Annotated in this window: 46 protein-coding genes and 1 pseudogene (2 of these 47 only partly in view); 38 read left to right on the forward strand and 9 right to left on the reverse strand. The window is 65.4% G+C overall.

The genetic code is table 11. From position 1 onward, the window contains the following. The 5 genes from H5V43_RS16870 to H5V43_RS16890 all read left to right on the forward strand — a co-directional run. Positions 1–972: the 3' portion of a DUF2891 domain-containing protein gene (locus H5V43_RS16870; protein ID WP_037483246.1), read on the forward strand. It extends 27 nt beyond the left edge of the window; 972 of the gene's 999 nt are visible here — the last part of the coding sequence; its start codon lies beyond the left edge, outside the window; it ends in the stop codon at positions 970–972. A 78-nt stretch (positions 973–1050) separates the two neighbouring features. Beyond that, a complete protein-coding gene (locus tag H5V43_RS16875) occupies positions 1051–1713 on the forward strand; it encodes a peroxiredoxin (protein ID WP_025550088.1) in 663 nt (220 codons plus the stop codon). Continuing rightward, positions 1706–2095: an ArsR/SmtB family transcription factor gene (locus tag H5V43_RS16880; RefSeq protein ID WP_025550089.1), complete on the forward strand. Its 390-nt coding sequence runs from the start codon at positions 1706–1708 to the stop codon at positions 2093–2095. The genes H5V43_RS16875 and H5V43_RS16880 overlap by 8 nt, the downstream gene beginning before the upstream one ends. A 286-nt stretch (positions 2096–2381) precedes the next feature. Beyond that, positions 2382–3359, forward strand: a complete 978-nt coding sequence (gene trxB, locus H5V43_RS16885; RefSeq protein WP_025550090.1) for a thioredoxin-disulfide reductase — start codon at positions 2382–2384, stop codon at positions 3357–3359. 69 nt (positions 3360–3428) lie between these two features. After that, positions 3429–5468 carry a M3 family metallopeptidase gene (locus tag H5V43_RS16890; protein WP_025550091.1) on the forward strand — a complete coding sequence of 680 codons (2040 nt, stop codon included), beginning with the start codon at positions 3429–3431 and terminating at the stop codon, positions 5466–5468. Between the two features lie 40 nt (positions 5469–5508). Here the strand turns inward: H5V43_RS16890 and H5V43_RS16895 are convergent, their stop codons facing one another. Beyond that, the gene (locus H5V43_RS16895) at positions 5509–6003 is read right to left on the reverse strand and encodes an Lrp/AsnC family transcriptional regulator (RefSeq protein WP_025550092.1); all 495 of its coding nucleotides are present in this window, start codon (positions 6001–6003) and stop codon (positions 5509–5511) included. Positions 6004–6380: 377 nt separating this feature from the next. Between H5V43_RS16895 and H5V43_RS16900 the strand changes: the two genes are divergently transcribed. The 7 genes from H5V43_RS16900 to tldD all read left to right on the forward strand — a co-directional run bounded on the left by H5V43_RS16900 (position 6381) and on the right by tldD (position 15629). Further along, positions 6381–8759, forward strand: coding sequence for a TonB-dependent siderophore receptor (locus H5V43_RS16900; RefSeq protein ID WP_146001652.1), 2379 nt, complete (start codon positions 6381–6383; stop codon positions 8757–8759). Between the two features lie 3 nt (positions 8760–8762). After that, positions 8763–10589, forward strand: coding sequence for an ABC transporter ATP-binding protein/permease (locus H5V43_RS16905; RefSeq protein WP_128830884.1), 1827 nt, complete (start codon positions 8763–8765; stop codon positions 10587–10589). Then, positions 10582–11394, forward strand: coding sequence for a hypothetical protein (locus tag H5V43_RS16910; protein WP_025551987.1), 813 nt, complete (start codon positions 10582–10584; stop codon positions 11392–11394). Before H5V43_RS16905 ends, H5V43_RS16910 begins: the two co-directional genes overlap by 8 nt. A gap of 76 nt (positions 11395–11470) precedes the next feature. Then, on the forward strand, positions 11471–11806 hold the full coding sequence (gene trxA, locus H5V43_RS16915; protein WP_025551985.1) for a thioredoxin: 336 nt from the start codon (positions 11471–11473) through the stop codon (positions 11804–11806). Further along, positions 11803–12693 carry a hypothetical protein gene (locus H5V43_RS16920; protein WP_025551983.1) on the forward strand — a complete coding sequence of 297 codons (891 nt, stop codon included), beginning with the start codon at positions 11803–11805 and terminating at the stop codon, positions 12691–12693. Before trxA ends, H5V43_RS16920 begins: the two co-directional genes overlap by 4 nt. A 175-nt stretch (positions 12694–12868) precedes the next feature. Further along, a complete protein-coding gene (locus H5V43_RS16925) occupies positions 12869–14143 on the forward strand; it encodes a TldD/PmbA family protein (protein WP_193666848.1) in 1275 nt (424 codons plus the stop codon). 19 nt (positions 14144–14162) lie between these two features. Beyond that, positions 14163–15629: a metalloprotease TldD gene (tldD, locus tag H5V43_RS16930; protein WP_128830882.1), complete on the forward strand. Its 1467-nt coding sequence runs from the start codon at positions 14163–14165 to the stop codon at positions 15627–15629. 2 nt (positions 15630–15631) lie between these two features. Here tldD and H5V43_RS16935 read toward each other — a convergent pair. Then, positions 15632–15767, reverse strand: a pseudogene (locus H5V43_RS16935) (IS481 family transposase); the annotation flags it as partial. A gap of 158 nt (positions 15768–15925) precedes the next feature. Between H5V43_RS16935 and H5V43_RS16940 the strand changes: the two are divergent. Next, positions 15926–16837 (forward strand): alpha/beta hydrolase, encoded by a 912-nt coding sequence (locus H5V43_RS16940; protein ID WP_193666849.1) that lies wholly within the window; start codon positions 15926–15928, stop codon positions 16835–16837. 59 nt (positions 16838–16896) lie between these two features. Continuing rightward, positions 16897–17847 (forward strand): substrate-binding domain-containing protein, encoded by a 951-nt coding sequence (locus tag H5V43_RS16945; protein ID WP_158230073.1) that lies wholly within the window; start codon positions 16897–16899, stop codon positions 17845–17847. A gap of 15 nt (positions 17848–17862) precedes the next feature. On the opposite strand, the gene H5V43_RS16950 is transcribed toward H5V43_RS16945, so the two are convergent. Further along, the gene (locus H5V43_RS16950; RefSeq protein WP_025551262.1) at positions 17863–18855 is read right to left on the reverse strand and encodes an alpha/beta hydrolase; all 993 of its coding nucleotides are present in this window, start codon (positions 18853–18855) and stop codon (positions 17863–17865) included. A gap of 80 nt (positions 18856–18935) precedes the next feature. Here H5V43_RS16950 and H5V43_RS16955 point away from each other — a divergent pair, with 80 nt between their 5' ends. The 19 genes from H5V43_RS16955 (at position 18936) to putA (ending at position 44179) form a co-directional block, all read left to right on the forward strand. After that, positions 18936–21251, forward strand: a complete 2316-nt coding sequence (locus H5V43_RS16955; protein ID WP_128830857.1) for a TonB-dependent receptor — start codon at positions 18936–18938, stop codon at positions 21249–21251. Continuing rightward, complete coding sequence (gene treF, locus H5V43_RS16960; RefSeq protein WP_025551265.1) at positions 21248–22933, forward strand: alpha,alpha-trehalase TreF; 1686 nt, start codon at positions 21248–21250, stop codon at positions 22931–22933. The genes H5V43_RS16955 and treF overlap by 4 nt, the downstream gene beginning before the upstream one ends. Then, on the forward strand, positions 22930–24243 hold the full coding sequence (locus H5V43_RS16965; protein ID WP_025551267.1) for an acetyl-CoA hydrolase/transferase family protein: 1314 nt from the start codon (positions 22930–22932) through the stop codon (positions 24241–24243). The genes treF and H5V43_RS16965 overlap by 4 nt, the downstream gene beginning before the upstream one ends. A 12-nt stretch (positions 24244–24255) precedes the next feature. Then, positions 24256–25509 carry an MFS transporter gene (locus H5V43_RS16970; RefSeq protein WP_025551269.1) on the forward strand — a complete coding sequence of 418 codons (1254 nt, stop codon included), beginning with the start codon at positions 24256–24258 and terminating at the stop codon, positions 25507–25509. A gap of 6 nt (positions 25510–25515) precedes the next feature. Then, on the forward strand, positions 25516–26556 hold the full coding sequence (locus H5V43_RS16975) for an alpha/beta hydrolase (RefSeq protein WP_025551271.1): 1041 nt from the start codon (positions 25516–25518) through the stop codon (positions 26554–26556). Between the two features lie 2 nt (positions 26557–26558). Beyond that, positions 26559–28148 carry an AMP-binding protein gene (locus H5V43_RS16980; protein WP_025551273.1) on the forward strand — a complete coding sequence of 530 codons (1590 nt, stop codon included), beginning with the start codon at positions 26559–26561 and terminating at the stop codon, positions 28146–28148. Positions 28149–28350: 202 nt separating this feature from the next. After that, positions 28351–29532, forward strand: a complete 1182-nt coding sequence (locus tag H5V43_RS16985) for a lipid-transfer protein (protein WP_025551274.1) — start codon at positions 28351–28353, stop codon at positions 29530–29532. A 36-nt stretch (positions 29533–29568) separates the two neighbouring features. Continuing rightward, entirely contained in the window at positions 29569–30396 is an 828-nt protein-coding gene (locus H5V43_RS16990) for an SDR family NAD(P)-dependent oxidoreductase (protein ID WP_025551276.1), read from the forward strand. 336 nt (positions 30397–30732) lie between these two features. Continuing rightward, positions 30733–31395 (forward strand): OmpW/AlkL family protein, encoded by a 663-nt coding sequence (locus H5V43_RS16995; RefSeq protein ID WP_025551278.1) that lies wholly within the window; start codon positions 30733–30735, stop codon positions 31393–31395. A 247-nt stretch (positions 31396–31642) separates the two neighbouring features. After that, entirely contained in the window at positions 31643–32410 is a 768-nt protein-coding gene (locus H5V43_RS17000) for a Crp/Fnr family transcriptional regulator (protein ID WP_193666851.1), read from the forward strand. Between the two features lie 283 nt (positions 32411–32693). Then, entirely contained in the window at positions 32694–34352 is a 1659-nt protein-coding gene (gene ccoN / locus H5V43_RS17005; RefSeq protein WP_025551929.1) for a cytochrome-c oxidase, cbb3-type subunit I, read from the forward strand. 93 nt (positions 34353–34445) lie between these two features. Beyond that, a complete protein-coding gene (ccoO, locus tag H5V43_RS17010; protein ID WP_025551931.1) occupies positions 34446–35192 on the forward strand; it encodes a cytochrome-c oxidase, cbb3-type subunit II in 747 nt (248 codons plus the stop codon). Further along, a complete protein-coding gene (locus tag H5V43_RS17015) occupies positions 35189–35356 on the forward strand; it encodes a cbb3-type cytochrome c oxidase subunit 3 (RefSeq protein ID WP_025551933.1) in 168 nt (55 codons plus the stop codon). The genes ccoO and H5V43_RS17015 overlap by 4 nt, the downstream gene beginning before the upstream one ends. Next, complete coding sequence (gene ccoP / locus H5V43_RS17020) at positions 35349–36254, forward strand: cytochrome-c oxidase, cbb3-type subunit III (RefSeq protein WP_025551935.1); 906 nt, start codon at positions 35349–35351, stop codon at positions 36252–36254. Before H5V43_RS17015 ends, ccoP begins: the two co-directional genes overlap by 8 nt. Before the next feature lie 3 nt (positions 36255–36257). Further along, positions 36258–37688: a cytochrome c oxidase accessory protein CcoG gene (ccoG, locus tag H5V43_RS17025; protein ID WP_025551937.1), complete on the forward strand. Its 1431-nt coding sequence runs from the start codon at positions 36258–36260 to the stop codon at positions 37686–37688. A 3-nt stretch (positions 37689–37691) separates the two neighbouring features. Beyond that, positions 37692–38168, forward strand: coding sequence for a FixH family protein (locus tag H5V43_RS17030; RefSeq protein WP_025551939.1), 477 nt, complete (start codon positions 37692–37694; stop codon positions 38166–38168). Next, complete coding sequence (locus tag H5V43_RS17035) at positions 38168–40300, forward strand: cation-translocating P-type ATPase (protein ID WP_193666852.1); 2133 nt, start codon at positions 38168–38170, stop codon at positions 40298–40300. Before H5V43_RS17030 ends, H5V43_RS17035 begins: the two co-directional genes overlap by 1 nt. Next, the gene (ccoS, locus tag H5V43_RS17040; protein WP_007688161.1) at positions 40297–40437 is read left to right on the forward strand and encodes a cbb3-type cytochrome oxidase assembly protein CcoS; all 141 of its coding nucleotides are present in this window, start codon (positions 40297–40299) and stop codon (positions 40435–40437) included. The genes H5V43_RS17035 and ccoS overlap by 4 nt, the downstream gene beginning before the upstream one ends. A gap of 139 nt (positions 40438–40576) precedes the next feature. Further along, positions 40577–44179: a trifunctional transcriptional regulator/proline dehydrogenase/L-glutamate gamma-semialdehyde dehydrogenase gene (gene putA, locus H5V43_RS17045; RefSeq protein ID WP_193666853.1), complete on the forward strand. Its 3603-nt coding sequence runs from the start codon at positions 40577–40579 to the stop codon at positions 44177–44179. A 36-nt stretch (positions 44180–44215) separates the two neighbouring features. On the opposite strand, the gene H5V43_RS17050 is transcribed toward putA, so the two are convergent. Further along, a complete protein-coding gene (locus tag H5V43_RS17050; protein WP_025548740.1) occupies positions 44216–44917 on the reverse strand; it encodes an arylesterase in 702 nt (233 codons plus the stop codon). Here H5V43_RS17050 and H5V43_RS17055 point away from each other — a divergent pair. The 5 genes from H5V43_RS17055 (at position 44916) to H5V43_RS17075 (ending at position 49963) form a co-directional block, all read left to right on the forward strand. Next, positions 44916–45635 (forward strand): ABC transporter ATP-binding protein, encoded by a 720-nt coding sequence (locus tag H5V43_RS17055; RefSeq protein ID WP_128830728.1) that lies wholly within the window; start codon positions 44916–44918, stop codon positions 45633–45635. The genes H5V43_RS17050 and H5V43_RS17055 overlap by 2 nt on opposite strands. After that, on the forward strand, positions 45632–48160 hold the full coding sequence (locus H5V43_RS17060; protein ID WP_193666854.1) for an ABC transporter permease: 2529 nt from the start codon (positions 45632–45634) through the stop codon (positions 48158–48160). The genes H5V43_RS17055 and H5V43_RS17060 overlap by 4 nt, the downstream gene beginning before the upstream one ends. Positions 48161–48289: 129 nt before the next feature. Further along, positions 48290–48526 (forward strand): hypothetical protein, encoded by a 237-nt coding sequence (locus tag H5V43_RS17065; RefSeq protein ID WP_025548738.1) that lies wholly within the window; start codon positions 48290–48292, stop codon positions 48524–48526. Positions 48527–48557: 31 nt separating this feature from the next. Further along, positions 48558–48773: a 3-keto-5-aminohexanoate cleavage protein gene (locus tag H5V43_RS17070; RefSeq protein ID WP_025548736.1), complete on the forward strand. Its 216-nt coding sequence runs from the start codon at positions 48558–48560 to the stop codon at positions 48771–48773. Positions 48774–48925: 152 nt separating this feature from the next. Then, positions 48926–49963: a zinc-dependent alcohol dehydrogenase family protein gene (locus tag H5V43_RS17075; protein WP_025548735.1), complete on the forward strand. Its 1038-nt coding sequence runs from the start codon at positions 48926–48928 to the stop codon at positions 49961–49963. 290 nt (positions 49964–50253) lie between these two features. On the opposite strand, the gene H5V43_RS17080 is transcribed toward H5V43_RS17075, so the two are convergent. The 5 genes from H5V43_RS17080 to H5V43_RS17100 form a co-directional block, all read right to left on the reverse strand. Beyond that, complete coding sequence (locus H5V43_RS17080; protein ID WP_025548733.1) at positions 50254–51972, reverse strand: ATP-binding protein; 1719 nt, start codon at positions 51970–51972, stop codon at positions 50254–50256. Beyond that, positions 51969–52550: a TOL_0243 family YfiR-like periplasmic protein gene (locus H5V43_RS17085; RefSeq protein WP_025548731.1), complete on the reverse strand. Its 582-nt coding sequence runs from the start codon at positions 52548–52550 to the stop codon at positions 51969–51971. The genes H5V43_RS17080 and H5V43_RS17085 overlap by 4 nt, the downstream gene beginning before the upstream one ends. After that, on the reverse strand, positions 52538–54448 hold the full coding sequence (locus H5V43_RS17090; protein ID WP_025548730.1) for a TOL_0244 family TonB-dependent receptor: 1911 nt from the start codon (positions 54446–54448) through the stop codon (positions 52538–52540). The genes H5V43_RS17085 and H5V43_RS17090 overlap by 13 nt, the downstream gene beginning before the upstream one ends. Positions 54449–54619: 171 nt before the next feature. Next, complete coding sequence (locus H5V43_RS17095; RefSeq protein WP_025548728.1) at positions 54620–56632, reverse strand: hybrid sensor histidine kinase/response regulator; 2013 nt, start codon at positions 56630–56632, stop codon at positions 54620–54622. Then, positions 56629–57671, reverse strand: the 3' portion of a protein-coding gene (locus H5V43_RS17100) for an ATPase domain-containing protein (RefSeq protein WP_025548727.1). It continues 448 nt past the right edge of the window; the window shows 1043 of its 1491 coding nt (coding positions 449–1491); its start codon lies beyond the right edge, outside the window; it ends in the stop codon at positions 56629–56631. The genes H5V43_RS17095 and H5V43_RS17100 overlap by 4 nt, the downstream gene beginning before the upstream one ends.

Consider the following 57671-nt stretch of genomic DNA (forward strand, 5'->3'; position numbering starts at 1 on the left):
CGCTTCCTTCGGCTGACGCTGGGGCACCTCACGCGCGAATGGCCGTACAAGCTCGATCAGATACTTGCCTCGCCGGACGATCTGGCGACGCCACGTTCGCTCCATCCGGCGTTCTACGGCAGTTTCGATTGGCACAGCTGCGTCCATGGCTGGTGGCAGGTCATGCGGCTCTGCCGGCTGTTCCCGCATCTTCCCGAGGTCCAGGCGGTCGACGCGCTTGCCGACGGCACGCTGACTCAAGAGGCGATCATGGGCGAGTGCATGTCGCTCGATCGTCCCATGGCCGCCGCCTTCGAGCGGCCCTATGGCTGGGGATGGCTTCTGGCGCTTCACGACGAACTCGCCTTCCGGCCTGCACGGCCGTGGGCGGAGGCTTTGGCGCCCTTGGCCGAACGGATCGCTGACCGTCTTGCCGCCTACCTGCCCCGGCTTTGCTACCCGGTGCGCAGCGGCAAGCACGATAATACGGCCTTTGCCCTGGTGCACGCGCTTCGTTGGGCACGACGCCGCAGAGCGGATCTGGCATTGCTGATCGAGGAGCGGGCGACCGGCTGGTTCGGCGGCGACCGGGCGGCACGGCCATGGGAGCCGAGCGGCGAGGACTTCCTGTCGCCCACATTATGCGAAGCCATGTTGATGCGCGAGGTGGGCGGCGAGAGATTTGCCGGCTGGCTGGCCGCGTTCATGCCGGACCCGTTCGGGGACGATATGCGCGCCCTCACGTCCCCCGCGACGGTGACCGACCGAACCGACGGGCGGCTGGCACATATGGACGGGCTCAATCTTTCGCGCGCATGGTGCTGGTTCTCGCTGGCGCCCTTTCTGCCCCTGCCCGAACGGATAAGGGACATCGCCTCGATCCATCTGGGTTCGGCGCTGCCCCACCTTGCCGACGACTATATGGGCGAGCACTGGCTTGCGACCTTCGCTGTCCTCGCCCTGACGGCGGACGATGGCCATGTGGCGGCCTGATCGCGGAAATAGCCGCAACTTGCGCTCTGTCGCGCGAACCGCTCTTTGCTCGCGCCGCAAGCTTTTGTAGGAGGGGTGATGACCTCCAGCCCGTGCCTTCCCGACCCCGGCTCCGTGCAGCGACGGCCGGCTTTGCGCATCGGCGATGCGGCGCCGAATTTTCGCGCCCGTACCACCATGGGCGAAGTCCAGCTTCGCGACTTCCGTGGCCGCTGGCTGATCTTGTTCGCCCACCCGGCCGACTTCACGCCTGTTTGCACGAGCGAGTTCATTGCGCTGGCTCGCGCGGCCGACGAATTCGCCAGGCGCGATTGCGATCTACTGGGGCTCTCGGTCGACAGCCTGTATTCGCATCTGGCCTGGATCGATGTCATTCGCCAGCGCCTGGGCGTGACCATATCGTTTCCCATCATCGAAGATCCGTCGATGGCGATCGGGGAAGCCTATGGCATGGTGGATCGCAGCGACCCCGACAGCTCGTCGGTGCGCGCGGTCTACTTCATCGATCCGGACGGCATCGTTCGGGCGATGATATGGTACCCCTTGTCGGTCGGCCGCTCCGTGGACGAGCTGCTGCGCATGCTGGACGCGCTCCAGAAGACGGCCACGGGAGAGGTGCTGGCGCCCGAGGGATGGCGGCCCGGACGATCGGTCCTCCTGCCCGCGCCCCAGCATGGGAGCGCGCTGGGCGAGGCGGGGGACGAGCTCTGGTTTTATCGCGAGCGTCCCGATCATGGCTGATCCGATCGACCGGGCGACAGCGACCGAGATCGTGGAGCGATTGCGGGTCTTTGCCCAGCCGCAAAGACTGGCGATCCTGACGGCCCTTCTTCAAGGCGAACAGTCGGTGGCCGCCATCGATGCCGCCACGGGGATCGGCCAGCCGGCCCTGAGCCAACAATTGGGCGAGCTTCGGCGTGCAGAACTCGTCGCCCAGCGGCGGGATGCCAAGTCCGTCGTTTACCGGTTGATCGACGAGCGGACCGCCGCTGTGGTGCGGATCGTTGTCGCCGCCTTCGGCAGCAACGATCCGCTCGAAGCCGGGATAAGGCGCGAGGATGCTCCCGCACGGCGCGCTCACGTCGGATCGGCGGCCATGTTCGCGGTGGTGGACAGAAGCTGAGGCTGGAGACCCGGTCAGCGTCATGACCCATCATGTGCGATGCGCCTGGCGGCTGCATCGAAGTCGCGCGCCAATCGAAAACCATCGCCGCCCGCGCAGCCGGAACGTGAAGAAAGGGGAGGCGGCCTGACGTTGCGGGGTCGGAACAGTGGGCGACTTCCCGGCGGAGCGGCCGATTGCGCGATGGCGGGTCCGATCACAGCGGCATCTTGTCTGTTTCTTTATTTATGAAACTGTGTAATAGGCTGCGGCGACTGGTTCGACGAATATAGGCAAGGGGTAAGGAATGCCGCGTGATCGCCATAGCAAGGTGCTCATCATTGGCTCGGGGCCGGCGGGCTACACCGCGGCGGTCTATGCGGCGCGTGCCGCGCTGAAGCCCCTGTTGATCGAAGGGATGCAGCCCGGTGGTCAGCTTACCATCACCACCGATGTCGAGAACTGGCCGGGGGACAGGAGCGTGCTGGGTCCCGACCTGATGGCGCGGATGGCTGCCCAGGTGGCGCATGTCGGCACGGAGGTCGTTTCCGACACGATCGTTGAGGTCGATCTTGCCGCAACGCCGTTCGTCGCGGTTGGGGACAGCGGCGCGCGCTATACGGGCGATACCGTCGTCATCGCGACGGGGGCGTCGGCACGCTGGCTGGGGCTCGACAGCGAGACGCGGTATCGCGGCGCGGGCGTATCCGCTTGCGCGACTTGCGATGGCTTCTTCTATCGCGACCGCGTGGTTGCCGTGGTGGGCGGCGGAAACACCGCGGTCGAGGAAGCGCTGTACCTCACCAATTTCGCTGAAAAGGTCTATTTGATCCATCGCAGGGGTGAACTGCGCGCCGACCGCACCAACCAGGCGCGCCTCCATGCCAATCCCAAGATCGAGATGGTCTGGCATGCCGAAGTGGCCGAGGTCCGGGGCGATGGCCGCGTCGTAACGGGTGTCGAGCTTCGCGATGTCCGTAATGGGCAAGCGCGTGCGCTGGCCGTCGATGGGTTGTTCGTGGCGATCGGGCACGATCCCGCCACGTCGCTGTTCGCCGGTCAGATCGCGATGGATGCGGAGGGCTATATTCTGGTGACCCCCGGTTCGACCGCCACCAGCGTGCCCGGCATATTCGCGGCCGGTGACGTGCAGGACAAGCTGTTTCGTCAGGCCGTGACGTCCGCCGGCATGGGTTGCATGGCGGCGTTGGAGGCCGAGCGTTATCTTGCAGGCCATATGCCTCACGCCATCGCCGCGGAGCCCGGGGCGCCCGTCACTGTCTGAGCGCGTCGGCGCGTGCGGCACAGGCCGGGCGCCACGCTGCCATGTCCTTTCTGTTTCGAAGAGGTACCCATGCCGATCAACGCGCTGCTGCAAGCGAATGAACTGCCTCCGTTCGGGGCGATCACGCCGGAGGCGGTCGGATCCGCGCTGGATGTCGCCATTGCGGCGCAGGATGCGGTCATCGAAGCGCTGGTCCGGCACCGGCCCACCGCGTTCGCGGAGACATGGCTTCCGCTCGAGCGGGCCGGGGTTGCGATCGAGGCGCTCTGGTCGGCGGTTTATCATCTGCATGCCGTGGCGGACACGCCGGAACTCCGCGCTGCTTATGCCGCAGGCGAGGCCAGGCTGGTGGAAGCCGATATGCGCAAGCGACAGAATCGCGATCTGTTCGATGTTCTGACGGCGCTCTCCACATCGCCCGGCTTCGCAGAACGGCCGGCTGCCGATCGGGTCGCGGTCGAGCATGCCCTGCGCGACTTCAGGCTGTCCGGCGTGGCGCTGGAACCAGAGGCACGGGCAAGCTACGCCGAGATGTCGGTCGAACTGTCCCGGCTTTCGACCGAATTTGCGAGCGCCGTGCTCGACGCGACCGATGCCTGGTCCGAGCTGGTGACCGATGAAGCGCTGCTCGCTGGGATTTCCGACACGGACAAGGATATGTTCCGTGCGGCCGCTCTCGCAATGGGACGAGAGGGGTGGCTGGTCACATTGCAGCAACCGAGCGTCAACGCCGTGCTGACTTTCGCCGAAAATCGCGAACTTCGCGCCCGTGTGTACGAAGCCTATGGCACGCGCGGCTCCGATCAGGGACCGCAGGCCGGGAAGTTCGACAATTCCGCGAGGATCGCGCGAATTCTGGAATTGAGGCGCCAGGCAGCGCATCTGTTGGGCTTCGCCGATCCGGTCGACTGGTCGCTTGCCACCAAGATGGCGAACGACGCCGGCGAGATTCTTGCCTTCCTGCGAGACCTCGCAAAGCGCGCCAAGCCGGTGGCAGAGCGCGACCTTGCGGAATTGCGCGACCATGCCGCCGCCGAACTGGGAATCGAAACCCTCCAGCCATGGGACATCGGCTTCACCGCAAACCGTTTGCGGCAGGCGCGTTACTCGGTCGATGAACAGGCGGTGCGCGCATATTTTCCGGTTCAGCGTGTCCTCCAGGGTTGGGGAACGCTTCTCAAGCGCCTTTTCGGCATCAGCCTGATCGAACGTCGGGATGTCGCGCTGTGGCACGAGGACGCCCGCTACTTCGATGTAGCCGACGAGAGCGGCGCGGCGATTGCCGGTTTGTACCTCGATCTGCACGCGCGGACGGGCAAGCGCGGCGGCGCGTGGATGGCTCCAGCGCGTCCTCGGCTGAGCGATGGCGATATGATCGGCGTGCCGGTCGCCTATATGGTCTGCAACTTCACGCCGAAAAGCGAAGCGGCGCCTTCGCTGCTATCTCATACCGATGTGCTGACGCTCCTTCACGAGACCGGACATTGCCTCCACCACCTCTTCACGCGGGTCGATCGGCCGAGCATCGCGGGAACGACGGGCTTCGAGTGGGACGCGATCGAGTTGCCGAGCCAGCTCATGGAGGATTTCGCCTGGGATCGCGATGTGTTGACCGGCATGTCGGGTCATCATGTGACCGGCGAACCTTTGCCGCAGTCGCTGTTCGACAGGCTGTCCGCAGCCCGGCACTTCCAGTCGGGGATGTTCATCGTCAGGCAGGTGGAGTTGTCGATGTTCGACATCCTGCTGCATCTGGGTACGATGGGCTCCGATCCGATGGAGGTGATCGAGGCGGTCCGCGAAGAGGTCGCCGTCGTCCGCCCGCCCGCGTGGCACCGCTTCCCGCATGCTTTCACGCATATCTTCGCGGGAAGCTATGCTGCGGGCTACTATAGCTATCTCTGGGCAGAGATACTCGCAGCTGATGGGTTTCAAAGGTTCGCGGAAGCCGGCCTTGTCGATCGCTCGACCGGCGAGTTGTTTCGCGACGAGGTCCTCTCCAGGGGAGCCAGCCGCCCGGCGGCCAACAGCTTCCGCGCCTTTCGCGGCCGGGACCCCGACAACAGCGCGATCCTGAAGCGGCACGGGTTGATCGTGGAGCACCGTTGAGGCGCACGATGCCCTGTAAACCAGCGCATGCCGAAATGGATTACTCAGCCGAGTCCGGGGACGTGTTCAATGGCAAAGGCAGGGGAATGGCGCTTGAATTGCGATATTCCCCCACTGCGAAGGACGTCGAAACTTCGGTGAGGCGAACTTTGCTGGTCAGCACCTTGTAGAATGAGTCGAAACCCGCAATGTCGGGCAGAAGGACCTTGATGATGTAATCAACGCTGCCGGCAAGCCTGTAAAACTCGATGACCTGCGGTATGCTTAAAACCGCCTGTTGAAAAGTGGTGTTCCATTCCTCGGAATGCTCCGCTGCCTTGACGTTGACAAAGGCTATCAGATGAAACCCCAATGAAGACGGATTTAATACGGTCACTCGCCTCTTGATGACGCCGCGGTCTTCAAAAGATTTGATCCTCTTCCAGCAGGCATTCTGGGACAGCCCCACGAGTTCGGCAACCTCCTTGATCGTTACATTGGCATTATCCTGCACAATCCCCAATATCTTGATGTCGTGAAGGTCGAAATCGTGCACGTCGCTCTCCTTAATGCCCGGCGTCGATTTTGCCGTGAGGGCATAGCGATTTCGGGTCAATAGATCAGCCAAGATCGGCGCTGAATGTGGCATGGCACCATAGCTGAAGGCTGCCGGGACGACGAGACAGCGAAACGAAAAACCACCGCAAACTCCGCATGATAAAGAAAATTAGATTATTCGCCATATAAAGCGAACATAATCCCTTGAATATATCAATATGGCGAATTAATGTCGCTCCTGCCAACCCGAGATGGGATAACGATTCGCCGTCACCTCGCCCCTTCTTCTTCCGTTTCAGCGCAAACTCGACAAATGCGCTGCAAGGAGCGCGGCAGCTGCGGAGATGGTCATGCCAGCCTGGATTGCGATGTTCGGTGAAACAGATCCCGGGCATCGAGGCACGAAAGGGAGGACTCGAAATGAGGTGGGGAACTACAACCGCTGTGGTGGCGCTGGCCGTGTGCGGCGCGCAACAGGCTTATGGGCAGACCGTCACGCGCTACGACTTCGATGTTGCGGCAGGCCCGCGGCGGCAGGTCATCCAGACAATCGCCGGTATCGCTGGTGCTGACGTATCGTTCGCTGACGCGGCCGACAAGGGTCTCGATCAGGTCGTGGGGCCTGTACGCGGTAATTTGACACTTGCGCAAGCCCTTCGGGAGGCGCTGGCAGGCAGCAAGTGGTTCGTCGAGACGGCGGGTAACGGACAGGTTCGTATCGCCCGCTCCGGCGGAAACGCGGACATCATCGTCACTGGCAGGCGCGATCCTCTTCGCAAGGAGGACTCCAATCTTCTCACCCGCTCCGACACGCCCTTGAAGGATACGCCGGGAACGATCGTGTCGGTGACGCAATCGGTGCTCGCAACCCAGAACACGACTTCATTGAACGAAGCTATTCGGAACCTGCCGGGCGTGACTTATACCCCAGGTCCGCCGAGCCAGATCAGTTCACGTGGGGACAGCACGCGGGGCGCTTCGTTCACCAACGGCCTCCGGAACTCGATTGCGGGGGGAGACGCGCCTACGATCGACGTGGAGTCGATCGAGGTTTTGAAAGGACCGTCATCCGTTCTGACCGGAACCTCGGTGGCTGGCGGCCTGGTCAATCTCAACCCGAAAAGGGCGACGGGGACAAGCCTTCCCCAATTCGACTTCGGCGTGGGCAGCAACGACTATATTCGTGGTTCAGTGGATGTCGGAGGAACGATATCCGAATCCGACCGGCTGTATTGGCGTTTTGTCGGCTTGTCGGAGCATGCGGACCGGCAAAGCAATGGAGGGCAAAATCCACATTCCTATGCGGCTTCCGCGATCTTCGGTTACCGGGACAATGGATGGAAGATCGACGCAAGTTCCCAAGTCTACGACACTCGCATTGTCTACGGCAAACTATATTATGCAGACCCGACGACAAACACCGTTCAGCCGGTGACCATTTTTTCCAACGATAACAACTATTATAAAACCCGGTCGCTGTCGCAGAATCTGGGCGTCGAACGCGATCTTGTCACGTCCGAGGCGTTCACGCTCCGCTTGCGATCGCGAATGCGGTATCAATATGCCGAGCAGACCCTTCAAAACCAGCTTTATCAGGGCAAGTATAATTTCGGCGGCGCCATCGGCATCATCGACTTGGTGACAGGCAACAACAGTTTCTCGAAAAACTATCAGTTCAGCTCATCGAGCGACCTTTACGCCAAGCTTGAGACCGGATCGGTCACGCAGCAATTTATCGTCGCTTTCGATTATTCATGGCAGAAGATCAACCAGATCGCATCCGGTTATAGCGCATTGGTCCCCTTCCAGCCGCTTCCTTCGCTTGGGTCTATTCCCGACAGCAGCAATCCCAACAGGAATGAGCTGCGGGCAACCCGCAAGGATTACGGCCTCGTGATTCAGGACCAGATAAGCTGGGGCCCCTTTCATGCCCTCCTCAGTGCGCGCCAGACCTGGTACGATTTGACAAGTCGGCAGGTCTTTTACCCCTATCTTATCAACAACGACGCGGATCAGCGCATCAGCAAGCTGCTGCCGACCGGCGGATTGGTCTTTAGCGCCACGAAATGGGCGTCAATCTATTACACCTATCAGAAGGCCGTAACCCCCCCTAATTTGGGGGTCCGGACCTATCGGGGGGCGCCATTTCCGGCCGCCATCAGCACAGGGCACGAAGCCGGCGTCAAGCTGGAGCTTTTCGGTGGCCGCCTTTCGGTAACCGGCGACTATTTCCGAAAGGACAACAACAATTATCCCCTGATCGATCCGGCGCATCCGGGTTTTTACATTCCCGGTCCCGGGCAGAAGTCGGAGGGTTTCGAGATCAATCAAAGTGGGAAGATCACGCCAACGCTGTTCCTGCAGAGCGGATTTGCCTACACCACCTCCAGAAGCGCAACACCCCTTGTTTCAGCGCCGCGTTATCAGGCAAATGCCTGGCTGCTGAAGTCCTTCACGCTTGGCGACAGGCAGCAACTCGACATCGGCTTTGGCGGCAACTATCAGAGCAATGTCAATCTGGTTAAGACCGATTCCTTGACCGGCATAACCACTTATCCGAAGTTTCCGAATAAATATGTTCGTTTCGATGCCGCCGTCGGTTATACCTACGGTCCATATAAGCTGAACCTGACGGTCAACAATCTGTTCGATCGGTTCAATATTTATACGCCGCTGGTGGCCAACAGCCTTTACCAGGGGGTCGGCCGGGAATTTCGGCTCGTCTTCACCGCGGCTTTGCCGAAATCGAGGTAGAATGTGACCGCGAGCGTATCCGACATTGGTGCTGATGCCGTAGTCGCGACCGAATGTCCCCCGGATTTTGCACATCGCAATGTCTGGGGAGACGTCGCCTACATGGTCCGCCTCCTTGCGTTTCACGTCAGGCGGGACTGGATTTTTGCCGTGCCTTTGTGGGTTCTTTTGCTAGGCGCGGGCGCGGTCGGCTCTTACCTGCAATTGCGGTACATCAGGGAGCTTGCAAACGTCACCAACGGTCTGGTCGTCAGCAATCGTCCTGCCGTGGTCGCCGCGCTGACAGGCGCGGTGGTCTTCATCGTCCTGACCGCAATCCATCATGGCTTGCAATCGGCACTCGCCTATACCCTGCGTATCCGCATCAGGACGGCGCTCACGGGCGAGCTATTGAGGCGGTGGCTGGGCGGCCGCGGCTTTTATCGTCCGTTGCAGGACCACGCGCTCGACCATCCCGAACAGCGGGTCCAGGAAGATGTCTATAATTTTGGCCTGTATCTTATTCAGCTGGCTCCCGCGCTGGTTACGTCGGCCACGACGTTCTATCTTTACTCCAACCAGTTATGGCTGCTGTCTTCACCGCTGCCAGTCTCCATGCCGTCCGGCGGGCAGATCATCATACCACGGGCGCTCTATGTTCTGGCGATCGCGACGGCGATCGTCGCGACGCTCAGCGCTCACCTGATCGGCCGGATCTATACGCGGCTGGACGTGGTGCGGCAGCGGATCGAGGCAGGTTTCCGCCACGATCTCGGGCAGGCCCGCGAATTTGCCGAACAGATCGTTCTGGGCGGCGGGCAGGCGCTCGAGGAAGCCCGTGCCCGGCACGACTATGCACTGATCCGGCGGAACTGGCGACCGTACACGGGGAGTGCCGCGAGCCTTGAGGCGGTGCGGGTGCTGATCACCCTGTTGGCGTCGGTCATTCCGACTGTCCTTCTCTTCCCACTCGTTCTGGCCGGCAAGATGCAGGTCGGCGACCTTACCATCGCGGGGGTGGCATTCGGCGCGGTGTTTCACGCATTTGGCAGCATCTCGACAAATTATGACGGATTTGCGCTCCTGCGATCGGCGTCCCAGCGTATCCAGCTGATGGACGAGTCGCTGTCATATGAGCAGTCCTCGGGCTTCGTGCACGCCGCTGCCGACAGGCCTGAGTTTGCGGTGCGCGACCTGGAAGTACGAACTGCGGCCGGCCATAAGCTGTTCTCGATCGACAAGCTCACGATCGGCGCCGGAGAGCGCTGGCTGGTGCGGGGCATGTCCGGATCGGGCAAGAGCACCTTCTTCCGGGTCATGTCTGGCATCTGGCCGTTTGGATCGGGCACGGTAGAGCATCCGTCGCAAGGATCGAGGGTCATGTTCCTGCCGCAGAAGCCTTATCTGCCGAATGGCACGTTGGCGGAGCTGCTGAGCTATCCCAGTCCTTCCGATGCGTTCGCCCCGGCGGACTATCGTGCAGTGCTGACGGACATTCGGCTTGAGCGCCTGATCGGCGACATCGGCGCCGCGCGGAGCTGGGCGAAACGGCTTTCTCCCGGGGAACAGCAGCGCGTGGTGCTCGCCCGGGCGCTGCTGCAAAAGCCCGATTTCCTGTTCCTGGACGAGGCGACGAGCTCGCTCGATCCCAAGACGGAAGCGGCGATGTTCGACGTGCTTGCCCGGCGACTGCCCGACACGTCGCTCGTCACGATCGCCCATACCGACCGGCTGACTCGATATCATAGCCATCAGCTGCAGATCGAGAATGGTGGGGTCACGATCGCCGAGCTCAAGGGGGCTGCCGAGGGGGCGCTAATCAACCAGTCTGAAAGATCCCATAATGACTGAGCACAATCAGAGGTTACAGGACGTGGCCGCCGCCGCCGACCCGGTCGCCCCGCTTTTCACTGACGGTTCGCGCTCTGCGGCGCTGATCGAATGGGCAGGATCGCGAGGCATTGATGCGGCCACCATCCTGCTTGCAGGCGAATTGTCCCGCATGGACGAGCATGGACAGGCGGCTTTCGTCACGGCCATTGTGGAAGAAGCGCGAATCCAGCCGGGGGACGGGCTGCGTTGGTTGCTGTGGTTGTGGAACGATGCGCCGACGCCGATACGGTCCCGCCTGTCCGAAGAGCGCGACATTCGGGCGGTCGAGGAAGTCATGGAGATCCACCGGCGCGCGCTTGCCGGAGAGGCGGTCAGCAACCCGGTCTGGCGCGCGGCCCGCCGGCAGTTCGCAGCGGCGATGACGCCGGAAGCTCCCGCGGCAGCGGTCGAAGCGATCATGTCGTCGATGTGGGACCTCCATGCGACGCCGGGAGCCGTGGCCGACGTCGCCAGCACCTGGATAGTCCAATCCAGCGCTGCGGATGCCTTTGAACCGGCAGGCTGGACGGCAGCCGAGCATCATCGGGTGCAATCGACCTGGGACGCCTATGGCATCGAGCAGGCGCATCATAACCGCAGGCTGCCCGGCGAAGACGATGCCGCCTTCGGTGAACGCCTGCAGCGATACACGCTGGAGAACCCCGTCCCGCTCAGCTCGGACGATTTCGACAATTGGCGGACCTGGCAGGCGGAGCGGCAGAAGATCATGACCGCGCGCGTTGAAGAATTGCGGGCCGGATTGCGCGGCATCGTCAGCCGCTGACCCCTTCACCCAACACATCACGCCCCTTCTTCCCGTTTGAGAACGGCGAAGATCGGCCACCATTGAGGAACATATCATGGCAAATATCCCATCGGCCACCGACGCAACCTTCGAGGAAAAGGTCCTGAAGTCGGACATTCCCGTGCTTGTCGACTTTACGGCGGCCTGGTGCGGGCCGTGCAAGGCGATGGCGCCGGCGATCGAGGACCTTGCGCGCGAATATGAGGGCGAGGCGGCAGTCTATCTGGTCGACATCGACGAGAATCCCGACACCCGTCATGCCCAGGGCATCATGGGCGTCCCCACGTTCATGATCTTCAACCGCGGTGAACTGGTGGAACGGTTCACCGGCAGCATGAGCCGGTCGAAATTGGCAGCGGCGCTGGAAGCCGCCATCGAGGCCGCCCAGTGAGCATCGCGAGCAGGCGCGCTCTGCTGACGCTGATCGCGGAGGCCGAGCGGAACGGCGATGCGGCGGCATTGCCCTTCTATGCAACGCCGGCGGCGGAGGTCTCGGCTTTTGCAGCCCGATATGATCTCGACCTCAGTTTCCTGAACCTGATCATGACCTTCGCGACCGGCGACGCGGGCTTCTGGCGCCAGGTCGTTGAAGCACTGCCGCCAGGCGCGGACGGCCGGATTGCCGCTGCGCGCTGGATCGAATGGCTATGGACGGATGCGGAGACCGGACTTCGAAATCGGGTTGGCCACGCTGCGCTGCGGGCGAGCGGGGACAGGGTCTGCGACCTCCAGCGCCGTGCCGCTGCGGGCGAGGACGTGGCTCGCAGCGACTGGCGGCAGGTGCGGGCCAGGCTGGTGAGCCGCGATGGCGACGATGCCGTGCAGGCGGCAGCGATCGAGGGGATTGCCGCGGCAGCCTGGGACCTTGGCAGCGCGCCTGGCGCAGCGGCCGACATGATCTACGCCTGGAAGGCCATGCTGTTCGCCGAGGTCGGCCGAGACCTGGAGTGGACCGCGGAAAAGCAATCCGCGGCCAACGAGCGCTTCGATCGCATGGCCGCCTCCGCCCGTGCAAACGCGGACGCCGCCGTGCAGCAGGCAAGAGCGGAAGGCACTGACGTAGCGCCTGAGGGAGGACCCATCGAGACGACGCCCTTCTATCGCGACGTCTATAACAAGGGTGTGGCCGACTTCATCGCCGCCAATCCTTCCGACCTCGATCTTTATGGCCAGCGGACGCGGGCCACGGTCGACAATATGTACCAGCTCGGTCGTGACGGTTTGTTGCGCCAGGTCGCCTCGCTCTCCACCGCGCCGGCTTCGATGGTGAGCGCCTGAAACGGCGGTGACGGGCCGTATGGGCGACGGGGCAGGATCAAACAGGATGTCATCGGCCGTACAGCGACTGGACTGGGTGAGGAGGAACGGGATCGTGCGTGGCTCAGGCGACGGTTATCTCCTGAAAAGCAGGGAAGATTTGGCGCAGATCGCGCGAGACGCAGCAAACCGCGCCATGCAGCGTGGTGCGCAGCAGGTCGTTGCTTCCGCCAATGAAGTCGCGGGCATCGTGATGCGCGCGCGCGGCAGCGTGTTCGGCAGCGCGATACGCGAAGGCAAGCAGGTCGTCAGCATTCGGATATTCGATCACGGCCGTACCGGAACGGCGACCACCTCCGCGCTGACCCGCGCGGGCCTTGATCTCGCGGCGGAACGCGCCATCGCGATCGCCCGCACGGTCGAGCCCGATCCCGACGCCGCTCCCGCCGCGGACGAGTGGCTTGCACGGTCCGCGTCCGAGGTGCCGATGTTCGAGCCTTCGAACCTCACCGCGCAGGATCTGGGCGGCATGGCGCTGGAGATCGAAGAGGCGGCCCTGGCGGCAGGCGGCGGGTCGGTCCGCGTCAATGACGCCGGCGCCGCCAGCATCGACGCCAGCGCCGCCATGGCGATCGGTCGCGATTTCGATCGTTCGCTCGTCGCGTCCAGACATGATATCTGGTGCAGCGCCATCGCCGAGCAGGACGGGATGATGGTGCAGGATAGCTGGTCGAGTTCCGACCGGCGGGTATCGCAGCTCCTGCCGCCCTTCATGGTCGGCAGGACGGCGGCGGACCGTGCGTTGCGCAAACGGGGCGGTCGCACAGTCGACACGCAAACATGCCCCGTCCTGTTCGACGCGCCGGTCGCCGCGAGCCTGGTGTACGATATTGTCGGCGCACTAACCGGCGCGGCCCAATATAGGGGCGCGACGTTCCTGACCGGGGGCAAGGGCGCGCAGGCGCTTTCCGGCCATGTCGATCTGCTTGAGGACCCGTTCGAGCCTTATGGCCTTGGCAGCGGGGTATGCGACAGCGAGGGCGTGGCGAGCATCCACCGTCCCGTGATTTCGGGTGGGCGCGTGGAGGGTTATTTTCTATCATGCTTCTACGCGCGCAAGCTCGGCCTTCAACCGACGGGCAATGCCGATGGCGTCCGCAACCTGCATTTCACCAGCCGCCATCCCCCCCGATCGACAGCGGCGCTGCTGCGTCTTCTGGATCGGGGACTTTGGGTCACTGAGTTGATCGGCGGGGCCGTCGACCCGGTCACAGGTACCTATTCGAAGGCAGCCGCGGGGTTCTGGATCGAGAATGGCGCCATCGCCTTTCCGGTGCAGGACATCACGATTGCCGGTGAACTGCCGGTGATGCTGCGGCAGATCGTCGCGATCGGCGGCGATGTTCATCGCAGCGGCGCGGTGCGGACCGGGTCCGTTCTGATCGAGTCCATGCGCATCGCGGGCCGGTGATCGCGGAGCAGGAGAAACCATGTCGGCCTATCAGGAAATGTCGCAACAGGATGCGGTGTCGATCGCCGAGCAAAGGTTGCTGGAACCCGCCGGACTGGCGCGCGGGACAGTGGCGGCCGCTGTCGACAGGCTGCTCGGCAACGGTGCCGACCATGCCGATCTCTACTTCGAGGCAGGCCAGGCCGAAAGCTGGAGCCTAGACGACGGCAAGGTGTCCGCGGGACAGTTCTCCATCTCTCAGGGCTTCGGCGCACGCGCGGTCACCGGAGAGCAGACAGCGTTCGCATATTCCGGCGATATGACGCCCAAGGCGATCGAGGCGGCCACCGGTACCGTGCGAAGCATGCTGCTGCATGGCGATGACGCGCGACGGAGCGGGGGTGTGGCCATCGACACCGGCAACAAGCGCCCGCTGCTGTATGGCCCCGACAATCCGCTGGAGTCGTTGCCTGACGCCGGGAAGATTTTGCTCCTCCAGGAACTCGATCGTCGCTGCCGGGAGGCCGATCCGCGTATCGTTCAGGTATCAGGCCGGCTGGAAGCCTCGCACAACATTATCCTGGTCATGGACAGCGACGCATCGGTCGCGGCCGATGTGCGGCCATTGGTGCAGCTGGCCGTCACCGTCATCGCCCAGTCCGGGACGCGGCGGGCAATGGGCACCGGCGTGGAGGGAGGACGCTTCACCCTGGCCGAGTTCCACGGCGAGCGGCTGGAACGGCTGGTGCGCACCGCCGTGAGAATAGCGCTTGTGAACCTCGACGCCCGGCCGGCGCCGTCGGGTGTGATGTCGGTGGTGCTGGGCAATGGTTTCCCCGGCGTCCTGCTGCACGAAGCGGTCGGCCACGGCCTGGAAGCGGATGCGCACCTCAAGCGGTCGTCGGTCTTTACGGAACGAATGAACGGGCGGATCGCGGCGGAGGGCGTGACGGTGATCGATGACGGCACCCTGGCCGAACATCGCGGCTCGCTGAACGTGGATGACGAAGGCGTGCCCACCTCACGCAACGTCCTGATCGAAAACGGGCATCTCACCGGTTTGATGCAGGATCGGAAAAGCGCTCGTCTGATGGGGCGGGCGCCCACGGGCAACGGCCGGCGCCAAAGCCATGCCCATCTGCCGATGCCGCGGATGACCAACACCTACCTTGCCCCCGGCGACAAGGAGCCGGAGGAGATTATCCGGTCGGTCAGACACGGTGTCTATGCCGTCGCCTTTGGCGGTGGCACGGTGGACATTACGAGTGGCCAGTTCAATTTTTCGGCCACCGAAGCCTATCTGATCGAAGATGGAAAGGTGACCGCCCCGATCCAGGGCGCCGTGTTGATCGGCCTCGGCCACGAGGCGCTCAAGCATGTGTCCATGATCGGCAATGATCTGCGTTTCGCCGATGGGGTTTGCGGCAAGGAAGGGCAGACTGTTCCCGTCTGTGTCGGCCAGCCGACGATTCGGATCGATGAGATGGTCGTTGGCGGAACTGCCTGATTGTTTAGTCCCTGCATCTGATGGTGTGGGTCGAGCATAAACCGCTGCGGCTCTTTTGCAGATATGTTCGTATGGCGTGAGGCCGCGCAGGGTTTTGAGGCGGCGGCCAAAGTCGTACGCGTCAATGAAGTCGTGGAGGGGCGGTCGGTGCCTCCAATGCCCGCTCCCATAGCCCGACATGGCACCGACGGCTGAAGCGGCGATGGACCGTATTCCATTCGCCCGTTTGCACTTGCATTAAAAAATGCGCATGAGCCCGAAAAATGCTATCGATGTCATTTTGGGAAAGGCGCCGGATGCTCAATGAAGAAATTGCCAAGTTCCTGGGCCCGGGATCGGATGCTCATCCCATTTTCGACGCGTCGGGGATTTCCGCGATGCGCGAAGGAATGCGAATGGCCGGGGCCGCTTTGCCGGCGCCGACGCTGGAGATCCAGGATCACGAAGCCAATGGCGTTCCGGTGCGGTTATACAAGCCGCATGGCATGCAGCATGTTCCAACGCCACTCCTGGTCTTCCTTCATGGGGGCGGCTGGATGCTTGGCGATATTGAAAGCCACGATGCGCCGTGCAGAGTCCTTGCGGACAGGGCGCAATGCGCGGTGCTGGCCGTAGGCTATCGTCTCGCGCCCGAACATCCTTTTCCCGCGGCGCTCGACGATTGCGCCAATGCCTTTGAATGGGCGTTGGCCAATGCCGGGTCTTTGGGGTGCGACGCGGATCGGATCGCCCTTGGCGGAGAGAGTGCCGGCGCCAATCTTTGCGCCGCCCTGACCATCCGCTTTCGCGATCGGGCCCAGGACCAGCCCGCCTTCCAGTTCCTCGTTCATCCGGCAACGGACCTGCTGTTGGGCCAATCCAGTATCGATGATGTCTCGCTTCCCGGCATGACGCGGTCATATCTTGAAGCGTGCGTGCGTATATATGCTGGGGACCAGGATGCGTCGCATCCATGGATTTCTCCCATGCGATGCCCGGATCTGTCGAATCTTCCCCGCTCCGTCATCTATACCGTGGAGGTCGACCCGCTTCGCGACGATGGCGAGAATTACGCCCTGGCACTTGCCCGGGCCGGGACCGAAGTGTTGATTCAGCGTCTGCCGGGGCTGCCGCATGGCTTTATGGTCTTGCCGACGTCCCTTCAGGCGGTAGATCGTGCATTCGACCAGTTGGCACAATGCCTCAAATCCTATTTCGGTGACAGATGAGTACGCCAACCAAGAAAGAGAGCGCCCCAGCCCGCCCCACCATGGCGATGGTCGCAAAGATGGCGGGAGTATCCAAGATCACCGTGTCCCGCGCTCTGGGCGGCAGTGCCCTGGTGCGGCCCGAGTTGCGCGAAAAAATAGTCGAGATTGCCCGTGAGGCCGGCTATCGGATGAACTCTGCGGCACGGTCGTTGCGCACGAGGCGGTCGCATACCATCGCCATGGTCATCGAACGCCTGATCGCCGGCGACCGCCCCATATCCGATCCGCTGCTGCTTGCGATGATCGGCGGCCTGCTGGAAATCCTGACCCCCTCCGGCTACGCCATGCTCCTGACCACCAGCGATCACTATCTTGATCATAACGCCATCGATGCGGACGGCATCATCATGCTGGGACAGGGCCTGAAGGGGGAAAGGGTGAAGCCGATCGCCGCATTGGGCTTGCCCATGGTGATCTGGGGCGCCGTCACTGCCGCAAATGGCCTGACCGTCATCGGGAGCGATAACCGGCAGGGTGGACGGCTCGCCGCCGGGCATCTGGTGGAAAGGGGCCGGCGCAAAATTCTTTTCCTGGGCGATCATCGCCACCCGGAGGTGGGCGAACGCCTGGAAGGGGTTCGCGATGTCGTGGCCGCCACGACGGCGGCGCTCGTCGGCAGCATCGCTTGCGAATTCTCGCGCGTGGCGGGTGCGTCAGCCGTGCAACAGGCGTTGAGCCAGAATATGGAGTTCGACGCGATCATCGCAGCCAGCGACTTTATCGCTGCCGGCGCTTGCGACGCTCTTATCGACAGAGGCATGCGAGTGCCCGATGAGGTCGCGATCACCGGTTTCGACGATATTGCGGTGGCCACAAGCAACCGGCCGCCCCTGACCACGATTCGCCAGGACTGGTCGGCTGCCGGCAGGCTGTTGGGCGAGGCGATCCTGCAGTCGGTCGCGGGGGAAGAAAAAGGCTTTTCCTCCACGATCCTTCCCGTGGAACTCATTGTGCGGCAGAGCAGCTGAGGAACCCGCTTCTGCTCAGCAGAGGCGTTTTTGGAAGAATGCCGCCAGAAGCGCGAATACCTCCCGCGATTCCGGCAGGTCAACGTCGACGTGGTGCGCATGCCACATGCCGTCGAACATCGTCAATTCAGCCTCCCTGCCCGCCGCCCTCAGCCGCCGATGCATGACCGTGACGGAGCTGGCCGCGAAGTCCCTGGTCCCGCTCACAAGCAGGGCGGGGGGGAATCGTGCCAGAACAGCGGGGTGCTCACCGGGAAAGACCGAAGCGTCCTTCGGATCGGTACCGGCGAAATAGGGCAGATCATGAAGCCGCTGGACGGCCGCCGCATCCGCCGTTCCGTTGAGCAGCGCCGCCATCTCCAGCGAATCGCCGCCGAGATCGACGCCGGCCGCATGGAGCATGGCTATCCCCTCCGGAAGCCGGTCGCCGCGCTGGATCATGCGGGACACGACCTGCGCCGTCAGCACCGCGCCCGCGGAGCAGCCATAGATGCCCAGTTTGAGGGCAGGGTTTTTCGACCGGAGATCATCGATGACGGTGAGCACGTCCAGCACGGCGCAGGGATAAGGATGTTCCGGCGCGAGGCGGTATTCCACGGCCAGAACCGCCATATCCGCAACCGCCGCGACCGGCACTGCCTCGATCAAGGCTCCCGCCCCGTTCCCCCACATGAAAGCGCCCCCATGAAGGCAGATGAGGATCTTGTCCGGGGGCGCCGATGGACGCCGCACCAGCTGCGCCGGTATCCCGTTGATGACGAGAGCCTCTGTCTCGACCGGATAGTGACGGTTTGCCACTTCCAGGCGCGCTGAGTTGATGCGGTCGTAGTGACGGCGCAATTCATCGACGCTTTCGATCGGCGGCGCATCGTCCGCCCTGATCGCCTCAAACCGATCCCCGGCCATGCCGCTGACCCAGCGGGCGAACGGAGGCGGCGGCATCGCCGCGCCATCCCCATTGTTATCGGTGCCAAACCCCTCATCCTCTTTTTCTACAGACTTTTTCACGCGTGATGATCTCCGATTGACATCGATACCATTGCCCGATAGTGCCGGTTCGCACAAATGAAATTTTTGGGAGGGTGAGCGTGAAGGGTTGGATGTTGATACTGGCGAGCACTTCGGCGATCGCGCTTATATCGCCTGCTCACGCGCAGCAGCTTGCCGGCCTTGCCGATAGTGAAACGGCAGCGGCTTCCGGCGCGGGCGCGACTCAGGCGAGGAGCCAGTCCGTTGATGAGGCGAGCGGGGGCGGCGAGACGACGTTCGGCGACATCGTAGTCACCGCGCGGCGTAGAAGTGAGCGTCTTCAGGATGTTCCCCTTTCCGTAACCGCCTTCTCGCCCGAGGCGCTGAGCGAGAGCCGCATTGTCGGACGGACCGACCTTGCCAACTACACGCCGTCTCTTATCACGATCACCGGCGGCTATCCGAGCGAGTTTGCCTTCTTCGCCTTGCGCGGGCAGGGGCCGGCCTTTGGCTCCGTCCCCGGCGTGATCAACTATTTCGCGGAAGTTCCGGCACTGGTCGGCATCGATGGCCGCGTCGGTTCCTATTTCGACCTGGCGAATGTGCAGGTTCTGTCCGGCCCTCAGGGCACCTTGTTCGGCAAGAATGCGACCGGCGGCAACATCCTCTTCGAACCCCAGCGGCCGACCGACCGGCAGGAAGGCTATCTCCAACTGGAGGTCGGCAATCTGCAGGATGTGCGGGCAGAGTTTGCCGTCAACCTGCCGATCGTAAGCGACAAAATACTGTTCCGTATCGCTGGCGAGGAAGGCCGGAGAGACGGTTATACCAGGGATGTCGGCCCCTATTTTCCGGGCAAGAAATATGACAATCTGGACTATCAAAGTGTCCGGGCCAGCCTGATCGTCCGCCCGACGGACAATGTGGAACTCTATACCGTCGCGCGCTACTATCATTCCAGGACCAATGGTCCGGGCACCGTGCTCACGCAGTTCAACCCGGCCCTCGGCGTTCCCGCCGCGCCCGCGCTCCTCCTCTTCCCCGGCCTCGCCACTGCGGTGGCTGATCAGCAGGACCGTGGGCCGCGACGGGTTTCCTACGATCTCGACCAGTTTTCCTCCACCTCCTACTGGCAGGTCCTCAATCAGGCGCGCGTCGATCTGACGGACGAACTGACGCTCAAGAACATCGTCAGCTATTCGGAAATGACCTATCGCTACGCCTATGATTATGATGCGAGCCCCTTTCCGATCGGCGGCCAGACCAGCCGGACGGGTAATCCCACGCAGGCGCCCACCTATCTGACCGAAGAATTGCAGTTGCAGGGCAAGCTCTGGAACGACGCGCTCAACTTCAGCGTGGGCGGCTATTATGATCGCTTCGGCCATCACAAGGATCAGGGCGGGCTCTTCACGCAATATCCGCTCAGCCTGCTGATCGGCCAGATACCCGCCGTCATCAATACGACGGCAAGAAGCTATGCGGTCTTCGGCCAGGCCACGATCGACCTTGGCAAGGCAGGCGTGATCCCGGGTCTCAGCCTGACCGGCGGCCTGCGCCACACCTGGGACGAAACGGCGAACTTCACCCAGATTTCCGTACTCCCGGCGACGGGCGGGACGGCGAAGTTCGACTATACGAGCTACAATCTCAGCGCCGACTATGTGATCTCGCCCGGCGTGCACGTCTATGCCACCAGCCGGAACGCGTACAAGGCAGGCGGCGTCAACGGCCCGGTGCCGGAAGGTTCCTCCTTCCGCACCTTCCCGCCCGAAAAGCTGCAAGACGTGGAAATCGGCCTGAAGAGCCAGATGAGGATCGCAGGCGTCCCGACCCGCTTCAATGTCGCGGCCTATCGGGGGAACTACAGGAATATCCAGCGCACCACGACCGAACTGATCGAGGGAGCGCTGATCAACGTCACGCGCAGCGCGGCGAAGGGGCGCATCCAGGGCGTCGAGGTCACGGCCGCTGTCGAGCCGGTGCGCGGCCTGACGCTCAACGGCAGCTATTCCTATATCGACGCCAAATATACCAGGGTCGCCGATGCGTCGGCCGGCGCGATCCTGGCGGGATCGGCTTTCCCCTATACGCCCAGGCACAAGGTGACGCTCGGTGGCAGCTACCAGGCCGATCTGGGCTCGGTCGGGACGCTGGCCCTGTCGGCCAACTGGGCCTATCAAAGCAAATTCTCGACCGCGCAGAACAACCTTGCCCAGGTGCGCAATCTGCCGGGTTACGACACGCTGGCGCTGCGGGCCGGGGTCAACGGCATCGGCGGGTCGAACCTGGACCTCAACCTGTTCATGGCCAATGCGACCGACAACAGCTTCGCGACGGGGTTGCAGGATCTGTATAATGTCGGCGGCGGCACGGTCACCTACACCTATAACGAACCCCGCACCTATGGCGCGCAATTGCGGTTCCACTGGTGACGACCTTGCGTTCGGCGCCGACCTTTGTCGATTATTTTCCGGAGCCTGCACAATCCGGAACGGCTTGCGGCCTGGAACATGGCCGCAAGCCGCCCGGCGGCAAGGCGGGATATGTGGCGACGCCCGCCGACCTTTACGGGGCTATGCTGGCGCAGGTGCAGCTCAATCAGCTGTTTGAGGACGGCAAGACCTTTGTCGATGCCGTGCCCCGGAGGAGCACCGACGATATTCTGAGAGCCTTCGAGGCCCTGCCGCACGACAGCCAGTGCCTTCGCGACTTCGTCATCGCCCATTTCGACCTGCCCGATCCCGCCGGTGTGCACCCGGCGCACGGTGAACCGGACCTGCGCCATTACATCCGTTCGATCTGGCCCGAACTGCACCGGGATGGTGCGCATCCGCCTGAGAACGGCTCGCTTCTTCCCGTGAACGGGCCCTATGTCGTTCCGGGCGGCCGCTTCGTCGAACTTTACTATTGGGACAGTTATTTCAGCATCCTTGGCCTGCTGCGCGACGGGTTCGAACATGTCGCGCAGGGGATCGTCACAGCCCTTGCCGATCTGCTGAAACGCTATGGGCGGATTCCCAACGGCACGCGCAGCTATTATCTCAGCCGATCGCAGCCGCCGCTCTATTTCGCCATGCTGGACCTGGTGCCGGACGCCAGACCGGCGGTGATGCGTCAGCGGCTCGACGCCCTTCTGATCGAACATGGCTTCTGGATGGACGGCGCGGCGGCGCTGGGACCGGGCGAGTGCGCGAAGCGCGTCGTGCGGATGCCCGACGGCGCGCTGCTGAACCGCTATTGGGACGATCGCGACACGCCGCGGGACGAATCCTATCTGGAAGATGTCGCGACCGCCAACGCGACGATGCGACCGCCGGAAGATGTCTTCCGCGCCCTGCGCGCCGGGGCCGAGAGCGGCTGGGACTTTTCGTCGCGGTGGTTCACGCCGGGCGGCGCGCTGGACAGCATTCGCACCCACCACATCGTCGCCGTCGACCTTAACGCCTTTCTTTACGGGATGGAGAGCGCCATCGTCCGCCTTGCCGACGAGCTGTGCGAGGACAGGATCGCGCGGCAGTTTGACGGGGCGAGGAAGCGCCGGCGCGCCGCGATCCACCGCTGGCTGTGGTGCGAGGCCGGCTATTTCAGCGACTTCGACCTGGAGAGCGGGCAACTTTGCGGGCAGCTGACGGCGGCGACCCATGCCCCGCTATTTACCGGCGTAGCGACCCGGGCCCAGGCGGCCGCCGTGGCAAGGCTGACGTCCGACCACCTGATCGCCCCCGGCGGGCTGCGCACGACGCTGATCGAAACGGGCGAGCAATGGGATGCGCCCAATGGCTGGGCGCCGCTGCAATGGATCGCCTTCATGGGCCTGCGCCGATATGGCCATCGCCGCCTTGCCGACATCATCGCGGCGCGATGGGTCGAGACCGTGGATTCGGTGTTCCAGCGCACAGGCTGGATTCACGAGAAATATGATGTCGAGCGGGGTATCGGCGGCGGAGGCGGAGAATATGCGCCGCAACTGGGCTTCGGCTGGACGAACGGCGTGACGGCGGCGTTCATGGACTTGCTGAGGATCCATTCATCAGGCCGGGAAGGCCGGGGTCCGGTAACGGTGCATGGCGTCTCCGACCGCTTTGCGGCCATGCCGGAAGGACCGATCGAATGACGCGCGATACCGATGCCTATCGCAGCAAGCTGATGTCCCCTGAGCAGGCCGCAGCCTCCATCCCCCATGGCGCGCGCATCTGCATGGGGCTGGGTGTGGCGCAGCCGCCGGCCATATTGCAGGCTCTGGCGAGGCGGGGGGAAATCGGCGACATCGAAGGCGCCAGCCTCTATTATCTGCTCTCCACCGCCATTGCCGGGACGAGTGTGCTGCGGCGTGAACTGGGCGAGCGGCTCCGCCCCATGTCCCTTTTCCACAGCGCGGTGGAACGTGCCCTCGACAAGGAAGCATCGGCGCTGGGCGGCAGGCCGGTCGACCTCATCCCGGTCGCCTTCAGCCGGGTTCCGCAGATGCTGCGCGACGACATAGGGGTGGATACGCTCGTCACGCAGGTGGCGCCCCCGGATGAGGATGGCAATTTCAGCCTCGGCACCAATGTCGATTATGCACATGCTGCCGCGCGGTGCTGCACGCGGGTGATCGTGGAGGTCAATCGCCACATGCCCCGGACCGGCGGCGCGAGCGTCGTCCCCTTATCGGCGGTGACGGCGATCGTCGAGCACGACCAGCCCCTGCCCGAGATCATGCCAGTGTCGCGGCGGCCGGAGGACGATGCGATCGGGGCGATCATCGCCGGCCTCGTCGATGACGGCGCCTGCCTGCAGATGGGGATCGGCGCCGTGCCCGAAGCGGTGTGCGCCGCCCTGAAGGGGCATCGCCATTTGGGCATCCACACCGAACTCCTGACCCCGGGGCTCGCCGGGTTGATGGCATCGGGGGTGGTCGACAACAGCCGCAAGGCCGTTCATCCGGGCAAGACGATCTTCACCTTCGCCATGGGCGATCGCCGCTTTTACGAATTCCTCGACGGCAATCCTGATCTGGAGGGGCATCCGGTCGATCATGTCAACGACGCCGCGATTATCGCGCGCAATCCCAGGGCGGTTTCGGTCAACGCGACCCTGGAAGTCGATTTGCAGGGCGCCTGCAATTCGGAGGTGGTGAATGGCCGTCAATATAGCGCGGCAGGCGGGCAACTGGACTTCGTGCGCGGCGCGGGCGCTTCGCCGGGGGGCAAATCCATCATCGCGTGCCATGCCACCGCGGTGGGCGGCACCGTCTCGCGCATCGTGCCGCGCCTCAATGGGCCGGTCACGACGCCGCGCAACGACGTGCACATCATCGTCACCGAGTTCGGCTGGGCGGATCTGCGCGGCAAGTCTCTGGCCGAGCGCGGAAAGGCGCTGATCGGCATCGCCCACCCCCGCTTCCGGGACGAACTGGCGGCCCAACTGGACCGGCGGATGTAAAGGAGGCGGCCGATGATTGAACAGCCCATCCTGTCAGGCGCGGACGCCATGCCCGCGGCCCCGCCCCTATCCGATGGCAAGCGCCTGTCGCTGGAGGTGTCGGGCCTCTATCTGGCGCTCTACCTTCATTTCGGCTTCTTCGCCTTCCTGCCGCTCTGGCTCGCGAAAATGGGCGCGCCGGCCGGGGAGATCGGGATATTGATGGCGATCCCGCTGGTCCTGCGGCTCGTGACCGTCGCGCCCTTTTCCGCCTGGGCCGGCCAGAGCGGGCGGGTGCGGGACTCGATCCTCGTCACGGCGCTCAGTTCAGCCGCGCTGGTCGCGTTGCTGATCCTGGAGCCCGGCCATATCGGCCGGATCGCCATCGTGCTGGCCTTCGCCATCGTCTGGGACCAGGTGCCGGTGCTAACCGACGCCTATGCGGTGATGGCGGCGCGGAGCCGGGGACTGGATTTCGGCCGCATGCGCGTCTGGGGCTCCATCGGCGCGGTCGTCTCCAGCGCGAGCGCAGGCTGGGCCTTCGACCTGCTCGGCATCGAAGCGCTGCCGCTGGTCGTGGCGGCGCTGCTGCTGCTGCCGGCGATGATGGCCGCCCTGGTTCCGTCCGACCGGCGGATGATACAGGCCAGCGCCGTGCGCGGCGGACGCTGGCGCGAGGTCATGGCCGACCGCGCGCTCATCCGCGCCATGGCCGCCTCCGCGCTCGTCATGGCCAGCCATGGCGTGCTGACCAGCTTCGGCGCGATCCAATGGAGCGCGCGGGGCATCGGCACGGGCACGATCGGCCTGCTGCAGGCCTGCGCGGTCAGCGCCGAAATCCTGGCCTTCTGGTTCGGATCGAAGCTGCTGGGGCGGAGGGACCCGAGATGGATGATCTGGATCGCCGCCTGCTTCGCCGCGCTGCGCTGGATCATCATGGCCGGCAATCCGGGCGTCGCCCCGCTGTTCGTCGTCCAGCTTTTACAGGGGTTGACGGCGACAGGCGCTATCCTTGGCGCCATGCTGACCATCGCCAGACGGGTGCCGATGCAGTCGAGTGCGGCGGCGCAGGGCCTGAACGCGGTGCTGCTGGGCCTCGCGCTGTCGGTGACGACCGCCGGTTCGGGATGGCTGTGGCCGCATGGCGTCGCCTTCTCCTATCTTGCCATGGCGGTCCTGGCGGCGTTTGCCGGCGTGCTCGCCTGGCCTCTCTTTTCGCGGCGCGATCCGGGCGCCGCTCCTGCCGCTGAATCCGGCGGCGTCACTGCGTCGCCGGAAAGGAGTTAGACACGCATGCTTTCGAAGCTTCGCTACCTGATCCACAAGGCCATGATGGCAGCCATGGTGGCGGCCGCGGCAAAAGCGTCGGCCACCGCGCAAACGGCGCCGACGGACCAGAAGAATATCGCCAAATGGTCGCTGCCCAACACCCTCAGCCCGGAAGGCCGCGCCATGGCGGCGGCCATCGCCGCCGCGCCGGTTCCGGACCCTGAGCCGCCGCTGAAAGCGCAGCGACAATTTGTCGACGATCTTCAGGCTGGCATGGGCCGGGAACTGGTCAAACGCTACGGCGTTCGCGTGGAGCAGTCGTCGATCGCCGGCGTGCCGGTGCGGATCGTCTATCCCAAGGGCGTGACGTCCCTGGGCAAGGCCCCGATATTGATGAACCTGCATGGCGGCGGCTTTCAGCTCGATTCCGGGTCGTTGACGGAAACGATCCCGATCGCCGCCCTTACCGGCATTCCCGTGGTGGCCGTGCTGTACCGGCTCGCGCCCGAACATCCCTATCCCGCTGCGCTGGACGACGCGCTCGCCGTCTATCAGGCGCTGGAAAAGGACCGTTCGGCTTCGCATATCGCCGTCTACGGCACTTCGGCGGGTGCGGCGCTGAGCGGGCAGCTGATCGCGCGCCTGACGCAGCTTGGCAAGCCGATGCCCGCGGCCATGGGCTATTTCTCGGGCAGCGCCGATCTCACCACCAGCGGGGATTCGGAATCCTGGATGCCGTTGCCGGGCGGCGCCAGGACCATGGCTGAGAGCGTATCGAGCTATGTCGGCAAGACCGCGCCGGCCGATCCCGTCCTGTCTCCGCTCAAGGGCGACATCTCCCGTTTTCCGCCAACGTTGCTGGTGACCAGCACCCGCGACATATTGCTCAGCCCCACATCGATCTTTGCCCGCGCCCTTCTGGAGCGGGGCGTCGATGCCCGCCTTGTCGTCTTCGACGGCCTGCCGCACGCTTTCTGGGCCTATATGGACATTCCCGAGACGCAGCAGGCGAACGCGCTGATGGCGGGGTTCCTGAAGGCCCGCCTGAACGCGGGAGCGCGCTGACCATGTATTCCGGCCTGTCCGATCAGCGGCGATGGACCTTTCCGTTCGTCATAGAGGAACAGGCGGCGGTGCTGGGCGACGCGCCGTTCGTCACCATGACGACGGGAGAGGGCATCACCTACCGGCAGTTGCGGGACGACGCGGCGCAGGTCGCCGGCATGCTGGCGGCGGCCGGGGCTCGGGCGGGAGACCGGATCGCGCTCATGCTGCCGAGCGGACTCGACTTCCTGCGCGCCTGGGCGGGTATAGGCCGGCTGGGGGCGACGGCGGTCATTCTGAACAGCGAACTGACGGGCGCGTTCCTGGCCCATCCGCTCGCGGACTCCGCCCCGTCCGTCCTGATCGTCGACGCGCAATATGTCTCCCGGCTCGACGGGCTGGATGCGGCGATGTCGAGCGTCCGGAAGATCTTCGTCGCGGGCGCCGACCAACGGCCCGCTGGGGACATGTTCGATCGATGGCGCTCCGCAACCGCCCTGAACGCTCCGCTTCCGGGCGCCGCCGACATTGCCTGCATCATGTACACTTCAGGTACGACCGGCGCTCCCAAGGGCGTTCTGATGCCCCATGCCCACTGCTTCCTCTTCGGCCTTGGCGTGGTGGAGAATCTGGGGGTTACGGCTGACGACCATTATTATGTCTGCCTTCCCCTCTCCCATGCGAACGGCTTGCTCATGCAGCTCGGCGCGACGCTGATCGCGGGCGCCACCGCTACCGTGCGGGAGCGGTTTTCCGCGAGTGGCTGGCTGTCGGACCTGCATCGTTCGGGTGCGACCGTGACCAACACGCTGGGCGCGATCAGCGCGTTCGTGATCGCACAGCCGCCGGGCGGGCGGGATCGAAACCACAAGCTTCGGGCGATCGCCTCCGCCCCCAATCATCCCGATCACGATCGGATATGGCGCGAACGCTTCGGCATTGCCGAAGTGCTGGGCGGATATGGCATGACGGAGATCAACATCCCGCTCTACGGCCGCCGGGGCGAAGCGCGGCCCGGAACCTGTGGCCGCCCCTATGAGCGCTTCGAGGTCCGGATCGCCGACCCGGCGACGGACATTCCGGTTGGGCCGGGCGAAGTGGGGGAAATATTGGTTCGCCCTTGCGTGCCCTACGGCTTCATGGCCGGTTATCTCGGCCTCCCCGACAGGACCGTGGAGGCGTGGCGGAACCTCTGGTTCCACACGGGCGACGCGGGGCGGATGGATGCCGACGGCTATGTCACCTTCGTCGACCGCATCAAGGATTGCATCCGCCGTCGGGGCGAAAATATCTCCGCCACCGACATCGAGCGCACGCTGGCGGAACTGCCCGGCGTCAAGGAGGTGGCCGCCTTTGCGGTTCCTTCCGACATTCCGGGCGGCGAGGATGAGATCATGTGCGCCGTCGTGCCGCATGCCGACGGCCAGATCGATCCCGCCGCGCTGGCTGCCCACGCCCGGGCGCGGATGCCGCGCTATGCGCAGCCCCGCTACATCGAATTCCTGACGGACCTGCCACGGACGGGCACCGAAAAGGTGAAGAAGGCGGATCTGCGCGAACGCGGCGTCACTGTGGCGACTTTGGATCTGCAGGCGCTTCTTCCCATGGGCTGACGCCCTTCGACCGATCACTGGAATATTCGGGTATGACTTTCGAACCTGCCATTGCAGAACGGCGCTTCGTCCTCGATCATATCGCAGGGCCAAGCGAAATCGGTTCTCCGCCGCGGCGAACGCACCGGCGGCAGCGCTTTGCGAGGTCGATGCCGCCACGCTCGCGGCATAGCCCCCACGTCCGACATCGCAGGAGAATGACATGAGCAAGGCGCGCATTGCCGGCGTCGGCATGATTCCTTTCACCAAGCCGGGGCGAAGCGATGACTGGGACGTCATGGCCGAACAGGCAATCCGCCTGGCGCTGGCGGACGCCGGGATCGCTTACGGGCAGGTCCAGCAAGCCTATGCCGGATATGTCTATGCCGACTCCACCGCCGGCCAGTCCGCGCTCTATCGCGTCGGGCTGACCGGCATCCCCATCGTCAACGTCAACAATAATTGCTCCACCGGCTCGACCGCGCTGTATCTTGCACGCCAGATGGTGGAAGCGGGCGTGGCAGACTGCGTGCTGGCGGTCGGCTTCGAGCAGATGCTGCCGGGCGCGCTCGGCATGATATTCAATGACCGCAAGGGCACGCTGGAGATGGCGCTGACGCGCCAGGGCCAGTTGCAGGCCGACGACGACGCCCCATTCGCCGCCCAGCAGTTCGGTGGCGCGGGGCTGGACTATCAGGCGCGTTATGGCGCGAGCGACGAAGCCTTCGCCCGCATCAGCGTCAAGGCGAGACGGCATGCGGCCAATAATCCGCTGGCGCTGCTGCGGGAACCGATCAGCCTGGAAGAGGTCATGTCCTCCAAGCATCTTTATGGGCCGATAACCCGCTTTCAGGCGTGCCCGCCCACCTGCGGCGCTGCCGCCGCTATCCTGGTGTCGCCAGTCTTCGCCGCCCGGCACGGGCTGAGCGCTTCGGTGGAGATCGTCGCGCAGGCGCTGACCACCGATCTGCCCGGCACGTTCGAGGAGCGCGGCATGATGAGCGTGGTGGGCCATGACATGACGAGGGAGGCGGCCCGGCAGGTCTATGAGGCCGCGGGCGTTGGTCCGGACGATATTCAGGCGGTGGAACTGCACGATTGCTTCACGCCGAACGAGCTCATCTCCTACGAGGCGCTTGGCCTCACGCCGGAGGGAACGGCGGAGCAATATATTTGCGACGGGCTGAACAGCTATGGCGGCAAGCACGTCACAAATCCTTCGGGAGGCCTGTTGTCCAAGGGTCATCCGCTGGGCGCGACCGGCCTTGCCCAATGCTATGAGTTGACCCACCAATTGCGGGGAACGGCGGAGCAGCGGCAGGTCGACGGCATTCGCTTCGGCTTGCAGCATAATATCGGTCTGGGCGGCGCGTGCGTAGTGACGCTGTACGGCCGGGCGGACTGACGGGCCGCTCGGCGATCAATCATCGAAGGGACTTTCATGCGCAGACTGGATGGCAAGGTCGCGATCATCTCCGGCTCGGGTCGCGGCATCGGCCGTGAACTGGCGTTCAAGCTCGCGGGACAGGGCGCAAGCGTCGTCGTCAACGATCTCGACGAGGCGCCCGCCAATGAGGTTGTCACGCAGATCCGGGATGCGGGCGGGAAAGCGACCCCCTGCGTTGGCGATGTCACGGCCGATGACTTCGGCGAGCGCTTCGTCCGCACCGCTCTCGAGGCGTTCGGCGGGCTCGACATCATTGTCAACAATGCCGGCTACACGCGCGACGGCGTCATCCAGAAGCAGACGGACGAGCAGTTCCAGGCAATGCTCGACGTGCACGTATCGGCCCCGTTTCGCATCCTGCGCGCAGCTGCGGAGCCTCTGCGAACGATGGCCCGAAAAGAAGCCGCCGAAGGCCGGGAGGTTATCCGCAAGGTCGTCAACATATCATCCATGGCCGGCACGCACGGCAATGCCGGACAGATCAACTACTCCGCGGCCAAATCCGCCCTGGTGGGCATGACCAAGACGCTGTCCAAGGAATGGGGGCGCCTGAAAGTCTGCGTGAATTGCGTGGCCTTCGGCATCATCGACACGCGGTTGACGCAGCCCATTTCGGGGTCGGAGGCATCCATCCCGATCGGGGGGCAGCCCCTGCACACCGGTATTCCTTCTTCGGTACGGGACGCCCTGCTGGACAGCGTGCCGTTGGGACGGGCGGGAACGGCGCGGGAGGCCGCGGACAGCATCTACCTGCTGTGCGTTCCCGAGAGCGATTACATCAGCGGGCAGGTCCTGGTCGTTTCAGGTGGTCTCAGCTTGTAGAAATGCCTCGCATTTGCCTGATCCGGAGACCGGAATCTGTTCGGTGACGGGAGGCATGGCTGCTGTCGGCCCACTGCGAATGCGTTGTCACCGGATGCATGTCTGGCGTTCGACGCCATGCCTGAAACCTTGGCCGAAATGGCGGGCCGAGAGAGATCGGCCGACATGATCGACAGCACCGTCGTCCGGGCCATCACTGCGCCGTCGGCATAAGAAGGGACGCGAGCGACCGAGGCATTGAGGCAGGTCAAATTGCCGGTTGCGCAGGATCAATGCCGGGTCCGTTCGGGCGCGGCAGAAGGGCGGCACCGACAAACAGGGATGGAGATCAAGGACATGACCCTCAAGACGATCCTGCTGGGGGCGGCTGCCGGCTGCGCCGTTCTGGCCGCGCCGGCGCAGGCGGCGCAGGGCGATGTGCTGGTGCGGCTGCGCGGCATCATGGTCGCGCCCAACGAGAAGAGCGGGAGCGTGTTGCCCGCCTTTCCGGGCGAGAAAGTGAAGGTCGACAACAGCGTGATGCCGGAAGTGGACGTCACCTATATGGCGACCGACCATATCGGTTTCGAGCTGATCGCCGCGACCACCAAGCATAGCGCGAGCGGGCGGACCGGCACGACCGGGGGCATCGGCAGGCTTGCGTCGACCTGGGTGCTGCCGCCGACGCTGACCGCGCAATATCATTTCCTGCCCGAAGGAAAGATCCGGCCCTATGTCGGGGCGGGGGTGAATTATACGCTCTTTTATAATGAGAAGGCGTCGAACGCGCTGGAGGGCGCCGTGGGCGCGACCAAGGTGCATATGTCCGACAGCTTCGGCTGGGCGGGGCAGGTCGGCGTCGACATCGACCTTAACGAGCGGGTGTTCCTGAATCTGGACGTCAAATATATCGACATCGATACGACGGCGCGGCTGTCGACTGCTGCTGCCGGGGTGCAGAAGGTGAAGCTGGAGCTTGATCCCTTTGTCTTCGGCGTGGGTGTGGGGATGAAGTTCTGATGGGAAGGGGTGGCGGCTTTTGGCCAATTCAGGACCTTCCCCTCCCGTAAATGGGAGGGGTTAGGGGTGGGCGCGAGCGTAGCGAGCTTCTGACTTAGCCGTTGAAAATTCACGCTGATGTCGCGCCAGCCCACCCCCTAGCCCCCTCCCGCCTGCGGGAGGGGGAATGTCCGCAATCCACCCACTTTCGCCTCTTAGGGACAATTACGGATAGGTTGCAGCGCGCGGCGGCGGCATGGATCGGCGCATGGATATGCGATTTGATCTGGCGCAAAAGGCGCAGGACGATGGGGCCTTCGTCATGGCGGCGACGCCGTCGGCCAAGGGCTGCGGTGGGCAATATTGCGAACGGTGCGAGGTGCGCGATCAGGCGATCTGCGCCGATCTCGACGAAAAGCAGCGCGTGGCGCTGAACCGGATCGGGCGGCGGGTGTCGTTGCAGGCCGGGCAGACCGTGATGTGGGAAGGCGACAGCTCCACGCTGGTCGCCAATGTGATCGAGGGGACGCTGAAGCTGTCCACCTCCACCGGCGACGGGCGCGAGCAGATCGTCGGCGTCGTCTATGCATCGGATTTCATCGGCCGCCCCTTCGGCGCGCGGACGCCGCACAGTGTCACGGCGCTGACCGATGCGCGGCTGTGCCTTTATCCGCGGGGGGCGTTCGACGGCTTTGCGCGGGAGCATCCGGCGCTGGAGCACCGGCTGTTGCAGCGGACGCTGGACGATCTGGACCGGACGCGGGCGTGGATGCTGCTGCTGGGGCGGAAGAATGCGCGGGAGAAGGTGGCTACCCTGCTGCTCGACATGCACCGGCGGTTGCGGGCGGACCGGGCCGGGGTGATCGAACTGCCTTTGTCGCGGCAGCAGATCGCGGACGTGCTGGGGCTGACCATCGAGACGGTGTCGCGCCAGATCGGCGATCTGAAGCGGATGGGCGTGATCGCGCTCGCCGGGCGGCGCGGGGTGCGGATCGTGGATGCCGGGCGGCTGGAGGGGATGGCCGAGGGGGAGTGAGGGGGCTGTTTTTGGCCAATTCAGGACCTTCCCCTCCCGTAAACGGGAGGGGTTAGGGGTGGGCGCGAGCGTAGCGAGCTTCTGACTTGGCCGTTGCAAAACAGCGCAGATGCCGCGCCAGCCCACCCCCTAGCCCCCTCCCGCCTGCGGGAGGGGGAATGTCCGCAATCCACCCGATACGGACATTCCCCTACATACCTGCGGTGCGGGCTTTGACAGAGGTCAATGCATAAGGGCGGCTCCCGGACGAAGGACGCCGCAAAGCCTTTGACGGGGAAATCCTATGGAGCAACTGGTTTGGAAGACGGGCGGCTGGTTCGCGCTCGCGACGCTGGCCTTTCTGGCGGCGCTGGCGGCGGCGGACTTCGGCTTTGCCGTGCATATGGGGATCGTCTGCGCGGCCGCGCTGGCCGTCGCCGTGCTGACGATGCGGCATGCCGATTATGAGGCGATCACCCGCGGGCTGCTGAAGATGCCCGCATCCCAGGGGAAATATGACGACGACCCGATCCGCTGGGGCGTGATCGCGACCGTCTTCTGGGGGCTGGCTGGCTTTCTGGCGGGGTTGTACATCGCGCTTCAACTGGCCTTTCCGGCGCTCAACCTGGGGATCGAATATACCAGTTTCGGGCGGCTGCGGCCGCTGCATACCTCCGCCGTCATCTTCGCCTTCGGGGGCAATGCGCTGATCGCCACCAGCTTCTACGTGGTGCAGCGGACATGCCGGGCGCGGCTGGCCTTTCCGGCGCTCGCCCGGTTCGTCTTCTGGGGCTATCAGCTTTTCATCGTGCTGGCGGCGACCGGCTATCTGCTGGGCATTACCGAGGGCAAGGAATATGCCGAGCCGGAATGGTATGTCGACCTGTGGCTGACCATCGTCTGGGTCGCCTATCTGGTCGTGTTCGGCGGGACGATCCTGCGCCGCAGCGAGCCGCATATCTATGTCGCGAACTGGTTTTACCTGAGCTTCATCCTGACGATCGCGATGCTGCACATCGTCAACAATCTTTCCATGCCGGTGAGCTGGCTCGGGTCCAAGAGCTACAGCGCTTTCGCGGGCGTGCAGGATGCGCTGACCCAATGGTGGTACGGGCATAATGCGGTCGGTTTCTTCCTGACCGCCGGTTTCCTGGCCATGATGTATTATTTCGTGCCCAAGCAGGCGGAGCGGCCGGTCTATAGTTACAGGCTTTCCATCATCCATTTCTGGTCGCTGATCTTCCTCTATATCTGGGCGGGTCCGCACCATCTTCATTACACCGCGCTGCCCGACTGGGCGCAGACTTTGGGCATGGTCTTTTCGGTCATGTTGTGGATGCCGAGCTGGGGCGGGATGATCAACGGGCTGATGACGCTGAACGGCGCATGGGACCGCATCCGCACCGATCCGATCATCCGCATGATGGTGATGGCGCTGGCCTTTTACGGCATGTCGACCTTCGAAGGTCCGATGATGTCGGTGAAGGCGGTCAACAGTCTCAGCCACTATACCGACTGGACCATCGGCCATGTGCATAGTGGTGCACTGGGATGGAATGGACTCATCACTTTCGCCTGCCTCTATTATCTGACGCCACGACTGTGGAAGCGGGAGCGGTTGTACAGTCTTCGGTTGGTGAACTGGCACTTCTGGCTAGCGACGGTGGGCATCGTTCTCTACGCCGCATCGATGTGGGTCGCGGGCATCATGCAGGGGCTGATGTGGCGCGAATATGGCAGCGACGGTTATCTGGTCTACGCCTTCTCCGAAGTGGTGAGCGCCATGTTCCCCATGTACCTGATCCGGGCGGCGGGAGGCCTTCTGTACCTGAGCGGCGCGATCGTCATGGCCTGGAACATCGGCAAGACCATCGCGGGCAGCCCGCTGCGCGTGGAAAAGCCGATGAACGATGCGGCCTATGATGTGGAGGCCGACCGGCCATTGGTGCCCGCGGCGATCTGAAACCCCTCTCCGTTCGGGCTGGGCCTTCAAGAAGAAGAAAAGCCCTTCGACAGGCTCAGGGCGAACGGAGGTTTTCCTTTGAGGAACCGGATAATGACTGCACCATCCAAGGGTAAATTCTTCGACCATGGCAGGCTGGAGCGGAATGTTTCGCTGCTGGGCATCGCTGCCCTGATTACAGTCGCCATCGGCGGCATTGTAGAGATCGCGCCGCTCTTCTGGATCGACAATACGATCGAGAAGGTAGAGGGCGTGCGTCCCTATACGCCGCTGGAGCTGGCGGGGCGGAATATCTACATACGCGAAGGCTGCTATAATTGTCATAGCCAGATGATCCGGCCCTTCCGGGACGAGACGGAACGCTATGGCCATTACAGCCTGGCGGCAGAGAGCATGTACGATCACCCCTTCCAGTGGGGGTCGAAGCGGACCGGGCCGGATCTGGCGCGGGTGGGCGGCCGCTATTCGGACGAGTGGCATGTCCAGCATCTGAAGGACCCCCGCGCCGTGGTGCCGGAATCGATCATGCCTGGCTATGCCTTCCTGGCGGAGCGGGAATTGAAGCTGCCCGACATGCGCAAGGACCTGACGGCGCTCAATGATGTCGGGGTGCCTTATACGAAGGACGACATCGCCAGGGCGAATGACGATCTGAAGGCGCAGGCCGATCCGGATGCGGACAGCAGCGACCTGCTGAAACGCTATCCCAAGGCGCAGGCGCGCGATTTCGACGGCGATCCGGCCAAGCTGACCGAGATGGACGCGCTGGTCGCCTATCTCCAGATGCTGGGCACGCTGGTCGATGTGGAGAGCGCCAAGCCGCAGGAGGTCGACAGATGAGCTACGACGCCTTGCGGCATTTTGCCGATAGCTGGGGGCTGGTGTTCATGGGGGTGCTCTATGTGGCCCTCATCGGCTGGCACTTCCTGCCCCATGGGCGGCAGCGCAGCGCGGAGGCCGCGCTCGCCATTTTCGACGATCAGACGGAGGCCGGGCATGGCTGACGACAAGCACATCGATCCCGCCACCGGGACGGAGATCAAGCATCATGAATGGGACGGCATCCAGGAACTGGACACGCCGCTGCCGCGCTGGTGGCTGTGGACCTTCTATGCGACGATCCTGTTCGCTATCGGTTATATGATCGCCTATCCGGCTATCCCGATGATCGACCGGGCGACCGGCGGCATGCTGGGCTGGTCGAGCCGGGGGGCGCTGGACAAGGAATTGGCGGCGCGGGAAAGGCAGATCGCGCCGATCCGCCGGGCGATTGCGGAGACGCCGGTCACGGCGCTGCCGGGGCGGCCCGAACTGATGCAGCAGGCGGTTGAGGGCGGGCGCGCCGCGTTCCGGGTGCATTGCGTCCAGTGTCATGGGTCGGGCGCGACGGGGTCCAGGGGTTATCCCAACCTCAATGACGACGACTGGCTGTGGGGCGGCGATCTGGCGACGATCGAGAAGACGATCACCGATGGCGTCCGCAATCCCGATCATAACGCCACGCGGCAGTCGCTGATGCCCGCCTTCGGCAAGGATCAGTTGCTGACGGCGGCGCAGGTGGACGATGTGGTGGCGCATGTCCGGGCGATCAGCGGGCAGGACCGCCCGAGCGCGGCTTCGCGGCGCGGGGACAAGGTCTTTGCCGATAATTGCGCGGTCTGCCATGGCCCGGCGGGCAAGGGCAACCGGGAGCTGGGCGCGCCCAATCTGACCGATGCGATCTGGCTTTACGGGGGCGATGCGGAGACCATCCACGAGACCGTCTGGAACAGCCGCCATGGCGTGATGCCGCGCTGGGACGACAAGCTGGACAAGGCGACCATCCGGATGCTCGCGGCCTATGTGCACAGCCTGGGCGGGGGTGAGGCGGCCCCTCCCGCTGTTGCGGGGGCAGGTCGATAAGCCATGTTCATGTCCGGCTCCGCCTCGCTCTATGAGAAGCGCAAGGGCGTCTATCCCAAGGCGGTGGACGGCTTCTACCGCCGCCTGAAATGGGCGATCATGGCGGTGACGCTGACCATCTACTGGGGCACGCCCTGGCTGCGCTGGGACCGGGGGCCTTATGCGCCCGATCAGGCGGTGCTGGTCGATCTGGCCCATCGGCGCTTCTACATGTTCGCCATCGAGATATGGCCGCAGGAATTTTATTATGTCGCGGGCCTGCTGATCATGGCGGGGATCGGGCTGTTCCTCGTCACGTCGGCGGTGGGGCGGGCCTGGTGCGGCTATGCCTGTCCGCAGACGGTGTGGACCGACCTCTACCAGCATGTCGAACGCTTCGTGGACGGCGACCGCAATGCGCAGTTGCGGCTCGCCAAGGCGCCATGGGGGGCGGCGAAGATTGCCCGGCGGCTTTTCAAATGGTCGGTCTGGCTGGGGATCGCTTTCGTCACCGGGGGCGCGTGGATATTCTATTTCGCGGACGCCCCGACGCTGCAACGGGAGTTCTGGAGCGGGACCGCCGCGTGGCAAGCCTATGCGACGACTTTCGTGCTGACCGCGACGACCTTCGTGTTGGGCGGGTTCATGCGGGAGCAGGTGTGCATCTACATGTGTCCCTGGCCGCGCATCCAGACCGCGATGCTGGACGAGAAGTCGCTGATCGTCACCTACAAGCATTGGCGCGGGGAGACGCGCGGGAGCCTGAAGAAGGCCCAGGCGCATCCGGGCGCGTTTGGCGACTGCGTGGATTGCAACCAGTGCGTCGCGGTCTGCCCGACCGGCATCGACATTCGGGAAGGGCCGCAGATCGGCTGCATCACCTGCGCGCTCTGCATCGACGCCTGCGACAAGGTGATGGCGCAGGTCGGGCGGCCACGCGGGCTGATCGACTATTGCACGCAGGACGATGCGGAGGCGGAGCAGAAGGGCGCGGCCCCGCGCCCAGTGCTGAAGACGCTGTTGCGGCCCCGCACCATCGCCTATTTCGCGGTCTGGGCGGGGATCGGCGCGGCCATGCTGTTCGCGCTGGGCGCGCGCGAGCGGCTGGAGATCAGCGCGCAGCAGGACCGCAATCCGATCTTCGTGCGCCTGTCCGATGGCGCGATCCGCAACGCCTATACGGTCAAGCTGCGCAACATGCAGGCGCGGCCCCGGCCGATGGAGGTGGGCCTCACCGGCCTGCCCGGCGGCCGGATGTGGACCGACGCGGGGTCGCGGGAGAATGCCGCCGCGACGGTGCGGACGACCGTGCCCGCCGACAGCGTGGCGAAGCTGCGCCTCTTCCTGACGCTGCCGTCCGGCGGCCCGGCGCGGCAGGATTTTCGTTTCACCGTGCGCGCCCTGGATCGTGAGGGCGGCAGCGCCAGCGAACCCGCCCGATTTGAAAGGCCCTGAAGCATGACCCCTGCTCCATCCCCCATCCGCCGCTTCACCGGCTGGCATATGACGGCGATATTGGCGGCGTTCTTCGCCGTGGTGATCGCGGTCAACATGCTGATGGCGACCGTTGCGGTGCGGTCCTTCGGCGGCACGGTGGTCGAGAACAGCTATGTCGCCAGCCAGAAGTTCAACGGCTGGCTGGCGCAGGCGCGGGCGCAGAAGCGGCTGGGATGGCGGGACCGGGTGACGCTGGATACGGCGCGGCATGTCGGCTTGGCCCTTACCGACGCCAGGCGCGCGCCAGTGGCGGGCGGCCAGGTGACGGCGGTGGCGCAGCATCCGCTGGGGCGGGCGCCGGACTTGTCGCTGGTCTTCCGTGAAACTGCGCCGGGCGTCTATGCCAGCGATCGTGCTTTGCCGAAGGGCCGTTGGCAGGTCCGTTTCGACCTGCGCCTCGCCGGGCGCGATGAGCATCTTTTGAGGGAGGTCGACTGATGGCCACGAAAGCGCTGATCGCCGATCCGGTGGCGGAAGAGACAGTCGAAAGCCTGTTCGCCGTCCCCGGCATCCATTGCGTCGGCTGCATCGCCAAGATCGAGGAGGGCCTGCCGCGCCAGCCCGGCATCCTGTCGGCGCGGGTCAATATGGGGGCGAAGCGGGTCGCCATCCGGCACGATCCGGCGCTGACCCCGCCCGACCTGCGCGCCGCCATCGCCGCGCTGGGGTTCGAGGCGGAGCCGCTGGCCGATGCGGGGCTGGACGTGGCGGCGGCCGAAAGCCGGCGGCTGACGCGGGCGCTGGTGGTGGCGGGCTTCGCGGCGATGAACATCATGCTGCTGTCGGTGTCTGTCTGGTCCGGGGCGGCGGGCGCGACGCGGGAGATGTTCCACTGGCTCTCCGCCCTGATCGCCCTGCCGACGGTGGCCTATGCGGGCCAGCCCTTCTTCCGTTCGGCCTGGGCGGCGTTGCGGCAGGGGCGGACCAATATGGACGTGCCGATCAGCATCGGCGTGCTGCTGACGACCGGGATGAGCCTCTATGAGACCGTCACCGGTGGGGCGCATGCCTGGTTCGACGGGGCGGTGATGCTGCTGTTCTTCCTGCTGGCGGGGCGTTCGCTCGACAGCATGATGCGCGGGCGGGCGCGGGCGGGCGTGGCGGCGCTGCTGAAGCAGACCGCGCCGGGGGCGCTGGTGCTGGAGGCGGACGGGAGCAGTCGGTGGACGCGGGCCGACGCGCTGCGCCCCGGCATGACGATATTGGTGGCGGCGGGCGAAAGGCTGGCCGCCGACGGGCGTGTGACGGAGGGGGAAAGCGGGCTCGACATCGCCTTTCTGACCGGGGAAAGTGCGCCGGTGCGGGTGCATCCCGGCGACGATGTGCAGGCGGGTGCGCTCAATATCGACGGGCCGATCCGGGTGGAGGTGACGGCGGCGGGGGCCGACACCGTCATTGCCGACATCGCCCGGCTGATGGAGGAGGCGGGGCAGGGCAAGTCGCGCTATGTGCGCCTCGCGGACCGGGCGGCGCGGCTCTATGCGCCCTGCGTCCATCTGCTGGCGGCGCTGTCCTTCGCGGGGTGGATGATCGCCGGGGCGGGCGTGCATCAGGCACTGCTGATCGCGGTGGCCGTGCTGCTGATCACCTGTCCTTGCGCCTTGGGGCTGGCGGTGCCTGCGGCGCAGATCGTCGCCTGCGGCGCGCTGATGCGGCGGGGCGTGCTGGTCAAGGACGGGTCGGCGCTGGAACGGCTGGCGGAGGTCAGCGAGGCGGTGTTCGACAAGACTGGCACGCTGACGCTGGGCCGTCCGGTGCCGCAGGGGTTGCGCCGTCTGTGGCGGGACGACCGGTCGATCCTGCTGTCCCTGTCGCGGGCGTCCCGCCATCCGCTGAGCGTCGCCTTGCGGCAAGCATTGGAGGCGCGGGGGGTGACGCCCGCCGCGCTCGACAATGTCCGCGAAGTCGCCGGAGAGGGCGTGTTCGGGGACTATGGGGGCGTGGCCGTGTCGCTGGCGCGTCCGCGCAGCCTGATCAACCTATTCGGGCTGGCCGCGGAATATCGGCGCGGGGATCAGGCCTTGCTGCTGGGCTTCACCGACGCGCTGCGTCCCGATGCGGCGGACACGCTGGACGTGCTGCGCGGCATGGGGCTGAAGATATTGATCGCCAGCGGCGACCGGCCCGAAGCGCTGGAGGAGATCGCCCGCGAAACCCGCACCACCGCCATCGGCCATCTGCGCCCCGCCGACAAGCTGGCGCTGATCGACCGGTTGAAGGCCAGGGGCGAGAAGGTGCTGATGATCGGGGACGGGCTGAACGACGGTCCGGCGCTGGCGGCGGGGCATGCCAGCATGGCGCCCGCCTCCGCCAGCGATGCGAGCCAGCTCACCGCCGACGCCGTGTTCCTGGGCGACAGGCTGGCGCCGGTGGCGCTGACCGTGCATGCGGCGCGGCGGACGGTCGCGGTGGTGAAGCAGAATTTCGCGCTGGCGATCGGCTATAATGTGTTGGCGGTGCCGCTGGCCATAGCGGGGAAGGTGACGCCGCTGGTCGCGGCGGTGGCGATGTCGACATCCTCGCTGATCGTGATCGTCAATGCCCTGCGCCTGAAAGGAGTCGTGAAATGACCGGTCTCAGCCTGTTGATTCCGATTGCGCTTGGGCTGGGGCTGTTGGGCTTGGCGGCCTTTTTCTGGGCGTTGGGCAATGGCCAGTTCGAGGATACGGATGGGGCGGCTGTGCGCATCCTGATTGACGAGGATTGACGGCAGGCGGATTTTTGCCCTTTTTGGGTGGATACGGTGGATGATTTGACGGGATAATCGCGATAAATAAGGCAGATTGCCTTAACATGAGCTGTTTATAAGTCGGATTGCATGCCATGTTTTTCCTATCATGGCGCACATGACGAACCCGCCTCCCTTCACCGATTTCGCCCCCGCCATCCGGCCGCAGTCGCCGCTCCGCCAGGCCATCACCGCCGCCTATCGCCGCGATGAAGCCGCGTGCTTGGCGCCCCTGCTGGAAGCCGCCGCGCTGCCCGACGCCATGCGGCAGGGGGTCCGCGACATGGCGCGCAGGCTGGTGACGACGCTGCGCGCCAACGGCAAGGGCAGCGGGGTCGAGGCGCTGGTGCAGGAATATTCGCTCTCCAGCCAGGAGGGCGTGGCGCTGATGTGCCTGGCCGAGGCGCTTCTGCGCATTCCCGACGATGCGACCCGCGACGCGCTGATCCGCGACAAGATCGCTGACGGCGACTGGGGCGGGCATCTGGGCGGCGGCAAGTCGCTGTTCGTCAACGCGGCGACCTGGGGGCTGGTGGTGACGGGCAAGCTGGTCGGCAGCGTGGACGACCGGGGTTTGGGCGCGGCGCTGACCCGGCTGGTGGCGCGGCTGGGCGAGCCGGTGATCCGGCGCGGCGTCGACCTCGCCATGCGGATGATGGGCGAGCAGTTCGTGACCGGCGAGACCATCGGGGAAGCGCTGAAGCGGGCTCGGACGGAAGAGGCGAAGGGCTTCCAGTACAGCTATGACATGTTGGGGGAGGCGGCGGCGACGGCGGCGGACGCGGCCCGCTATCTGGAGGATTACCGGCAGGCGATTCATGCCATCGGGCGGGCGTCGGACGGGCGCGGCGTCTATGCCGGGCCGGGCATCTCAATCAAGCTGTCGGCGCTGCATCCGCGCTATTCCCGCGCCCAGGCGGAGCGGGTCATGGGGGAATTGCTGCCCCGGGTGAAAGAGCTGGCGTTGCTCGCCAAAGGCTATGACATCGGCCTCAATATCGACGCGGAGGAGGCGGATCGGCTCGAATTGTCGCTCGATCTGCTGGAGAGTCTGGCGCTGGACCCGGAGCTGGCGGGGTGGAATGGGCTGGGCTTCGTGGTGCAGGCCTATGGCAAGCGCTGTCCCTTCGTCATCGACTGGATCGTCGATCTGGCCCAGCGCGCCGGGCGGCGGATCATGGTGCGGCTGGTCAAGGGCGCCTATTGGGACGCGGAGATCAAGCGGGCGCAGGTCGATGGGATGGCGGACTTCCCGGTCTATACGCGCAAGCTGCATACGGACGTCGCCTATATCGCCTGCGCGAAGAAGCTGCTGGCGGCGCGTGACCGGGTGTTCCCGCAATTCGCGACGCATAATGCGCAGACGCTGGCTACGGTCCATCATCTGGCGGGGCCGGGTTTCACGCTGGGCGACTATGAGTTTCAGTGCCTGCACGGCATGGGCGAGCCGCTCTATGAGCAGGTGGTGGGGAAGGGGAATCTGGGCCGTCCCTGCCGCATCTATGCGCCGGTCGGCACGCATGAGACGCTGCTGGCCTATCTGGTGCGGCGGCTGCTGGAAAATGGCGCGAACAGTTCCTTCGTGCACCGTATTGCCGATCCGGCGGTGCCGGTGGAGGAGATGATCGCGGACCCGGTCGAGCAGGTGCTGGCGATGCCGCATCCGGGGGCCCGGCATGCGGAGATCGCGCTGCCGTCCCAACTGTATCCGGATCGGCGCAATTCGGACGGGATCGACCTGAGCGACGAGAATGCGCTGGCGAGGCTGACGCAGGCGTTGGCCGAAAGCGCGCAAATCAATTGGACGGCGGCGCCGGAAGGCGAGGAAGGCACGGCGCGGCTGGTGCTGAACCCCGCCAATCGGCGCGATGTCGTGGGGACGGTGTTCGAGGCGTCGGCGGACCATGCGCGGGCGGCGGTCATGCGCGCGGAGGGAAGCGGCTGGGCGCTGGTGCCGGTGGCGGAGCGGGCCGCGATGCTGGAGCGGGCCGCCGACGCGATGCAGGCGCGCATGCCGATCCTGTTGGGGCTGATCGTGCGGGAAGCGGGCAAGTCGCTGCCCAACGCCATAGCCGAAGTGCGGGAGGCGATCGATTTCCTGCGCTATTATGCGGCGCAGGCGCGGGCGGCCTTCGGCCCGGCACAGGTGGCCTTGGGACCGGTCGTGTGCATTTCGCCCTGGAATTTCCCGCTGGCGATCTTCACCGGGCAGGTCGCGGCGGCGCTGGTCGCGGGCAATGCGGTGCTGGCCAAGCCCGCCGAGGAGACCCCGCTGATCGCGGCGGAGGCGGTGCGACTGCTGCATGAGGCTGGGGTGCCGGGCGATGCGTTGCAGCTTGTGCCCGGCGCTGGGGAGATCGGCGCGGCGCTGGTGGCGGCGCCGCAGACCGCCGGGGTGCTGTTCACCGGATCGACCGAGGTGGCGCGGCTGATCCAGCGGCAATTGGCCGCCCGCCTCTCTGCTTCGGGCAGGCCCATTCCGCTGATCGCGGAGACGGGCGGGCAGAATGCGATGATCGTCGACAGCTCCGCGTTGGCGGAGCAGGTGGTGGCGGATGTCATCGCCTCCGCCTTCGACAGCGCGGGGCAGCGCTGTTCGGCGCTGCGCATCCTCTGCCTGCAGGAGGATGTGGCGGACCGGACGCTGGCGATGCTGAAGGGCGCGCTCAGGGAATTGCGCGTCGGGCGGACCGACCGGCTGGCGGTCGACATCGGGCCGGTCATCACCGACGAAGCGAAGGAAGGGATAGAACGGCATATAGAGGCGATGCGGGCGCTGGGCTGCGGGGTGGAACAGCAGCCGCTGCCGCAGGAAACCGCGCATGGCAGCTTCGTGCCGCCGACGATCATCGAGATCGAGGACATCGCGCAATTGCGGCGCGAGGTGTTCGGGCCGGTGCTGCACGTCATCCGTTTCCCTCGCGCCGGGTTGAACGCGCTGGTCGATGCGATCAACGCGACCGGCTATGGCCTGACCTTCGGCCTGCATACGCGGCTCGACGATACCGTCGCGCAGGTGACGGGGCGGGTGAAGGCGGGCAATCTTTATGTGAACCGCAATGTGATCGGCGCCATTGTGGGCGTGCAGCCCTTTGGCGGGCGGGGCCTGTCGGGCACCGGGCCGAAGGCGGGCGGGCCGCTTTATCTGGGGCGGCTGGTGGCGGTGCCGCCGGTCTTTGCCGAGCGGGCCGGTTCGCTAAGGTCGCCGCTCAGCGATTTTGCCGACTGGCTGGCGGCGAAGGGCGAGGCGGAGGCTTCGGCCATGGCGCGGCGCTGTGGCGATGCCTCGGCGCTGGGCGTTGAGATGACCCTGCCCGGGCCGGTGGGGGAGCGCAATCTCTATGCGCTGCATCCGCGAGGACTGATCGGGATGCGGCCCGCGACGCGGCAGGGGTTGTTGCAGCAGATGGCGGCGGTACTGGCGACGGGCAATCGCGGGGTGCTGTGGGACATGGAACTGCCGCTGGGGTTGCCCGCGCCTATTGCGGCGCATTTCACATCGCAGGCGGATGGGCCGCTTGGGGCGGTGCTGGTCGAGGGCGATGCCGCGCGGATCGGTGCGGTGGTTCGGGACGTGGCCGGCTTGCCGGGGCCTGTCGTCAGCGTCCATGTGGCGGGGGCGGATGGGGGGTACCCGCTCGATTGGCTGCTGGAGGAAGTGTCGACCTCCATCAACACGACCGCTGCGGGGGGTAATGCCAGCCTGATGATGATTGGGTAAGAGGCTAAAGCGCGCCTTCGCAGGAGCAGGTCACGCTCAGCTTTTCTTCAGCAAGCCCGTGACAACCGGCGCGATCTTGCCGACGATGATGTTCACCCCGGCCGGATTGGGATGGATGGAATCGGCCTGCATCAGCCTGGGATTCCCGATCACCCCGTCGAGGAAGAAGGGGTAGAGCGGCAGGCCGTAATCCTTCGCCAGCCGGGGATAGATGGCGTCGAACTTCGCGCCATAATCCTTGCCCATATTGGGCGCGGCCATCATGCCGGTGAGCAGCACGGGGATCTGCCGCTGCCTGAGCTGGTCCAATATGGCGCGCAGATTCTTCTCGCTGTCCTCCGGCGGCAGGCCGCGCAGCATGTCGTTGCCGCCCAGGTCGAGCAGCAGCAGGTCGGGCTTGCGCGGCAGGCCGTCGAGCGTGAAGGCGAGGCGCTGCATGCCGCCCAGAGAGGTTTCGCCCGAAACCCCGGCATTGCGGACCTGAACCGCCAGTCCCTTTGCCTTCAGCGCCTGTTCGAGGCGGAAAGGGAAGCTTTCATTCTGGGCCACGCCATAGCCGGCATAGAGGCTGTCCCCGAAGGCGAGGACCAGCTTGCCGTCGGCCATCGGGGCAGCGGCGTTCTGGACCTCGGCCGTCGGCGCGGCGCTATTGTCGGCGGCGGGTTCGCCCGAACAGGCGGTGAGCAATTGCACAATCGCCATGGCGCCCACATATATCGACCATCTTCCCGCCTTCATGGGGTTCCTTTCGCTGATGCACGGCTCGTCCTCCCTTGCCCATATTGCGATTGAAGCGCGCAATGTCACCCTTTCGCTTGGCACGCGCGAGGCGCCGACGCTGATTTTGAAGGGCGTCGACCTTTCCATTCGCAGGGGCGAGAGTCTGGCGATCCTCGGGCCGTCGGGATCGGGCAAGTCGTCATTGATGGCGATATTGTCGGGGCTGGAGCGCGCCAGCGGCGGCGAAGTGCGGGTCGCCGGGATCGATTATGGGCCGCTGGACGAAGACGCTCTGGCGCGGGCGAGGCGCGGGCGCGTGGGCATCGTGTTGCAGAGCTTCCACCTGCTGCCGACCATGACGGCGGTGGAGAATGTCGCCGTGCCGCTGGAACTGGCGGGCTTCGGGGACGCCTTCGCGCGCGCGGCGAGCGAACTGGAGGCGGTGGGACTTGGGCACCGGCTGCACCATTATCCGGCCCAGCTTTCGGGCGGCGAGCAGCAGCGCGTGGCCATCGCCCGCGCCGTCGCGCCGGGGCCGGACATCATCTTCGCGGACGAGCCGACGGGCAATCTGGACGGCGCGACCAGCGGGGCGATCGTCGAACTGCTGTTCGCCCGGCGGGAAGCGAATGGCGCGACATTGGTGATCATCACCCATGACCCCGGACTGGCGGAGCGGTGCGACCGCGTCGTGGAGATGCGCGATGGGCTGATTGTCGCGGACCGGAGGCTGTGACGGGGCCCGAAACTGCGCTGGGCTGGCGCGGCTGCTGGCGGATCGCCCAACGCGACCTGCATCGCGGCTTCCGGGGTTTGCGGCTGCTGTTCATCTGCCTGTTCCTGGGCGTGGCGACGCTGGCGACCATCGGCGGGCTGACCGCCGCGATCACCGGCGAGATTGCGAGCAAGGGGCAGGTGTTGCTGGGCGGCGACGTCGAGGTGGCGATGTCCCAGCGCGAGGCCAGCGCGGCGGAGAAGGCGGCCTTCCGGCGCGAGGGCGTGCTGAGCGAGACGATCAGACTGCGGGCCATGGCGCAGCGGGTGGGGGAGGGCGCCGGACCCTCCGCCGTGCTGACCGAACTCAAGGGCGTGGACGGGGCCTACCCGCTTTATGGCGCGCTGGCGCTGAAAGGCGGGCGGGCCGGGCCTATGCGCGCCGACGAGCTGGTCATCGGACAGGCGCTGGCGGACCGGCTGGACGTGAAGCCGGGCGATGGCCTGCGCTATGGCGCGGCGACCTTCCGCATCCGCGACATCATCGCGGAGGAGCCGGACCGGGTGGGGGAGGGCTTCACCCTGGGGCCGGTCGCGCTCACCTCCATAGAGGGCATCAGGCGCAGCGGCCTGATCCAGCCGGGCAGCCTGTATGAGAGCAAATATCGCATCCGCCTGGACGCAGGCAGGGATGCCGGGGCTGAGAGCGAGCGGCTGAAGCGCGCCTTCCCCTCTGTCGGTTTCGAGATCAAGGACCGCGACGGCGCGGCGCCGGGGACCAGCCGTTTCCTGGAGCGGATGGGGCAATTCCTGTCGCTGATCGGTCTCGCCGCGCTCGCTATAGCGGGGATCGGGGTCAGCAACGGGGTAGCCTCCTATCTTGCGATCAAGCGCAACGGCATTGCGACGTTGAAGATATTGGGCGCTTCCTCCGCCGACATCGCCCGCATCTATCTGATGCAGATCGGCGCGGTGGCCGTGCTGGCCATTGGCTGCGGGCTGGCGGCGGGGGTCGTGCTGCCGCTGGGGCTGGTGACGGCGATGCGGGACATATTGCCGGTGCAGCCCGGTTTCGCCATCGCGCCCTGGCCGCTCGTCACCAGCGCGCTTTACGGACTGCTGATCGCCTTCATCTTCACCGTGCCGCCCTTGACGCGGGCACGGACCCTGCCCGCCGCTGCCCTGTTCCGCGAAACGGTCGACCGGCGGCGCGGGGTCGATCGGCTGAGCATGATCGCGGTGGGCGCGGCGGGGGCGGCCGCCGTGGCGCTGGCGCTGGGCTCGGCGCGGGAGCCCTGGTTCGCGGCGGCGATGCTGGGCGCGGTCGCGGCCATGCTGGCGCTGCTGACCGGCATCGGCCTATTGGTCCGGCGCGTCGCGCGTCGGCTGCCCGCGCCGCGTCGTCCGCTTGCCCGGCTGGCGGTCGCCAATCTCCATCGGCCCGGTGCGCAGACGTCGGCGCTGGTGGTGGCGCTGGGGCTGGGCCTGACGCTGTTCGTGACGCTGGCGGCGATCCAGTCGAGCCTCAGCGCCGAAATCCGCAACACCGTGCCCCGCACCGCGCCGGACCAGTTCGTGCTGGACATCCCCATCGCCGCCAGGGACAGGTTCCTTGCGCTGGTCGGCAGGGAGGCGCCGGGTGCCAAGGTCAATATGGTGCCGACCCTACGCGGGACGATCGTCGCCTATGGCGGGCAGCGGGTGGCGGACCTCAAGGAACTGCCCGAGGGCGCCTGGTTCCTGCGCGGTGAGCGGGGCGTCACCTATAGCGAGGCTCTGCCCGAGGGGTCGGAACTGGTCGAAGGGCAATGGTGGCCCCGCGACTATGCCGGGCCGCCGCTCGTCTCGCTCGACCGCGAGGCGGCGGAGGTGATGGGCGTCGGCATCGGCGACACGCTCACCGTGTCCGTGCTGGGGCGCGAGATCGAGGCGCGCATCGCCTCCCTGCGGCAGGTCAATTGGGAGACGATGGGTTTCAACTACATCATGGTCTTCTCCCCCAACACGCTGCGCAGCGCGCCGCACAGCCTGTCGGCGACGATCACGATGAAGGGCGCGTCGGAAGGGGCGATGACGCGCACGCTGCTGGCGGCCTTCCCCTCCGTCTCGATCATCGCCGTGGGCGAGGTGGTGGCGCAGGTCACGGTGCTGCTGGGGCAGATGTCCACGGCCATCGTGCTGGCGGGATCGGTCGCGATCCTGGCAGGGATCGCGGTGCTGATCGGGGCGATTGCGGCGTCGCGCCAGGCGCGGGCCTATGACAGTGTGATCCTGAAGACGCTGGGCGCGACCCGCTGGCAGATATTGGGCGCGCAGGGCATTGAATATGCGCTGCTGGCCGGTGTGCTGGCGCTGGTGGCGCTTGGCCTTGGCCTTGGCGCGGGCTGGTTCGTGATCGTGCGGATATTCGATTTCCACTGGGCGCCGGATTGGCTGCTCGTACTCTCGACCCTGGGCGCGGGGGCGGTGCTTACACTGGGGATCGGGCTGTTGGGGTCGATCCCGCTGATGTCGGTGCGGCCGGCCCGCGCCTTGCGGGCGTTGTAGGGAGCGGCCCTGTCGCGCAGGGAAGCGGCCGCTACTGCGCGAACAACCGTTTCGGCAGCACGACATGCACGCCCTTGTTGCGGTCGACGAGCCATCGCCCGCAACGCTGCCTCGCCCAGAAAGTCGATCATGTTGCGAAGCGCCTTGCGCGTGGCGTGGCTGTCCATATTACCACGATGGATGGCGGGCGGCGAGGAATCGACCCTGCCGCGTGCGGTCGGCCGCGCCACGCCCATGCTGCCGAAGAAGGGCGCTAACGGTATTTCGATGCCGAGGTTGAAAAGCCCCACCATCCGGTCGCGGTCCAGCGGCACGATCCGGATTCGGGAACAGGGGAAGTTGTCCGTCAGGAAGCGCCCGCCATAGCGGAAGATGTGATGGCGAGCGGGCGGCTCAATTGCCGTTCGTCACCATGGGGGCGCTGAACGGCGCCAATGTCCGGGTGGGGCTGGAGGATTCGCTGTTCGCAGGGAAGGGGAAATTGGCGACATCCAATGCGGAGCAGGTCGCGCTGATCCGGTCCATCCTCGAACTTCTGTCGCTGGAGGTCGCGACGGCGGAGGAGACCCGCGCCATCCTTGACCTCAAGGGCGCCGACAATGTCGCCTTCTAGGCACGGGCCGGCGGGCAAGAGGATGAGGCAAGGACCGCTTGCGCGTTCAGGCAGGCGCCGTCCGGGAATCTACGGATAGGAATGAAGGGCCGGTGAGAGGAACTTCCGGGGGATCGCCACTGAGGCGAACCATCTGGAAGGGATCGGCCATCGTGAAAGCCTTGATCTATGGAGGACCGGGCGAGAAGAGCCTGGGCGAAAGGGCCAAGCCGCAGATCGCGGAGGGCGGCGACGCGATCGTCCGCGTGACGCACACCACCATCTGCGGCACCGATCTTCATATCCTGAAGGGCGATGTGCCGGGTTGCGCGCCCGGCCGCATATTGGGGCATGAAGGCGTCGGGGTGATCGATTCCGTCGGGCCTGCCGTCACCAACTTCACGCCCGGCGACCATGTCCTCATTTCCTGCATCACTGCCTGCGGACGGTGCGACTATTGCCGGCGCGGCATCTATTCCCATTGCAGGACCGGCGGCTGGCTGCTGGGCAACGAGATCGACGGGACGCAGGCGGAATATGTCCGCATACCCCATGCCGACACCAGCCTCTATCCCATTCCGGCGGGGATGGACGAGGAAGCGCTGGTGATGCTGAGCGACATCCTGCCGACCGGCTTCGAATGCGGCGTGCTCAACGGCAAGGTCGCGCCCGGAAGCAGCGTCGCGATCGTGGGCGCGGGGCCGATCGGGCTGGCGGTGCTGCTGACCGCGCAATTCTATACTCCGGCGCAGATCATCATGATCGACATGGACGCCAACCGGCTGGCCGTGGCGCGGCGGTTCGGCGCCACACGCACCATCGACAGCCGGTCCGAAGACCCGGTGGAGATCGTCAGGGGCCTGACGGACGGACAGGGCGTCGACGCAGCCATAGAGGCCGTCGGCGTCCCTGCCACATTCGAGCTTTGCCAGGACCTTGTCGCGCCGGGCGGGGTGATCGCCAATATCGGCGTGCATGGCAGGAAGGCAGACCTGCATCTCGAACGGCTCTGGTCGCACAATATCACGGTGACGACCCGGCTGGTGGACACGGTGACCACGCCGATGCTGCTGAAGACGGTGGCTGCGGAGAAGATCGACGCCGGGCAGCTCGTCACCCACCGCTTTTCGCTGGACGCCATATTGGACGCCTATGACGTTTTCGGGCGGGCGGCGAAGACCCAGGCCTTGAAGGTCCTGATCACGCCCTGAGCCGGTCGAAGGGCGGCAACCGGCTTTCCGCCTGAAGGGATGCGGCGATAAAGATCCGGCGCGCGCGATCTTGCGTCCGGTTCACCGCGGCGCGCTCCAGAATGGCGGCGCGAAGCGGGTTTTCGATGAGGGAGAAACAAGATGTCGATGGTGGATCGGGTCAGGCAATCGCTGGATGCCGTCTTTCTGGCGACGCTGTCGTTCGGACTGGTGATCGCGATTTGCGCGATCATCCTGGCCAAGCTGCCGGGCTGAGGGGGGTGAAGGCGCGGCTTGTGGCGGGACGGCGGTCACGCCTTGCTGTGGTCCAGCGCCGCCATCAGGTGGACCGACAGGTCCTGGATGGTGAACGGCTTGGCCAGCAGCGGCACGCCCTCCTTCGCGGCGGAGGCCGCCGCGGCGCTGTAGCCCGTCATCAGCATCGTGCCCAGATGCGGCCAGTGCTTCCTGATCCGCAGCGCCAGCTCCATGCCGCCGACCTCGCCCGGCATGATCATGTCGGAAAGGATCAGGGAGAAATCGTCCGCCCGCTCCAGCCGGCGCAGCGCCGCGTCGCCATTGTCGACCCGCTCCATCTCATAGCCCAGCGTCGTCAGCATGCCGCCCACCGTGTCGGCCACCGTGTCGTCATCCTCCACCAGCAGGATGCGCTGCCTGCCGGAGGCGCCGACGGGTTCGGCCGGCCTGTCGCTTTCCCGGGGCGCGAGCAGGGATCGCGGCAGCAGCAGGGTGATGGTCGTCCCCCTGCCGACGATGCTGTCGACCAGCACCTCCCCGCCCGACGCCCGCGCGAAGCCGTAGACCTGGCTGAGGCCAAGCCCCGTGCCCTGACCGACCGCCTTGGTCGTGTAGAAGGGTTCGAAGATCTTGTTGACCAGTTCCGGCGCGATGCCGGCGCCGCTGTCCGTCACCGCGATCTGCACCCGGTCGGGCAGGTCGCCATGGACCGGGCGGTTCGCGCCTTCGATGACGATGGTGCCGCCCTTCTGCATGGCGTCCCGGGCGTTGAGGGCGATGTTGAGGATCGCCACCTCCAGTTCCGACGCATCCACCTCCACCGGCCAGAGGTCCGCGGGAAGGTGCATGGTCACCCCTATGCTTTCGCCCAGCGATCGTTCGAGCAGCGCATCCATGCCCCTGATCCGCTCCCGCAGGTCGACGACCTCCGGGTTGAGCGGGGTGCGGCGGGAGAAGGCGAGCAGTTGCCGCGTCAGTTTCGCGCCCCGGTCCAGCGCCTGGCGTATCCCGGCGCGCAGCTTTTCCAGCCTGGCCGCGTCCTGGGTGCGTTCCATGAGGTCGAGACCGCCGGAAGCGACCATCAGCAGATTGTTGAAGTCATGCGCGACGCCGCCGGTCAACTGGCCCATCGCCTCCATCTTCTGCGACTGGCGCAGCGCCTCTTCGGCCTGCTGGCGGCTGGCGATTTCCGCCTGGAGAGCCTGGTGCGCGCGGCGCAGCGAGGAATAGGAGGCGGCGAGCATCACGATCAGCACCGACGCCGCGATGACGATGACGGCGATGCCCAGATAGCGGGTCAGGCGGCGCGACAGGCTGTCCATGGTGGATTGGAGATAGACGGAGCCGAGCCGCGTGCTGCCCTGCTTCACCGGAACGGTGACGGCGAGCGCGGCGGGCGGCGCGTCCCGGCTGGCCTCCTCCGCCCGCTTGGGCAGCCGGGCGGGAGGGCGCGCGAAGCCGGCGGCGAAGGCGCCCTTGCCGTCATAGGCTGCGACCGCGACGATCTGGGGATCGGCCTTCAGCGCGTTCAGATATTCCTGGAGCGCGACATCGTCCTCGAACGCCAGCGGGGCGGCGATCCCATTGGCCAGAACCTGCGCCTGGACGGTCGTCTGCCGCAGCTTTTCGACGCGGCCGAGCTGTTCGAGCTGGATGGCGGCGGCCAGCCCGGCGGCCAGTAGCAGGAAGGCGATCAGGACGGCGGAAAGGGGCGTCGCCATCTGTCCGACGACTTTGCCCAGGCTGAGCCGGCTTGGGGTCGCTTGCTTCATTTCCGGTTCACCGCGATGGCAAGGCCCAGCAATTTGGAACTGATCTTGAGGCCGTTGGCCCGGGCCGCGCCGTCATCGATCTGGAACCGCACCCGGCCGCTCTGCCGCACGAATTCGATCATCGCGCCGCTGGGCCCCGCGCTCTTGTCCGCGACCGTCAGCACCGGCTGCCCCTCGGTCGTCGCGAAGGGCGCATAGCCGGGATCGGTCGAGTGTCCGGCGAACAGGATGTGGCAGCCGGCCGGGCCCGCTTCGCCGCCAGCACGCCGCACCACCACCGGCCGGCCGACCATCTTCTGGCCGCGCACCACCTCGTTGAGCAGGGTGCCGAACGGGTCCTCTCCGACGACGCAGATGACGAAATTCCTTTCCGTCCCGGAAAATGCCGCCGGGGGCCATTCCACGAAGGGCGCGAACTTGAACAGGAAATTCGCCTGGATTGCGCGTTCCAGCGTCGTCGGCGAATTGGCCGGCACCGGCGCCGGAACGACGATCGCGGCCGCCGCGAGACAGGACAGGGCGGCCCATCGCCGGCGTCGTGCCCGCCTGCCGCGCGGTGAAGGGTTCAGATCGTCCATTTGAGCGCCACGAACACGCTGCGGCGGAGCGGCGTCGCCTGCGAAGCGGGAAGCTCACGGTGGCGGCGGTGCAGCAGGTTGAAGCCCGATACCGACAGTTCGGCGCGCTCATCGAATTGCCAGCCCAGTCTTGCCCCCAGCTCCACATAGCCCGGCACATGGGGGTCGGGCAGGGCGGACACATAGCGCAGGTCGAAATCGACATTGACCTCCGGCCCGATGTCCATGGAGGAGCGCAGCGTCGCGCGGTGTTTGGGATCGTTGCCGACCTGCGACACGCCGAGCAGGGGCACCGAGTCCGGCTTGAAGCGGAACTTCTGGATCAGCAGGCTGTAGCCGGGCTTGAGCCGCCACCAGCTTGCCAGACGGATGTCGGCCCAGGCGTCGAAGCCATAGCTGTCGCCCTTTATCCCATTGCCCCAGCGCAGCGGCAGCAGCCCCTCCGGCGCCGGCTCCACCGTCCGCAGGTCGTCATAGACATTGTAGAAGGCCGAGACCGAAAGCGACGCGCGGGGCGAGAGCATCAGCCGCGTGCCCAGTTCGAAGGCGGTCAGCTTTTCGGAGCGGAAGCTTGGAAGGGCGGTCAGGAAGACGGTGCCTTCGATGGATTCGACCACATCCTCGTCGAAGGGGGTGGGGGAACGCACCGCGCGGGAGACCGCGCCCCAGACCAGGGTCCCGGGGTCGGGCTTCCAGGACAGGCGAACGCTGGGGAGAAAGGTGAGGTCCATGTAGCTGCGCTGCTCCAGCTTGGCCCCGACCGTGCCCGTGATGGACGGCGTCAGGGCGATGCTGTCCTGCGCGAACAGATTGCCGACGAAAAGGTTTCGCCGCTCGGGCACGAAGTCCAGGCCGGGAATGTCGCGGATCACATAGCGGCCGAGGCGCGCCCCGCCGCCCCAGACGATGCTGTGGTTGCGCCCCAGGGTGAAGCTGTGCTGCCCCTCCACATCGAAGGTGTCGAGCGCGAAGCGGCCGCCGTCATCCTCGATCTTGCGGGCGGTGTGGTCGTAATAGGCCTGGAGCTGAAGCGTCGCGCCGGACGCCGCGCCATGGCGCCAGCGGGCAAGCAGGTCGTAGCCGTGCAGGCTCTCGTCGGGCGCGGTCCCCCGCGAGCGGGAGCCGTAATAGCCGTCCCCCTGCACCATCAGCGCGTCGGCGGGGGTCGCGTTCCAGTCGAAGCGGAAGCCGCCCTGGGTCCGGCGGTTGCCGTCGTCCGCGTTCGACGCGCTTTCGAAATTCTCATGGCGCTTCACGAACAGGCGATAGCTGGCGTTGCCGCCGGCATGGCCGCCATAGCGCAGCCCCAGATCATAGGTGCTGTTGCCGACCACGCCGGTGCCGTACAGGCCCTGTGTCGCCCCTGCGTCGCGGGTGATGATGTTGATCACGCCATTGACGGCGTTCGATCCCCAGAGCGTGGCGCCGGGGCCGGAGATCACCTCTATGCGGTCGACATCCTCCGGCAATATGTCCTGCATGTCCCAATAGACGCCGGAATAAAGCGGCGAATAGACGCTGCGCCCGTCGATCAGCACGAGCAGCTTGTTGGAGAAATTCTGAGCGGCGTCGTTGCCGCCAAGCCCGCGGGCGGCGACGACCGTATCGTTGGGGCCGCCGCGCATGACCTGCAGATTGGGGGCGAGCCGGAGAATGCCGGGCAGCGTCAGCGTGCCTGAACGGACGATGTCGTCATGGGTGATGACATAGATGGATGCCGGGGAGTCGGCCAGCGAAGCCGCCGACCGGGTGACGGACGTGACGTCCAGCTTCGACAGCGCGGCGATCGGCATGTCGCGCAGTTCTTCGATGCTCTGCGCCTGGGCGGCCGTACCGTATAGGGACAGAAGGCCCACGGCCACTCCGCCGAACGCCGCGCCGCCAAAAGCCCATGCCATTTTCGTTCATCCCCCTGCGCTGCCCATTGCGCTTGCCCCCGGCGCGAGGATCGCCCGCGCATCGTGGAGTCGTTACGCAGCCGCGTCAGAAAAGTTCCACGCCAACCTCCGCAATTCCATGCATAATGTGCCTGAAACCCACGGTCGGACGCCGGCAGCCGCACGCCGCCTTCACAGGGCCGCAAGGCTCTTGGCCAGATCGATCTGCTTGAAGGGCTTGGTCAACCGTGGCAGTTCCGCCGAAATTCCGGCATTTTCGGCATAGCCGGAAATCAGCAGCGCCCTGATCTCCGGCTTCAGCGCCCTCGCCTGCTCGATCAGGTCGGTGCCGGTCGTGCCAGGCATCAGATGGTCGGTGACCAGCACGTCGATGCCCGGCTCTGCCTTCATGATCGCGAGCGCATGTTCGGCGGAGCTGGCCTCCAGCACGTCATATCCCAGTTCGCGCAGCATGTGCACGGTGCTGGCGCGCACCAGTTCCTCATCATCCACCACCAGCGCCATGCCATGGTCCAGCTTGACCGGGGCGATGTCCGGCCCGGCGGCTTCCTTCCCGGCCTCGATCTCGCTGGTCGGCAGCCAGAGGCTGATCGTCGTGCCATGGCCCACGGCGCTTTCGATGGTGAGGCCGCCGCCCAGCTGCGCGGCCAGGCCATGCACCATCGACAGGCCAAGGCCGGTCCCCTGACCCACGCCCTTGGTCGTGAAGAAGGGCTCTATCGCCTTTTCTGCGGTCTGCTGGTCCATGCCGATGCCGGTGTCGGCCACCGACAGCCTGACATATCGCCCCTCCCGCAGATGCAGCCGGTTGTCGGCCGCCATGCTGTCGCAGTTCACGCCGATGCGAAGCTGCCCGCCGTCCGGCATCGCGTCGCGCGCATTCACCGCCAGGTTCAGCAACGCCATTTCGATCTGGTTGGCGTCGGCATGAGCGGCGGGCAGGTCGTCCGCCACCGCCAGTTCGACCTGCACGCGCGGGCCCGACGTGCTGACGATCAGGTCGCGCATGTCCCGCACCAATCCCCCAATGTCGATGGCGGTGGGCTGCAGCGGTTGCCGCCGCGCGAAGGCAAGCAGCCTTTGCACCAGCATCTTCGCCCGGTCGGCCGATTGCAGGGCGCCTTCGATCAGTCGCCGTTCCCGATCGGTGCCCAGGCCGCGGCGATGGAGCAGGTCGAGGCTGCCGACGATCGGCGTCAGCAGGTTGTTGAAATCATGGGCGACGCCGCCGGTCAACTGGCCCATGGATTCCAGCTTCTGCGACTGGCGCAGCGCCTCCTGCGCCAGTTCCAGTTCATGCGAGCGCTGCTGCACTCGCTCCTCCAGCGTTTCGTTGAGCGCGCGCAGGCGCTCCTCGCTCTGGCGAAGCGCTGCCTCCATGCGGCGGCGTTCGGTGATGTCGTTGAACAGCACGGCGACCTGGGGCGCCCTGGGGTCGCCCACGCGAAAGGCATAGACGTCGTACCAATAGCCGCCCAGCGCATCGGCCGCGTCCTCGAAGCGGACGGCCTCGCCGGTGCAGGCGACCTGGCCGTAAATGTCGAACCAATGCTGTTCATGCTCCGGCACGAGCGAGCGCATCCGCTTTCCCACCGCATCGCTGAGCCCGGTATGGCGCGCAAAGGCGGGATTGGTCTCTATGAAGAGATAGTCGACCGGCTTCCCCGCTTCGTCGAAGATCATCTCTATGATGCAGAAGCCCGCCTCGATCGAATCGAACAGGGTGCGATATTTCTCCGCGCCGCGATGCAGTTCCTCCAGCCTCGCGCGGGCGTCATATTGCCGCCGGCGGCCGCGCAGCGCCGAACGGGCAAGGCTGATCAGCGTGGTGGGGTGGAAGGGCCGCTCCAGGAAATTGACGTTGCCCAGCATCTCCAGATAGCGCGACGCCGATGGGTTGCGCTCCAGCCCGCCGCCGCGGCGGGTCAACAGGATGAAGGGGAAGTCCGACCATTCCGGCTGATCCTGCAACCAACCGACCAGCGGGTGCAGGTCGCGATTGTGCAGCGCCTCCTCCGTCACCAGCGCGAAGCCGGCGCCATGGTCGATGCCGTTCAGCAGGGCGGGAAGATCCCGGCAGATCTGCGACCGCAATCCCGCCTCGGCCAGCATCGATGCCGCGATCTCCGCATCGCGCCCGACGGGAGCGAGGATCAGCGCCCGTTCGGAAAGATGCGGTATCACGCCTTCTCGTCTTCGAGCAGCGCCGGCGCGCTGCCGACGAAATGCGGAACCCCGCGCAGCACGCCCTGAAAGCCCACCAGCGGTTCGCCCAGGCGAATGCCGTAAGATCCGATGCGGAATTCGCGGATCGTGTCCTCATGCGATCCGGTCCGCTTCTTGATGATCGACATGGCGCGGCGCACCCGGCCCAGCGCTTCGAAATAGCGCAGCAGGATGACCGTGTCGGCCAGATAGGTGACATCGACCGGCGTCTTCATGTCGCCCACCAGCCCATGCTGCGCGACCGTCAGGAAGGTGGTGGCCCCCTGCCGGTTCAGATATTGCAGCAGCTCATGCATGTGCAGGACCAGCGCATTTTCTTCCGGCATGGCGGACTGATAGCCGTTCAGGCTGTCGATGACGACGGTCCTCACGCCATGCCGTTCCACGCAGTTGCGCACCCGCTGGGCAAATTCGCCGGGGGACAGTTCGGCCGCGTCCACCTGCTCGACGATCAGGTCGCCGCTCCCGGCCATGGCCTGCATGTCGATGCCAAGGCCCAGGGCGCGGTTGAAGAGCAGGCCCATCTCCTCGTCGAAGACGAACATCGCCGCCTTTTCCCCGCGCCGGATCGCCGCCGTGACGAAGGTGAGGGCGAGCAGGGATTTGCCGGTGCCCGCCGGGCCGAGCACGAGGACGCTGGAGCCCCGCTCGATCCCGCCGCCCAGCAGGGCGTCGAGTTCGCCGGAATCGCTTTTCAGCACGTCGCGAACGAAGCTGGTCTTGTGTTCGGCCGACACCAGCCGGGGAAAGACGCGGACGCCGCCCTTCTCGATGACGAAATCGTGGAAGCCGCCGCGAAAATGCCGGCCGCGATATTTGATGATGCGCATCCGGCGGCGCTCCGGGCCGTAGCCGGGCGACAATTCCTCCAGCCGGATGACGCCATGGGCGACGCTGTGCACGGTCTTGTCCGCCACCTCCGCCGTCAGGTCGTCCAGCATCAGCACCGTCGCATTCTGCTTCGAGAAGAAGTGCTTGAGCGCCAGTATCTGGCGGC

This window comes from Sphingobium fuliginis (genome assembly GCF_015074805.1).
Classification (GTDB): domain Bacteria; phylum Pseudomonadota; class Alphaproteobacteria; order Sphingomonadales; family Sphingomonadaceae; genus Sphingobium; species Sphingobium fuliginis.

What these genes read in the sequence shown, in the direction of transcription:
- H5V43_RS17015 (WP_025551933.1), top strand. Translation starts at nt 35,189, where the DNA reads ATGAGCTACGACGCCTTGCGGCATTTTGCCGATAGCTGGGGGCTGGTG.
- putA (WP_193666853.1), top strand. Translation starts at nt 40,577, where the DNA reads ATGACGAACCCGCCTCCCTTCACCGATTTCGCCCCCGCCATCCGGCCG.
- trxA (WP_025551985.1), top strand. Translation starts at nt 11,471, where the DNA reads ATGGCAAATATCCCATCGGCCACCGACGCAACCTTCGAGGAAAAGGTC.
- H5V43_RS16890 (WP_025550091.1), top strand. Translation starts at nt 3,429, where the DNA reads ATGCCGATCAACGCGCTGCTGCAAGCGAATGAACTGCCTCCGTTCGGG.
- H5V43_RS16910 (WP_025551987.1), top strand. Translation starts at nt 10,582, where the DNA reads ATGACTGAGCACAATCAGAGGTTACAGGACGTGGCCGCCGCCGCCGAC.
- H5V43_RS16880 (WP_025550089.1), top strand. Translation starts at nt 1,706, where the DNA reads ATGGCTGATCCGATCGACCGGGCGACAGCGACCGAGATCGTGGAGCGA.
- H5V43_RS16975 (WP_025551271.1), top strand. Translation starts at nt 25,516, where the DNA reads ATGCTTTCGAAGCTTCGCTACCTGATCCACAAGGCCATGATGGCAGCC.
- H5V43_RS16875 (WP_025550088.1), top strand. Translation starts at nt 1,051, where the DNA reads ATGACCTCCAGCCCGTGCCTTCCCGACCCCGGCTCCGTGCAGCGACGG.
- H5V43_RS17080 (WP_025548733.1), bottom strand. Translation starts at nt 51,972, where the DNA reads ATGAAGCAAGCGACCCCAAGCCGGCTCAGCCTGGGCAAAGTCGTCGGA.
- H5V43_RS16970 (WP_025551269.1), top strand. Translation starts at nt 24,256, where the DNA reads ATGATTGAACAGCCCATCCTGTCAGGCGCGGACGCCATGCCCGCGGCC.
- H5V43_RS17055 (WP_128830728.1), top strand. Translation starts at nt 44,916, where the DNA reads ATGGGGTTCCTTTCGCTGATGCACGGCTCGTCCTCCCTTGCCCATATT.
- H5V43_RS17030 (WP_025551939.1), top strand. Translation starts at nt 37,692, where the DNA reads ATGACCCCTGCTCCATCCCCCATCCGCCGCTTCACCGGCTGGCATATG.
- ccoS (WP_007688161.1), top strand. Translation starts at nt 40,297, where the DNA reads ATGACCGGTCTCAGCCTGTTGATTCCGATTGCGCTTGGGCTGGGGCTG.
- H5V43_RS17050 (WP_025548740.1), bottom strand. Translation starts at nt 44,917, where the DNA reads ATGAAGGCGGGAAGATGGTCGATATATGTGGGCGCCATGGCGATTGTG.
- H5V43_RS17090 (WP_025548730.1), bottom strand. Translation starts at nt 54,448, where the DNA reads ATGGCATGGGCTTTTGGCGGCGCGGCGTTCGGCGGAGTGGCCGTGGGC.
- H5V43_RS16995 (WP_025551278.1), top strand. Translation starts at nt 30,733, where the DNA reads ATGACCCTCAAGACGATCCTGCTGGGGGCGGCTGCCGGCTGCGCCGTT.
- H5V43_RS16965 (WP_025551267.1), top strand. Translation starts at nt 22,930, where the DNA reads ATGACGCGCGATACCGATGCCTATCGCAGCAAGCTGATGTCCCCTGAG.
- H5V43_RS16925 (WP_193666848.1), top strand. Translation starts at nt 12,869, where the DNA reads ATGCAGCGTGGTGCGCAGCAGGTCGTTGCTTCCGCCAATGAAGTCGCG.
- H5V43_RS17000 (WP_193666851.1), top strand. Translation starts at nt 31,643, where the DNA reads ATGGATATGCGATTTGATCTGGCGCAAAAGGCGCAGGACGATGGGGCC.
- H5V43_RS16985 (WP_025551274.1), top strand. Translation starts at nt 28,351, where the DNA reads ATGAGCAAGGCGCGCATTGCCGGCGTCGGCATGATTCCTTTCACCAAG.
- H5V43_RS17065 (WP_025548738.1), top strand. Translation starts at nt 48,290, where the DNA reads ATGTTGCGAAGCGCCTTGCGCGTGGCGTGGCTGTCCATATTACCACGA.
- H5V43_RS16945 (WP_158230073.1), top strand. Translation starts at nt 16,897, where the DNA reads ATGGCGGGAGTATCCAAGATCACCGTGTCCCGCGCTCTGGGCGGCAGT.
- H5V43_RS16990 (WP_025551276.1), top strand. Translation starts at nt 29,569, where the DNA reads ATGCGCAGACTGGATGGCAAGGTCGCGATCATCTCCGGCTCGGGTCGC.
- H5V43_RS17085 (WP_025548731.1), bottom strand. Translation starts at nt 52,550, where the DNA reads ATGGACGATCTGAACCCTTCACCGCGCGGCAGGCGGGCACGACGCCGG.
- ccoG (WP_025551937.1), top strand. Translation starts at nt 36,258, where the DNA reads ATGTTCATGTCCGGCTCCGCCTCGCTCTATGAGAAGCGCAAGGGCGTC.
- tldD (WP_128830882.1), top strand. Translation starts at nt 14,163, where the DNA reads ATGTCGGCCTATCAGGAAATGTCGCAACAGGATGCGGTGTCGATCGCC.
- ccoN (WP_025551929.1), top strand. Translation starts at nt 32,694, where the DNA reads ATGGAGCAACTGGTTTGGAAGACGGGCGGCTGGTTCGCGCTCGCGACG.
- H5V43_RS16980 (WP_025551273.1), top strand. Translation starts at nt 26,559, where the DNA reads ATGTATTCCGGCCTGTCCGATCAGCGGCGATGGACCTTTCCGTTCGTC.
- ccoO (WP_025551931.1), top strand. Translation starts at nt 34,446, where the DNA reads ATGACTGCACCATCCAAGGGTAAATTCTTCGACCATGGCAGGCTGGAG.
- H5V43_RS17035 (WP_193666852.1), top strand. Translation starts at nt 38,168, where the DNA reads ATGGCCACGAAAGCGCTGATCGCCGATCCGGTGGCGGAAGAGACAGTC.
- H5V43_RS16940 (WP_193666849.1), top strand. Translation starts at nt 15,926, where the DNA reads ATGCTCAATGAAGAAATTGCCAAGTTCCTGGGCCCGGGATCGGATGCT.
- ccoP (WP_025551935.1), top strand. Translation starts at nt 35,349, where the DNA reads ATGGCTGACGACAAGCACATCGATCCCGCCACCGGGACGGAGATCAAG.
- trxB (WP_025550090.1), top strand. Translation starts at nt 2,382, where the DNA reads ATGCCGCGTGATCGCCATAGCAAGGTGCTCATCATTGGCTCGGGGCCG.